General features: G+C 42.2%; 52 protein-coding genes and 2 riboswitches (1 of these 54 running past the window's edge). Of the genes, 25 read left to right on the forward strand and 27 right to left on the reverse strand.

Going from position 1 to position 51198, the window contains the following annotated elements; all coding sequences use genetic code 11:
* Together ACQKIC_RS17030 and ACQKIC_RS17035 are read right to left on the reverse strand one after the other, a co-directional pair.
* Positions 1-593, reverse strand: partial view of an ABC transporter ATP-binding protein gene (locus ACQKIC_RS17030; protein ID WP_402990229.1) — the beginning only. It extends 1426 nt beyond the left edge of the window; 593 of the gene's 2019 nt are visible here — the first part of the coding sequence; it begins with the start codon at positions 591-593; its stop codon lies off the left edge, out of view.
* Entirely contained in the window at positions 590-2341 is a 1752-nt protein-coding gene (locus tag ACQKIC_RS17035) for an ABC transporter ATP-binding protein (protein ID WP_402990232.1), read from the reverse strand. Before ACQKIC_RS17035 ends, ACQKIC_RS17030 begins: the two co-directional genes overlap by 4 nt.
* A gap of 519 nt (positions 2342-2860) precedes the next feature.
* Between ACQKIC_RS17035 and ACQKIC_RS17040 the strand changes: the two genes are divergently transcribed.
* The 4 genes from ACQKIC_RS17040 (at position 2861) to ACQKIC_RS17055 (ending at position 7069) form a co-directional block, all read left to right on the forward strand.
* Positions 2861-3031, forward strand: a complete 171-nt coding sequence (locus ACQKIC_RS17040; protein ID WP_402867658.1) for a hypothetical protein — start codon at positions 2861-2863, stop codon at positions 3029-3031.
* An 83-nt stretch (positions 3032-3114) separates the two neighbouring features.
* Positions 3115-4230 carry a DUF2515 family protein gene (locus ACQKIC_RS17045; protein ID WP_402990235.1) on the forward strand — a complete coding sequence of 372 codons (1116 nt, stop codon included), beginning with the start codon at positions 3115-3117 and terminating at the stop codon, positions 4228-4230.
* A 75-nt stretch (positions 4231-4305) separates the two neighbouring features.
* A complete protein-coding gene (locus ACQKIC_RS17050; protein ID WP_427592027.1) occupies positions 4306-4671 on the forward strand; it encodes a hypothetical protein in 366 nt (121 codons plus the stop codon).
* Positions 4672-4951: 280 nt separating this feature from the next.
* On the forward strand, positions 4952-7069 hold the full coding sequence (locus ACQKIC_RS17055; protein ID WP_402990240.1) for a peptidoglycan D,D-transpeptidase FtsI family protein: 2118 nt from the start codon (positions 4952-4954) through the stop codon (positions 7067-7069).
* 69 nt (positions 7070-7138) lie between these two features.
* On the opposite strand, the gene ACQKIC_RS17060 is transcribed toward ACQKIC_RS17055, so the two are convergent.
* Entirely contained in the window at positions 7139-7603 is a 465-nt protein-coding gene (locus tag ACQKIC_RS17060) for a CBS domain-containing protein (protein ID WP_402955599.1), read from the reverse strand.
* A gap of 251 nt (positions 7604-7854) precedes the next feature.
* Between ACQKIC_RS17060 and ACQKIC_RS17065 the strand changes: the two genes are divergently transcribed.
* From ACQKIC_RS17065 to ACQKIC_RS17080, 4 genes are all read left to right on the forward strand, one after another.
* Positions 7855-8646 (forward strand): TIGR00266 family protein, encoded by a 792-nt coding sequence (locus ACQKIC_RS17065; protein WP_402867653.1) that lies wholly within the window; start codon positions 7855-7857, stop codon positions 8644-8646.
* A 93-nt stretch (positions 8647-8739) separates the two neighbouring features.
* Positions 8740-8946, forward strand: a complete 207-nt coding sequence (locus ACQKIC_RS17070) for a hypothetical protein (RefSeq protein WP_427651169.1) — start codon at positions 8740-8742, stop codon at positions 8944-8946.
* Positions 8947-9188: 242 nt separating this feature from the next.
* The gene (locus ACQKIC_RS17075) at positions 9189-9491 is read left to right on the forward strand and encodes a phasin family protein (RefSeq protein ID WP_402955593.1); all 303 of its coding nucleotides are present in this window, start codon (positions 9189-9191) and stop codon (positions 9489-9491) included.
* A 15-nt stretch (positions 9492-9506) separates the two neighbouring features.
* Positions 9507-11177 carry an ABC1 kinase family protein gene (locus tag ACQKIC_RS17080; protein ID WP_402867650.1) on the forward strand — a complete coding sequence of 557 codons (1671 nt, stop codon included), beginning with the start codon at positions 9507-9509 and terminating at the stop codon, positions 11175-11177.
* A 79-nt stretch (positions 11178-11256) separates the two neighbouring features.
* Here ACQKIC_RS17080 and ACQKIC_RS17085 read toward each other — a convergent pair whose 3' ends face one another.
* From ACQKIC_RS17085 to ACQKIC_RS17115, 7 genes are all read right to left on the reverse strand, one after another.
* A complete protein-coding gene (locus ACQKIC_RS17085) occupies positions 11257-12186 on the reverse strand; it encodes a catalase family peroxidase (protein WP_402867649.1) in 930 nt (309 codons plus the stop codon).
* Between the two features lie 185 nt (positions 12187-12371).
* On the reverse strand, positions 12372-12914 hold the full coding sequence (locus ACQKIC_RS17090; protein WP_402955584.1) for a glutathione peroxidase: 543 nt from the start codon (positions 12912-12914) through the stop codon (positions 12372-12374).
* Between the two features lie 102 nt (positions 12915-13016).
* On the reverse strand, positions 13017-13331 hold the full coding sequence (locus ACQKIC_RS17095) for a YbjQ family protein (protein WP_402867647.1): 315 nt from the start codon (positions 13329-13331) through the stop codon (positions 13017-13019).
* Complete coding sequence (locus tag ACQKIC_RS17100; RefSeq protein WP_402955581.1) at positions 13312-13530, reverse strand: sigma-Y antisigma factor component; 219 nt, start codon at positions 13528-13530, stop codon at positions 13312-13314. Before ACQKIC_RS17100 ends, ACQKIC_RS17095 begins: the two co-directional genes overlap by 20 nt.
* Positions 13523-13870 carry a YxlC family protein gene (locus ACQKIC_RS17105; RefSeq protein WP_402955578.1) on the reverse strand — a complete coding sequence of 116 codons (348 nt, stop codon included), beginning with the start codon at positions 13868-13870 and terminating at the stop codon, positions 13523-13525. Before ACQKIC_RS17105 ends, ACQKIC_RS17100 begins: the two co-directional genes overlap by 8 nt.
* Positions 13824-14390, reverse strand: coding sequence for an RNA polymerase sigma factor SigY (gene sigY, locus ACQKIC_RS17110; protein ID WP_402955575.1), 567 nt, complete (start codon positions 14388-14390; stop codon positions 13824-13826). Before sigY ends, ACQKIC_RS17105 begins: the two co-directional genes overlap by 47 nt.
* Positions 14391-14478: 88 nt before the next feature.
* Positions 14479-14907, reverse strand: a complete 429-nt coding sequence (locus ACQKIC_RS17115; RefSeq protein ID WP_402955571.1) for an Lrp/AsnC family transcriptional regulator — start codon at positions 14905-14907, stop codon at positions 14479-14481.
* A 118-nt stretch (positions 14908-15025) separates the two neighbouring features.
* On the opposite strand from ACQKIC_RS17115, the gene ACQKIC_RS17120 reads away from it, so the two are divergent.
* Entirely contained in the window at positions 15026-15424 is a 399-nt protein-coding gene (locus tag ACQKIC_RS17120) for a carboxymuconolactone decarboxylase family protein (protein WP_402955568.1), read from the forward strand.
* Between the two features lie 147 nt (positions 15425-15571).
* On the opposite strand, the gene ACQKIC_RS17125 is transcribed toward ACQKIC_RS17120, so the two are convergent.
* The 3 genes from ACQKIC_RS17125 to iadA form a co-directional block, all read right to left on the reverse strand.
* Positions 15572-16069, reverse strand: coding sequence for a kinase (locus ACQKIC_RS17125; protein ID WP_427592028.1), 498 nt, complete (start codon positions 16067-16069; stop codon positions 15572-15574).
* A gap of 141 nt (positions 16070-16210) precedes the next feature.
* On the reverse strand, positions 16211-17482 hold the full coding sequence (locus tag ACQKIC_RS17130) for an MFS transporter (protein WP_402990365.1): 1272 nt from the start codon (positions 17480-17482) through the stop codon (positions 16211-16213).
* Positions 17483-17560: 78 nt separating this feature from the next.
* A complete protein-coding gene (gene iadA, locus ACQKIC_RS17135; protein WP_402990256.1) occupies positions 17561-18736 on the reverse strand; it encodes a beta-aspartyl-peptidase in 1176 nt (391 codons plus the stop codon).
* Positions 18737-18912: 176 nt separating this feature from the next.
* Between iadA and ACQKIC_RS17140 the strand changes: the two genes are divergently transcribed.
* Positions 18913-19218 (forward strand): hypothetical protein, encoded by a 306-nt coding sequence (locus ACQKIC_RS17140; RefSeq protein ID WP_402867639.1) that lies wholly within the window; start codon positions 18913-18915, stop codon positions 19216-19218.
* A 179-nt stretch (positions 19219-19397) separates the two neighbouring features.
* Here ACQKIC_RS17140 and ACQKIC_RS17145 read toward each other — a convergent pair whose 3' ends face one another.
* Positions 19398-21374, reverse strand: a complete 1977-nt coding sequence (locus ACQKIC_RS17145) for a transglycosylase domain-containing protein (protein ID WP_402990259.1) — start codon at positions 21372-21374, stop codon at positions 19398-19400.
* Positions 21375-21664: 290 nt separating this feature from the next.
* Between ACQKIC_RS17145 and ACQKIC_RS17150 the strand changes: the two genes are divergently transcribed.
* Positions 21665-22189: a universal stress protein gene (locus ACQKIC_RS17150; RefSeq protein WP_402990262.1), complete on the forward strand. Its 525-nt coding sequence runs from the start codon at positions 21665-21667 to the stop codon at positions 22187-22189.
* Positions 22190-22241: 52 nt separating this feature from the next.
* Here ACQKIC_RS17150 and thiT read toward each other — a convergent pair whose 3' ends face one another.
* Positions 22242-22823 carry an energy-coupled thiamine transporter ThiT gene (gene thiT, locus ACQKIC_RS17155; RefSeq protein ID WP_402867636.1) on the reverse strand — a complete coding sequence of 194 codons (582 nt, stop codon included), beginning with the start codon at positions 22821-22823 and terminating at the stop codon, positions 22242-22244.
* A 98-nt stretch (positions 22824-22921) separates the two neighbouring features.
* Positions 22922-23024, reverse strand: a riboswitch (TPP riboswitch).
* A gap of 250 nt (positions 23025-23274) precedes the next feature.
* On the opposite strand from thiT, the gene ACQKIC_RS17160 reads away from it, so the two are divergent.
* The 3 genes from ACQKIC_RS17160 to ACQKIC_RS17170 all read left to right on the forward strand — a co-directional run bounded on the left by ACQKIC_RS17160 (position 23275) and on the right by ACQKIC_RS17170 (position 27093).
* Positions 23275-24162, forward strand: coding sequence for a cation diffusion facilitator family transporter (locus tag ACQKIC_RS17160; protein ID WP_402990265.1), 888 nt, complete (start codon positions 23275-23277; stop codon positions 24160-24162).
* Between the two features lie 223 nt (positions 24163-24385).
* Entirely contained in the window at positions 24386-25495 is a 1110-nt protein-coding gene (locus ACQKIC_RS17165) for a histidine kinase N-terminal domain-containing protein (protein ID WP_427592029.1), read from the forward strand.
* A gap of 266 nt (positions 25496-25761) precedes the next feature.
* Positions 25762-27093 carry a hemolysin family protein gene (locus tag ACQKIC_RS17170; RefSeq protein ID WP_402867633.1) on the forward strand — a complete coding sequence of 444 codons (1332 nt, stop codon included), beginning with the start codon at positions 25762-25764 and terminating at the stop codon, positions 27091-27093.
* 43 nt (positions 27094-27136) lie between these two features.
* Here ACQKIC_RS17170 and ACQKIC_RS17175 read toward each other — a convergent pair whose 3' ends face one another.
* The 4 genes from ACQKIC_RS17175 to ACQKIC_RS17190 all read right to left on the reverse strand — a co-directional run bounded on the left by ACQKIC_RS17175 (position 27137) and on the right by ACQKIC_RS17190 (position 29588).
* Complete coding sequence (locus ACQKIC_RS17175; protein ID WP_402955538.1) at positions 27137-27766, reverse strand: DedA family protein; 630 nt, start codon at positions 27764-27766, stop codon at positions 27137-27139.
* Positions 27767-27931: 165 nt separating this feature from the next.
* Positions 27932-28105 (reverse strand): Lmo0850 family protein, encoded by a 174-nt coding sequence (locus ACQKIC_RS17180; RefSeq protein WP_402867631.1) that lies wholly within the window; start codon positions 28103-28105, stop codon positions 27932-27934.
* 105 nt (positions 28106-28210) lie between these two features.
* Positions 28211-28924, reverse strand: coding sequence for a FixH family protein (locus ACQKIC_RS17185; protein WP_427592030.1), 714 nt, complete (start codon positions 28922-28924; stop codon positions 28211-28213).
* A gap of 88 nt (positions 28925-29012) precedes the next feature.
* Complete coding sequence (locus tag ACQKIC_RS17190) at positions 29013-29588, reverse strand: YitT family protein (protein ID WP_402867629.1); 576 nt, start codon at positions 29586-29588, stop codon at positions 29013-29015.
* A 601-nt stretch (positions 29589-30189) separates the two neighbouring features.
* Here ACQKIC_RS17190 and ACQKIC_RS17195 point away from each other — a divergent pair.
* Positions 30190-31542, forward strand: coding sequence for a hemolysin family protein (locus ACQKIC_RS17195; RefSeq protein ID WP_402867628.1), 1353 nt, complete (start codon positions 30190-30192; stop codon positions 31540-31542).
* 370 nt (positions 31543-31912) lie between these two features.
* Here the strand turns inward: ACQKIC_RS17195 and ytvI are convergent, their stop codons facing one another.
* On the reverse strand, positions 31913-32959 hold the full coding sequence (ytvI, locus tag ACQKIC_RS17200) for a sporulation integral membrane protein YtvI (protein ID WP_402867627.1): 1047 nt from the start codon (positions 32957-32959) through the stop codon (positions 31913-31915).
* Between the two features lie 127 nt (positions 32960-33086).
* Here ytvI and ACQKIC_RS17205 point away from each other — a divergent pair, with 127 nt between their 5' ends.
* Both ACQKIC_RS17205 and ACQKIC_RS17210 read left to right on the forward strand, forming a co-directional pair.
* Positions 33087-33290, forward strand: a complete 204-nt coding sequence (locus ACQKIC_RS17205) for a hypothetical protein (RefSeq protein ID WP_402867626.1) — start codon at positions 33087-33089, stop codon at positions 33288-33290.
* A 318-nt stretch (positions 33291-33608) separates the two neighbouring features.
* Entirely contained in the window at positions 33609-34031 is a 423-nt protein-coding gene (locus ACQKIC_RS17210) for a MarR family winged helix-turn-helix transcriptional regulator (protein WP_402867625.1), read from the forward strand.
* A 45-nt stretch (positions 34032-34076) separates the two neighbouring features.
* Here the strand turns inward: ACQKIC_RS17210 and ACQKIC_RS17215 are convergent, their stop codons facing one another.
* Entirely contained in the window at positions 34077-35471 is a 1395-nt protein-coding gene (locus tag ACQKIC_RS17215; RefSeq protein ID WP_402955535.1) for a PLP-dependent aminotransferase family protein, read from the reverse strand.
* A 105-nt stretch (positions 35472-35576) separates the two neighbouring features.
* Here ACQKIC_RS17215 and ACQKIC_RS17220 point away from each other — a divergent pair, with 105 nt between their 5' ends.
* Complete coding sequence (locus ACQKIC_RS17220) at positions 35577-36155, forward strand: GNAT family N-acetyltransferase (RefSeq protein WP_402990276.1); 579 nt, start codon at positions 35577-35579, stop codon at positions 36153-36155.
* A gap of 44 nt (positions 36156-36199) precedes the next feature.
* On the opposite strand, the gene ACQKIC_RS17225 is transcribed toward ACQKIC_RS17220, so the two are convergent.
* The 3 genes from ACQKIC_RS17225 to ACQKIC_RS17235 form a co-directional block, all read right to left on the reverse strand.
* Positions 36200-36361 carry a hypothetical protein gene (locus ACQKIC_RS17225; protein WP_402867622.1) on the reverse strand — a complete coding sequence of 54 codons (162 nt, stop codon included), beginning with the start codon at positions 36359-36361 and terminating at the stop codon, positions 36200-36202.
* A 67-nt stretch (positions 36362-36428) separates the two neighbouring features.
* Positions 36429-36890, reverse strand: a complete 462-nt coding sequence (locus tag ACQKIC_RS17230) for a GNAT family N-acetyltransferase (protein WP_402990279.1) — start codon at positions 36888-36890, stop codon at positions 36429-36431.
* Positions 36880-37926, reverse strand: a complete 1047-nt coding sequence (locus tag ACQKIC_RS17235; RefSeq protein WP_427592031.1) for a nitronate monooxygenase — start codon at positions 37924-37926, stop codon at positions 36880-36882. Before ACQKIC_RS17235 ends, ACQKIC_RS17230 begins: the two co-directional genes overlap by 11 nt.
* A 142-nt stretch (positions 37927-38068) precedes the next feature.
* On the opposite strand from ACQKIC_RS17235, the gene ACQKIC_RS17240 reads away from it, so the two are divergent.
* Positions 38069-39034 (forward strand): rhodanese-related sulfurtransferase, encoded by a 966-nt coding sequence (locus tag ACQKIC_RS17240; protein ID WP_402867619.1) that lies wholly within the window; start codon positions 38069-38071, stop codon positions 39032-39034.
* Between the two features lie 270 nt (positions 39035-39304).
* Here the strand turns inward: ACQKIC_RS17240 and ACQKIC_RS17245 are convergent, their stop codons facing one another.
* Positions 39305-39958, reverse strand: a complete 654-nt coding sequence (locus ACQKIC_RS17245; RefSeq protein WP_427668714.1) for a superoxide dismutase family protein — start codon at positions 39956-39958, stop codon at positions 39305-39307.
* A 149-nt stretch (positions 39959-40107) separates the two neighbouring features.
* Positions 40108-41412, reverse strand: a complete 1305-nt coding sequence (locus tag ACQKIC_RS17250; protein WP_402990288.1) for a CitMHS family transporter — start codon at positions 41410-41412, stop codon at positions 40108-40110.
* Between the two features lie 230 nt (positions 41413-41642).
* On the opposite strand from ACQKIC_RS17250, the gene ACQKIC_RS17255 reads away from it, so the two are divergent.
* The 3 genes from ACQKIC_RS17255 to ACQKIC_RS17265 all read left to right on the forward strand — a co-directional run bounded on the left by ACQKIC_RS17255 (position 41643) and on the right by ACQKIC_RS17265 (position 45669).
* Positions 41643-42857, forward strand: coding sequence for an MFS transporter (locus tag ACQKIC_RS17255; RefSeq protein WP_402990290.1), 1215 nt, complete (start codon positions 41643-41645; stop codon positions 42855-42857).
* Positions 42858-43992: 1135 nt separating this feature from the next.
* On the forward strand, positions 43993-45441 hold the full coding sequence (locus tag ACQKIC_RS17260; protein WP_402990293.1) for a SulP family inorganic anion transporter: 1449 nt from the start codon (positions 43993-43995) through the stop codon (positions 45439-45441).
* Between the two features lie 81 nt (positions 45442-45522).
* On the forward strand, positions 45523-45669 hold the full coding sequence (locus ACQKIC_RS17265) for a hypothetical protein (protein ID WP_402867613.1): 147 nt from the start codon (positions 45523-45525) through the stop codon (positions 45667-45669).
* Between the two features lie 48 nt (positions 45670-45717).
* On the opposite strand, the gene ACQKIC_RS17270 is transcribed toward ACQKIC_RS17265, so the two are convergent.
* Positions 45718-46647: a manganese-dependent inorganic pyrophosphatase gene (locus ACQKIC_RS17270; protein ID WP_402867612.1), complete on the reverse strand. Its 930-nt coding sequence runs from the start codon at positions 46645-46647 to the stop codon at positions 45718-45720.
* 288 nt (positions 46648-46935) lie between these two features.
* A riboswitch (cobalamin riboswitch) is annotated at positions 46936-47117 on the forward strand.
* 137 nt (positions 47118-47254) lie between these two features.
* Between ACQKIC_RS17270 and ACQKIC_RS17275 the strand changes: the two genes are divergently transcribed.
* The 3 genes from ACQKIC_RS17275 to ACQKIC_RS17285 are packed head-to-tail and all read left to right on the forward strand — an operon-like array spanning position 47255 to position 51053.
* Complete coding sequence (locus ACQKIC_RS17275) at positions 47255-49549, forward strand: ribonucleoside-diphosphate reductase subunit alpha (RefSeq protein WP_427592033.1); 2295 nt, start codon at positions 47255-47257, stop codon at positions 49547-49549.
* Between the two features lie 42 nt (positions 49550-49591).
* The gene (locus ACQKIC_RS17280; RefSeq protein WP_402955510.1) at positions 49592-50644 is read left to right on the forward strand and encodes a ribonucleotide-diphosphate reductase subunit beta; all 1053 of its coding nucleotides are present in this window, start codon (positions 49592-49594) and stop codon (positions 50642-50644) included.
* Positions 50634-51053, forward strand: coding sequence for a flavodoxin domain-containing protein (locus ACQKIC_RS17285; protein ID WP_402955507.1), 420 nt, complete (start codon positions 50634-50636; stop codon positions 51051-51053). The genes ACQKIC_RS17280 and ACQKIC_RS17285 overlap by 11 nt, the downstream gene beginning before the upstream one ends.
* Positions 51054-51198: the final 145 nt, after the last annotated feature.

Consider the following 51198-nt stretch of genomic DNA (forward strand, 5'->3'; position numbering starts at 1 on the left):
CGGATTGGCAAACGGGAAATGTGGGTGAAAATATCATTTCTCATCCGCTGGATAATCCGGTTGGCGGCTTTCTGTAAATAAAAGCTCTGTCCGTATTGAAAGACGGAGGAAATGAGGACTAGACCGAAATAAAAAGCGACGAGTCCCAATATCCTTGGAATTTCCGGTTGATAAAACCCCATCAATTCCTGGGTTGATAAGGGTTCAAATGCCGTCCTCGTTTCTTTTCCGCCTTTTTCAATGACTAATGTATTTCCATCTAAACTGCGGCGCCCATCCACCGGGACCGCTTTATCGACGAAGACGAATTGGCTACCAACCTGTAGCACCCGGACCTCTTTCCCTTTCTCTTCCCCTTTTGAAAAATAGGCATCCCTTTTGTACCAGTGATTTTCGTATTCCACGGCATCTTGCCCTTTTTCCGTTTCATGCCAAGATGATTCGATTCCCATTATATGAGAATCGATGATTTTTTTAGCGACGAATGGACCGCTTAAATCGGCGGCAACGGAAAGGGCCAGCATGATCAGTGCTCCGATGATTATCTTTTTGTAAAGGGAAGCATATTGAACGAGTTTTTTTACAACCTTCATGCCCCGACCTCCGTTCCTTCATTAACTTGTTGCCGCTCATATTGCTCCTTATACCAGCCTTCTTGCTTGAGTAAACTTGCATGTGTTCCCTCTTCGATAATCGTCCCATTGTCGAGGACGATGATATGGTCCGCATGTTGAACGGCCGATAAGCGGTGGGTCGTGATGATTGTCGTTTTCCCCGACCGTTCATTTTGGATATTTTTGATGATCGTCGTTTCCGTTTTAGCATCCACGGCTGAAAGGGAATCATCCAGAATCAGGACTTCCGGATTTTTAATCAAGGCTCTTGCTATCGATATCCGCTGTTTCTGTCCTCCTGATAGAGCGACCCCCTTTTCACCGACGAGCGTTTCAAGCCGGTTAGGTAGCATCGTTACATCCTTCTCGAAATCTGCAAGTCGGATTGCTTCTGCAAGCTCTTCTTCCGAGGCATCCAGTTTTCCGAAGAGGATATTATCTTTCACGGACCTTGAAAATAAAAAGTGATCCTGTGGGACATACCCGATTTTGCCGCGGACATCCCCGAGTTCAAGCTGTTCAATCGGCATTCCCGCAAATACGACTTCCCCGCTTCCCAGTGGGTATTCCCTCAGCAATTGCTTCACGAACGTCGTTTTCCCGCTTCCTGTTTTACCGACAATCCCTAAAGTGCGGCCTTGTTCCAGTTGAACCGATATATCAGACAGATTCACCACTTTTGAAGAAGGGTAGGTAAAACTCACTTGGTGAAACGCGATATCATCCCCGTTCAAAGATTGCCCGGGCTTCAATGGATTTTTCACATCGGCTTCATAGGAAAGGGTATCTTGAACACGGTCTAAAGATGCATTCCCCCTTTGCATGACATTGATTAATTCGCCTACGGCAATCATTGGCCAAATCAACATGCCTAGGTATACGTTGAATGATACAAGGCCTCCAAGCGTGATGGCTTGTTGAAAAACAAGGTACGCTCCGTATCCAAGGCCGATTAAGTAACTAATGCCGATGATGATGGTGATCGTCGGATCGAAAAGGGCATCGATCTTTGCCACTGCCAGGTTTTTGCGATAAACATTCTCCGTCATCTCATCAAATCTCTTTTCATCTTCCCTTTCCTGGACGTATGCACGTATGACACGCACGCCGGAAATGGACTCCAACACTTTGTCATTCAGCTCACCAAATGCTGATTGTGCATCCGTAAATCGCTTATAAATTTTCTTCACATAAATCTGCATCATGAGGGCCATGATGGGTAGGGGCAGTATAGCCGCGATCGTCAGCTGCCAACTGACGGTCACGCCCATCATGATGACGACCATGAATGTGAAGACGACCGAGTCGACCAGTGTCAATATTCCGAAACCAGCCGTTTGCGAGATGGCTTTTAAATCATTGGTCGCCCTTGCCATCAGATCACCAGTACGGTTTTTCTCGTAAAAGGTCGGTGTCATCTTCAATAAATGCCCCATGAATCCAGACCTGATCTTCCTTTCGACCAAATTCCCGCCACCAAATAAAAGGTAACTCCATAAGTATCCAAATAAATAGCTGACACACATAAGAACAAGCAAATAAGTAACATACCGCACCAAGGCATCTTGGGTCATATTGCCATTGTTCATATCATCGATGGCATTCCCAATGAGCCGTGGGGGGATGACTTCCATTACATTTACCAAACATAAAAAGATAATAGCCAAGGTATACCGCCGCCACTGCTCTTTAAAGAACCAGCTCAGCTTCTTGAATATCGCAAACATGAATTCCTCCTCCTTATGTAGTCACCACCAAGGTTGATTGGCCACTATTTGGCTCTCCCGCTCGAAGCAGATATCCCAAAGCTTTGCCCCCCTTGACCTTCCTCCTCTTACACGTGTATACGGAAAGGATACTGGCCTGCCCACAATGCTCTCTAAACAGGAAAAGCTCCCGCATCATTTAGCAGAAGCTTTCAATATGCGTAAGAAAACGCATCAAAAAGCAGGCCGCGAATATCCACAACCTGCGCACATGCTATCCAAAGAAACATATAAGTCTATTACTTATATAGACAATGTTTCGGGCCAGGCTGACGTATGAAAATATACGATCATTGCTTCTTTTTGCTTATCGAATTTCGTCATGACGTCCTCCTCCTTTCAAAGATACATTGGAAATAATTAACTTGTTTTTAAAGATTACTACGGGTGTATATTTTTGTCAATTGTGACTTTTCTAGATTATTGTTGAATAATCATTTATCCTATAGGGATAACGTAACCCTAAAGGAGGTTCATTCTATGAATTGGAGAAGCTATATACTACTGGCTGTTCCATTTTTATTACTATCCATTTTCATTGCATTTGTCGTTCCCGAAAAATACAGTCCGTTAGCTTTCATTCCAGTTGGGCTTTTCTGGGTCGTCTACTATATCATCATGTATTTGAATAAGAAGAAAAAGAACCGTTGATCTAGTACGATGGCTCTGCAGGAGCAACGCCCCTTTCTTGACTGCTCTGCATATACTAACCGAAAAACATTCGTGGTGATTGTATGTTCTCGCAATATGTGCAGAAGCTGTTTTGTGGAGCTCCACAAAAGATTCAACCCGTCTTGGATGCCGGGAATTTCGATGCATTGAAATCCAGATTGGAACTCGAGCTTAAGCAGCCTGCGGAAGAATCCATCATTTTCTTTCCTGAAGAATCCTCCCTTATAAAAAACATCCGGGCCGAGACTGCGGCCCAGAACCGGAATAACGTGACCAGGACTCAAGCTTACCTTTCCTATTACAAGCGAAACCCCGAGGTGCATTGGTCTTTTTTAGCTCATATGGTTTCTAGGAACGGTGGCTATCATATGACGGACTTGGCCAGTTCTTCCATGACCCATCTTCTCAACAGCGAGGATCGGCAAAAATTCTTCCTTTTCCTAGAACGGGCAAATTCGGCCATTTTTGCCGATGCCTTTCCACAGCTCCTTTTATATGAAAAGGCCAAGCAAAAAAATATTCCCTTAAGGAAATATTTGCGGATCTTCCATATCTCCAACTTCATGGCCCCCATATGGGAATCCTTTATCCATGAGCCCCATTCTCCACTTTTAACAAACGCCCTCATTATCAATGAACAAAGGATGATGGAAGAACGCGTATTGAAACGCTCCCGTCATGGTGAAATCCTCCGGAGGCTCGATTTCCGGCTACAGGAACTTTTAGGCTTTACGACGGTGCTCTTTCCTTATGCATACCAGAAAAAGCGCTATTCATTAACCGGCCTGACCGTTTCGCGATTTGCTGATCCCCTTCAACGAATCAAGACCGGCAAGACCCTATACCAGCTTCTCTTTCAGCACCCCATGATCCTCCAAGGTGTCGAGCAATTCGCAACCAATCATCCCCACACCGCTTCCCGGGCAGACTATTGGGATGATGTGTATACCTCTACATCCATTTCCGGAGTGGAATCGAAGGTATACAGCCCAACCCTCCCCACCGCCTGGAGTGATCGTCCGGTTTTCCCTTTGCCCCGGACTGATTGGTTTACGAAAGAAGCCTTCATTTATGATTTACAAGACTTGCCGTTTGTTCAAAAGGTGGACCTGACAAGCAAGGTGTTAGAAAATGTCCAACACTTAAAGACCATCAATGAACTGAAATCTTTCATTTGAATCCATGCCTCTCATTACGAATACAACCCCCATCATTTGGAAACAATGAGTACCAAAAAGAAGGGGAGAAACCAAATGAGAGGCATTGTACTGATGAATCCGAATCACGCCATAGGAGACTTACATCCGAGTGAGAGTTTTGCAATCCAAAAAATCATGACGGACAAGTATATAGAAGAAAAGAATATTTCCCCGGTCATACTGAACCCATATCAGCTCTATCCGTATTACACCATCCCTCATGTACTTCTCTTTAACCTGCAGAATAAACAAGTAAAGCGAATTGATTGCCTTGTCCTGCATTCAATCGAAACAATGGAACGTTTTATCACGATTTATCCTGAAAAGTGGCTTGAACTTTTCGGATATTTCAATGAAGTAATCAGCGTATCCGACCGTATGAGTTATTCGCTAACACCAAAGGGAAAAGAAGCCAATTAGGCATTGCTGGCATTCCGTATATTCCTTATAATTCCTTAAGAAGGGAAATTCGCAGTTAATTTGGCGGCGTTCCAGCCCCCATCTAAAAGGGTACATACTCCCCCTCATCCTCTGCTTCTTTCTTCTCGTCCTCCCGAATTCTCCTGGTTATTCTCTTATTCTTCTGACCTATTTTTTCTAATTAAATAATTTTATGGAATAACCATAGATATATAGGCTGTTTTTATATATCATTAGATTTAGGAATTTTTTACTTTTGATTAAGAAGGGAATGACCTAAATGAAGAAAGAAAAGAAAAAAAAGAATCCAATTCCTTTCCGACTGAACTTTATGTTCTTTTTCATATTCATATTATTTTCCGCCCTGGTTATAAGGCTAGGTATCGTTCAAATTGTTTATGGAGATAATTATTTACGCGAGGTGGATCGAACCGAAAATGATGTGGTCAACAGCCCCGTTCCCCGTGGTAAAATGTACGATCGGTACTTGAACCCAGTCGTCGATAATGATCCTCTTAATGCGATCACCTATACGAAATATCCAAATACAAAGACAGCAGAAATGCTAGAAACAGCCGAAATCCTCGCTACCTTGATAAAAAAGGATACGAAAAAAATTACGGAGCGGGATAGGAAGGATTTCTGGATCTTAAAAAATCCTAAAAAAGCGGAGGCTTTGATTACAAAAGCGGAACGGAAGAAAGTCGAAGAAAATAAGTGGAAAGAAAAAAAGTTATATGAACTTCAATTAGAGCGAATAACCGAAGAAAACATCAAAGAATTCACCAAGGATGAATTGGAAGTTCTCGCAATTTTTCGAGAGTTTAATAGTGGATACGCACTTACCCCATCCATCGTTAAGAATAAAGGCGTGACCAAAAAAGAATTCGCCAGGGTCAGTGAGCATTTATCCGACCTCCCTGGCGTCGATGTTACGACGGATTGGGATAGGACCTATAAATATGATGAAACGTTGCGGTCGGTACTCGGAAAAGTGTCCTCTTCCGAAGAAGGGCTTCCTAGCGAAAATCTAGACTATTATCTAGCCCGTGACTATACCCGGAATGATCGAGTCGGAAAAAGTTATATTGAGAAACAATATGAAGATGTCCTCCGTGGGAAAAAGGCGAAAGTGGAAAACATCTTAAGTAAAGGCGAAGTGGTTGACACGATTCCCGTGACTGACGGAGAAAGTGGAAAGGACCTGGTCCTGACCATCGATATGGAGCTGCAGCAAATAGTAGACGAAATCATTGAAACGGAGTTAAGAAGAACGAAAGCAAAGGGTAATACATATTTGTTAGATCGTGCCTTCGTCGTTTTAATGGATCCTAATACTGGCGAAGTCCTGGCAATGTCCGGGAAACAATACGGGCACAACGCTAAAACAGGTGCGACCGAGATTAACGATTTTGCCCTTGGAACAATTACCACATCTTATACGATGGGTTCCTCTGTAAAAGGGGCGACGGTTTACACAGGTTTTCAAACAGGGGTCATCTCTCCCGGGACAACCTTGTATGACCAGCCACTTTATCTGGCTGGGGCTAAACCCAAAAAGTCATATAGCAACTTGGGGTATCTATCAGATGTAACTGCATTAAAAAAATCATCGAACGTTTATATGTTCCTAACGGCAATCAAGATTGGCGGGGGTCATTATAGTCCACATCAAAAGTTAGGTCTTAAGAGTGGGTCCTTTACCACACTAAGAAACCATTATGCCCAATTTGGTTTAGGCGTTCGTACGGGCATCGACCTTCCCAATGAATCGGCAGGATTTAAAGGGGTCGATACTTCGACAGATGGATTGCTACTCGATTTATCCATTGGACAGTATGATACCTATACACCGATGCAATTGGCACAGTACGTATCGACGATTGCTAATGGTGGACAAAGACTTGAGCCTCATGTTGTTAAGGAAATCAGGAACCCTTCCGATAAGCATGGGGAATTGGGATCTGTATTTCAATCGGTGAGTCCGAAAGTTTTAAACGATCTGGGCGGGGAAGAAATTTGGATTCAACGTGTCCAAGAAGGCTTTAGACAGGTTGCACAGGAACCTGGTGGAACGGCATATAGTGCTTTTGCCGGCAAGTCATACCGCCCGGCTGCGAAAACAGGGACGGCCCAGGCCTTTTATGACGGGCCTCGAAGAAATGAATATAGCGAACCCGAACCAACTATCAATCTAACGCTTGTAGGCTACGCCCCACACAATAAACCAGAAGTGGCGTTTTCCGTCGTAGCACCATGGGTTTACCAAGGTTCCGCCGCAGATGATATCAACAAGCGGATTGGTGAAAGGGCGATGGATGCTTATTTCAAATTAAAGGAAAAAAGATTAAAAGGAGATACAGAGAAAGACAAGGCGGTTGATTCAAATCCCGAGTGACCCAAATCGGGTGAATCGACAAAAATGGCCTGCTCATCCGAGCAGGCCATTTCATTTTCATACTTAATACTATAGCTTTTGGACGAACTCTTTATAAAGGGCCCGTAGCGCATCTCCCCTGCTAATTATCCCGACAACCTTATTATGTTCATCCACCACCGGGATTTTCTTGAAGTGATGTTTAGATATGACCTTTATCAAATCAGACAATGGATCTTCCGGGGATAACTTCGTGATTTTCTTATTCTTAATAATTTGCGAGACTTTATCATTCATTTTAGAGGCGACCTTTTCATCCAGGTTTTCGCCAGGCAAAATCGTGATGTACGTGTAATATCCCTTGACGGATTCTTCCGCGGGTGCCAGGTAGCGTAAAATATCTCCATCCGATACCATCCCTAGAAGCTTATCCTGATCATCGACCACAGGAACCCCACCAACCTTATTTTCTATAAAGAGCCCCATGATTTCCTTTAATGTAAAATTCGGGCGAGCCACATATACCTCTTTGATCATATAATCCTTGACTAACATCCAACCACCCCTTTTATTAAGTTGATGTTCCATTTCCAATATCTATATTTTCACTTACTTTCCATTTAATCATACCATTAAAAAACATTGGTACTTGTGCATTCTTTGTCAATTTTTCTACTTTCATCTGCCCCACCCTCTTATTGGATAATCAGCCCCCTCTTTTTCCGTAAAACAAATCATTGAATAATATTGGAAGATTGGATGAATTTCTTTTACAATGAAAATAAGATAAGAATGGAGGATAAACAATGAATAATCATGAAATAGATTACAAATTACACGGGGATGACATGCAGTTTGTCGAGGTCGAATTGGATCCCAAAGAAACGGTGATTGCCGAAGCAGGCAGTTTAATGATGATGGAAGATCAAATCAAAATGGAAACGATCTTTGGCGATGGGTCATCTAGCAGTGATGGAGGGATGATGGGAAAACTTTTTGGTGCCGGTAAAAGGCTGCTTACGGGCGAAAGCTTATTCATGACCACCTTTACCAATGAAAGTCATGAAAAAAGGCATGTTTCTTTCGCCTCCCCTTATCCAGGTAAGATCATCCCTATGGACTTGAGTGAGCTCGGCGGAAAAATCATTTGTCAAAAAGATGCTTTTTTAGCCGCAGCGAAAGGTGTATCGGTTGGAATCGAATTTCAGAGGAAAATTGGGACAGGCTTTTTCGGTGGTGAAGGGTTCATCATGCAAAAACTCGAAGGAGACGGAATGACTTTTGTCCATGCAGGGGGTACGATCCACCAAAAGGAATTGGCTCCAGGTGAGGTACTCCGTGTGGATACCGGCTGTCTAGTCGCCATGACCAGCGGGGTGGATTATAACATCGAATTCGTCAAAGGTGTAAAAACTGCGCTATTCGGCGGAGAAGGTCTTTTCTTTGCGACATTGAAGGGTCCTGGAACCGTCTGGATTCAATCCCTTCCGTTCAGCCGTCTGGCCAGCCGTGTGTTTGCTGCGATGCCACAAAATGGCGGGTCATCCGATGAAGGAAGCATAGCAAAAGGCTTGTTCGGCTTATTCAACGATAAATAATTGATGCAGTCTGTGGCCGGCAGGCTTTTCGGCCACAGATATCATCTAGCAGAAAAGGGTGGAATCGACATGCAGCTTGTTAAATGGTCCTACATGAGACGATACAATATCAAAGCGATTTTTGACCAATACCCCAACTCCCCCGTCATCTTCAGAAAAATAAGAGAGTACTATTTTGTTTACACCATTCAGTGGACACCTGCCGATGAGCCTGTTGGCAGAAACGAACTCGAACAAATGGAACGACTGCTTAACCGGGAGCTCGGAACCGAATGGCAATACCTCTACCGTAAAAAATGACATTCATTCTACTTATCTTGTCAGTGGCTTTCATATTGCATGGTTCTCCGTATCAAGTCGGTTTCTAACAAATCTTTAGTGCATGTTCACCTTTCACCTTGTAGCCACATTCTTCCCATCATTTCGAATACTCTGACCCATAATATTTTAGTAGTGTTCATGATTCATGTATGATAGAAGAAAAGCATGGTTTACTCTTGGAGTTTAAGGTGTAAAAAACTTTATATTGGAGGAATGTAAACATGGACTTAATAAAAAACATATTTTCCTTAGGCATAGGTGCTGCTGCAGCAACGAAAGAGCAGATTGAGAAAACGGTGGATACCCTGGTAAAAAAAGGCGATATCAGTAAAGAAGAATCAAAGGACCTTATTAAACAGTGGGTAGAAAAAGGAGAACAGGCCCAAAAGCAAATCGATGATTCAGTCAAAGTGAAAGTCAACCAGGCTTTGAATGGCCTCAATTTGGCCACAAGAGAAGAAGTTCAGGCATTAGAGCGCCGGATAGCTGCTTTAGAACAAAAAAACCAATCCATACAACCTTGATCTGGAGGAAAATGAATGTTTGGCAAGCGATTGAAACATGCACATCGGTATCAGGAAATCACGAATGCCTTTTTAAAAAACGGCATGGGTTATTTCATCTATCGATTGGGATTATCTGATGGAAAATCCACATCGAAAGTCGCACCCGAAGAAAACCTGAACCTGCGGTCGATCGGGGAACGGCTACATAAGATATTACAAAGTTTAGGCCCGACTTTCATCAAGCTTGGTCAGATTGCCAGTACCAGACGTGACATTGTACCGGAAGAAATTGTCCGCGAGCTAGAGAAGCTCCAGGATCAGGTCACACCTTTCCCTTTTGAAAAAGCACGCCAGATTATTGAAGCTGAATTGGGGGATTCGTTGGAAAGCCTTTTTCTTGAATTTCAAGAAACCCCTCTTGCGACCGCTTCAATCGGTCAGGTCCACGTTGCTCGGCTTCACTCACAGGAAGTGGTCGCCATCAAGGTCCAACGACCCGACATTTTGCCAAACGTGGAAACGGATTTGGAGATCCTCGATGATTTGACCAGGCTTATGGAAGCCCGGATACCTTGGGCAAGGCGATATCAAATCAGAAAAATGATTGATGAGTTCGCTAAGTCCCTGCGAGCTGAACTCGATTATAATTCAGAAGGGCGGAACGGAGAAAGGATAGCCAAGCAATTCATCGACAATCAAGGTATCAAGATACCGAAGATCCACTGGGATTATTCAACCAAAAAGGTCCTGACGATGGACTTCATCAAAGGCATCAAGATCAATCATTACAAACAGCTTGATGAAGAAGGATATGATCGCAGGATAATCGCGGATAGATTAGCCAATTCCATTCTTCAGCAGATTTTGATTGATGGTTTTTATCACGGTGACCCTCATCCAGGGAATATCGTCATCTTACCTGGGAATGTAGTGTCTCTGATGGATTTCGGTATGGTCGGCCGTCTTGAGGAAGAGATGAAGTATCAGTTTGCTTCCCTTGTCATAAATCTAAAGCGAGGAAGCACCACTGGATTGATCAATACCCTTTCCAATATGGGACTTCTCACGGACGAAACGGATATGTCTTCGTTACGATATGATATTGATGAATTGCGGAATAAATATTATGACATCCCCTTGAGCCAGATAAGCTTGGGTGGTGCAGTCAATGATCTGTTTTCCGTGGCCAATGAACACAAGGTCATGATTCCACCCGAATTCACGATGCTTGGTAAGGCTTTGCTCACCATGGAAGCCATCGTCGAAGAATTGGACCCGAACTTCAGTATCATGAAAGCCGCAGAACCTTTTGGTGAAAGGCTATTGAAAGAGCGTTTCCATCCTAAGAACCTGGCAAAGAAAACATGGAATCAATTTATTGAATCCGCAGAAGCAATTTCCGAGCTTCCTAAGGATATAAGGGACGTTTCAGATATCATCAAAAAAGGAAAGTTACGGTTGGACATCAACATCCCCGAACTCCAGGTTTTCTTACATAAACTTGATCAAATCTCGAATCGGCTGTCCTTCAGTATAATCCTGTTGGCCTTTAGCATCATCATGGTCGGTCTAATCGTCGGCTCTGCCATTGCCGGCCAAGCAAACATCCTTTGGAATATACCGGCCATCGAAATCGGGTTTGTCGTCGCAACCCTCATGTTCTTATTGATGATCTATACCATCTTTAGATCGGGGAGAATGTAGTTTCATCATGAAAAAAGAGAAAATCCCTTCTTGGCATTTTCTCTTTTTTTCATGGACATTCACAAATTCGCCTGCCCAATCACTGGTTATGTGTGCGTCGGTCATAAGAAACGGCATAGGCGCTATGACGGAAATTCAAGATGGGATCTTCCGAACACTCAATCCCATCCGTCACATTCGTTGGATCGAACCGGATTGCCTCATTCTGCGAGTCCAATTTACCTGTGATGGATAACTTCCCAACCGTAATGATTTGACTATCTTCCGGCCACACGACGGTAGGATCATCAGTCGGGGCATTTTCCTTACCGATTTGTATGTTTAAATTAAAGCTGGCTGGTCCTCGTTTCAGCCTTTCCTCCATGTCTCCAGTCAAGAAATCTGGTGGAAGCTTGGCCAATTCATCCTTTTCCAGCATACTTAACCCGGCATCCGGCTCCCACTGATATTTGATGGCCTGGCGCTTCCCATTTTCATTCACGAAATAATAGGCGTGTATGGAAAAGTATCGTGCCATTGTATAACTGGCAGGGGAACGCATTTCTTTAATCATCTGTAGACCCGCTTTGCTTTCAGGGTATTTCATCGCAATCGTTGCGAGTTCTTTCAAATTCGGGAAACCATCTTTGGCCGATTTGACAAACTCAAGAATCTCAACAAACGCTTCTGGTTTTTTCGCGAAGAACAAAGGAATCGTCACGGCAATAAGATCTGTTTCCTCCCCATCAGGCAAATGGAACTTGACAGCCATCCCTTTTACGGGAGAATGGGCATCCGTATGATTGGGGTTCGGGGAACTATTGGAGAATCGGATGGTGGCCTTAACTGCCTGATTCTGAAGATGTGGTGCGTCAGTTAACAATGCGGCTTGACCATTTGGGGTAAACACGCCCTCATAGTAATTCCCCCTCGCATGAGCTCGACGATTACCCGGAAACGTACCCACGACTTTTTCAATGGCATCCACCGCCTGATTAGCTAATTCGGGTTTTGCCTTTTCATTTTCCACGTTCATCACCCTTCTTTCCGCTAAAGTTATCTTTTACCAGTACCCTCAATCTCGATTGTCTATTCCATATAAAACGCAGGATAACACATCGTCCTTCTCTTTATTTCCATATGCAGATATTTTTAACGTGAAAACGACAAAAACGCCTGAAAGAATCCAAGCGCTGCCGTTTTTCCATTAGGGTTTTATAAAAGGGCTTCAATATCCTGTTCCATATCAAATGGGGCTTCTACCGATTCAAAACGCTTCACGACATTTCCTTCGCGGTCGATAAGGAACTTCGTGAAGTTCCACTTAATTGAATCATCTATCAAAAACTCTGGATGCTCCGCTTGCAATTTTGCATGCAGCATTCTTCCGCCTGGCTTGTCGACAAGACCGGTAAATGGCGCATTCATTGTTAAATAGTGAAATAATGGATGTGCCTGACTTCCCCTGACATCCACTTTACTGAATAGTGGGAAATTCACGCCGTAATTCAACTGACAAAATGTTTCCACTTCTTGGTTTTGGCCTGGTTCCTGTTCTCCAAACTGGTTACAAGGAAAACCAAGAATGTTCAATCCTTTATCTTTATATCGGTCATAAAGCTTTTGTAAATCCTCGTATTGCGGGGTAAACCCACATTTACTTGCCGTATTGACGACGATAAGGACCTCACCTTTATACTTCTCTAAAGAAACTTCCTGTCCATTGATTCGCTCTGCAGAAAATTCATAAATCCCCACTCTTCATTCCCCCTTATATTTCTATCTAGAATTATACGATAGGAATAGAAGGAACAAAAGAAATAAGCTTAAATACCTATGACTAATTGCTTACAAAAACCTTCATTCAACATATACGGCAGTTCCATAGGCAATGATTTCACAAGCGTTCTGCATGATAGCGGATGTTTCAAGGCGCATCGCAACGATGGCATTCGCTCCTTTTTCCTTCGCCTCATCCACCATTCTGCCAATGGCCTTTTGCCTAGCTTCCTTCATCATTTCCGTATACTCAGAAATTTCCCCACCGACAATGGTCCGCAAACCCGCCATAATATCTTTCCCGATATGCTTTGATTGGACCGAGTTCCCTTTAACGAGTCCCTTCAGTTCCTTTATTTCTTTACCCGGCACTTCATTAGTAGTCACGATAATCATTGAGCTCATCCTCTTCCCGTTTTCTTATTTTTTTTACGATTAAATAAAAAATTAGCGGAACCGGTGCTTGAATCAAACCAAGAATGCCCCATAACCAATGATTGAAACCATTCTTCTTTGCATCGGTGAATAAATATATGCTTTGGGCCAACAAGATAAGCCCACACATAATCAATACATACATCTGCATTCTATCCATGACTGCTTTCCACCTTCCTTTTTACATAAAACGTATATATGCCGATGAAAATCACGCTCAACACTTGTAATGTGAGAAATACTTCAGGTTGATGAAATAAAGATAGAAACAAGAAGCAGAGAATGAGAGCAGCCGTCACTAGAAACATAAGCACTTCTTTCCGCCATTCCCTTCTGGCTTTTTGACGCTTTCGTTTAATGGTTTGCTCAAAAAAAGATACTTGTGGGACATCGATGGAAATCGTATCGTCAAATTCCTCCAAGCTTTTCTTGATTTGACTAACCGTCTCTTGATCACTCTTGTCTGAGTGGTTTTGATAAACCGGATGGTTCTTTTTCATCGTTACTGACCAACTCCTTTCTAATCTTCTTTAATCCAATATGGACACGTGACTTCACGGTACCTTCTGGTATCTTGATGATTTTCGCAATCTCTTCGTAAGAAAATCCGTAATAATGCTTCAAGATGATTGGAATTCGCAGATCATCCTCTACATTCCCCAATGCTTCCATTACATCATCCCATGCTTGATTGTTGGCCTGCGTCTCCCATTTGAGCTTTCTGACCGATTGCTCTTGCCTTAACCAGGACTCTTCCCGCTTCTCCTTCCGCTTCTGATCCAAGTAAACCCGAGTCGCAATGGAAATCAGCCATGTGGAAAACTTGGAAGTCCCTTTGTACCTTGAAAGATTCTCGATGGCCTTAGAAAAGGTTTCCTGAGCTACATCTTCTGAAGTTTGTAAATCATAAGTCAATTTAAGCAAGTATTTTAGCAGAAAAGGATACGTGTTTTGAAATAGTGAGGCTAACGCCTGATCATCCCCCTTTTTCGCCGCTTTAATCAGCTCCAGTTCTTCCATCTATCATCACCTGCTCCCTGATCCTTAGCTTGTTACTTATATGACGGTTAAGGAAATGAATTCGTTCACTGACTTGTAAAAAAATTTTTCATTCAGAAAGTCTCTCTACTTCAGAAAGAATTACATGCGTCACCGTCGATGCAAAAGGAATGGCGAGATTAATGAATTCTTCCACTCTTTGAAGGCTTTCACAGCGAATTTTGAGCATGAAACAAGCCTTTCCCGCGATCCGATAGCAAAATTCCACATTTTCTTGACCCAAGATAAACTTTCTGAATCGGTCATATTCCCCATTTTTCACCGTCGCTTCAATCATGCATTCTATCGGAAAGCCCATTTTTTTATAATCAATCTCGGCTCCATAACCCTTGATGATACCAAAAGACTCCATTTGCCGGACACGTTCTGTAACGGCGGGTGCTGACATCTCCACTTTCTTTGCCAATTCCCTCATGGAAACCCTGCTATCATTCTTCAGTACGGCTAAAATGCTGCGGTCTTTATCGTCTAATTTCATATGAATACTATTCTCCTTATTTTCCATTCATCTAGTATTTTTTTGTTCCTATCACTTTTCATATGCGATTAATTTTTCATTTCTTCTAGATTATGATTATCTCAAAGGGGAGATATCGATGCCAAGAATTAAAAGTTCACAATTTGGAACAAGTCCATTTCAGCAATTGTTTCATAACGAAGGAATTGCGCATAATTGGAATGACCTCTCAGAAACCATTTCTGCTGATGGAGTGCTTACAAAGCAATTGAAGGAAAATGTCAGAAGAATTCTAGCCTATGGAAATGGCTGTGCGTACTGTCAGGCCAAAGGCATTCCAATGGAACCGGCCGATATAAAAGAAAGCTACGCAATCGCCTTTGCAGAGGTATTTTTAGTGCAACGCGAGAAAACAGAAGAACGTTTTTTTGTAGTATTAAAGGAAGTATTCAGCGACGAAGAAATATCAGAATTAATAGCCTTCATTTGTTTTTCCACTGCACAACAATACTTCGGGGCCATGATGGGACTAAAATAACGTTTGCATTCAGTTACAATTTCTAGGACTTGCAGTGGATTCGTACATGTGATGAATATAGTGTAAGAAGGTAAACACCGCTTCTCTATACAAATATTAAAGCAGAGTGGATTCACTCTGCTTTTATACTCATTCTCGTTATATCAATCAATCTTCTAAATGATCAAAAACCTGATTCAATACATCATCCTGTGACGTTTCGTTAGTCCATATCATTTCATTTTTGATACCTAGATAATCATTCAGCTTCCACCAAGCACGTAAAGACTCTTCTCCAAACTCCATCTTTTTTGAACGAGAGTTGTGACGTTTGACGGTTTCTTCAAAGGATAAATCAAAATAACAAATTAAAACCTTTTCGTTATAGAACCGTATTAAGTGATGTAGCATATCACCATAAAGATCTTTATGTAAGATTCCTTCCAAAATGACATATTCACATTTTCCTTTTCCGTATTCCGTAATTTGTCGGATCAAATCAATTGAAAGGTTGCCTTCTCTATCATGAGCATTCAACATGTCCCGGCGAACTGTATCCTGAGAAACCAATAGGGTACCTATTCCTAACTGATTTTGAAGGCTCTTTGCTATCGTTGTTTTTCCACTGCCAGAGTTCCCTCGTATGATGATTAGCTTCGATTTCATGGTCTCCCCCCCATAACCTTGCGCTCTATATATAAACCCTGATTGTTAGCAAGACATTTTCTCGGATTGAGGCTGAACCTGTACCGTTTAGAAAAGGTAAATGGAACAAGAAGTTCCTTGTTCCATTCCTTACTTGCTTAATTACTTCGCTTGATCCTTCATCATCACAGTAGCTTCTGGCGCCTTTTCATGGATGAACTTCGGTATGATGGCCATATATAGAAAGCCTACGAAGATCAGACACCCTCCCACTACCCAATATAACGTTTCTACTGCTATGTAGGTGGGGAAGCCAACGGCTATCAAGAATAACGTGATTGATTGCGATAACATCACCAAGGGGTTGATCCATCCTTGGACCCTCCCCATCATTTCGGGAGCAACGAGGCTTGGCAGCCACCCGCCAAGGGACACATTAAGTATGGGAAGCGATAGAGCCACGATGGCTAACCCAATCATATATTGCAGGGTTGTTTCGACAAGGCCACTGGCCACCGTGCCCACTCCCGATATCAGCAAGCCTACGACCATCATATGATGAAGCTTCATTTTTTTGGCCAGTACCGAAGCTAAGATGCTTCCCAGCAATACTCCTGTCCCAAAAATGACACCAAAGATGACGGCATACTTTTCATAATCAACAGGTTCAAGTTTGTACTTCAAGATAAAAACCTGCATCACGGAAAATCCACCATTCACAATCCCAAATACTAGAAAACCGCTGATTAACGTGAACAATAGCTTATACTGCCATATATATTGCCAGCCAATTTTAAAATCTGCCCAAACGCCTGTTACACTCAGTTCCTTCAAATTGTAAACTCCATTCGGCTGTCTGACTTCTTTTGAAATCCGACAGGAACGGATCAAGAAACCACTGATTATAAATCCGATCACATCGAAGATAATGGCTCCCTCGATGCCGACTGACCAATAGATAAAAATGCCGATTCCGTTTCCGAAAAGCATGAACAGACTCGATACCATCTGATTTAAACCAGCCGCCATCGTATAATCCTCTTTAGGCAAAATGCCTTGAATCAACGCTGACTCCGCTGGCACAAAGAAATTCCTGACGGCACTTCTCAGAAAAATGACAGCAAACGATACCATGAGAAGATGTAGCTCTAACGAAAGCAAGAATAAAACAGACAACCCTGCGCAAATCCAATCACAATACAAAGCAATCTTTTGCCTGTCCAATCTATCAGCAAAAACCCCCACCAGTAAGAAAACAGCAAGGGTAGGCAAAGAATACATTAATTCCGTAACCGTCGCATAAATCGGCTGATTGGTGAAGCGGTCCAGTAAATAAAACATAAATGCAGTCATGCCGATGGTCCCGCCCATTTGTGATGTTACGTTCGCTAAAAATAATTTCGTATAATTTCGATTATTAAAAAGTTTTATGATCTCTTTCTATCCCCCTTCATCCGACTTTCTGGTTAATTTTACCCAAAAATTCCAATTCAAGAAAGAGAAATCAATGAATTATTTTTCAAATGTGCCCTTCACCATCGCTTTGCCCTCACTGACCATAATCTGACCCATTGCGATGACGGTATCTATTTCAAAGGTCTCTTTTTTCAAAATCAGTATATCTGCGTCCCTTTCCGTTTCCACCCGTCCTTTATTAGTTAGCTTCAAAATATTCGCGGGATTTTCCGTGACCACACGGATGGAATCCTCTATCGAAACTCCATCATCGATAATCGCATCGACAACCGATTCATACAGCGACATGCAGGTCCCCATACTCAGTCCGGATATATTTCCGTTGCCATCAAATTCCGGAAGGCTAGCCTGTCCATCTGATGTAAGCGTGATGTTGCGGATATCAACACCTTCGTCGAGGGCTCTCCTTATTGCCGTGCTTGCTTTTACTTCCCCTTCATCCAGGAATTTTTGAATGGTACTTGTCGTGAAATCGATGTACCCGCCTTTTTTGGCAAATTGTATCCCGGCCTCAAACAAATGCGGGTTCCGGTTCATATGTGTAGGGTAGAACTGTGTAATCGGAATTTCCGTCGTCCTGACGACTTCCTCGATTACCTGTACATGATCCAAGCTATCCCCGACATGTATATTAACGATACCGGCTTTCCCGGACAAAAGTCCTCCATTCCTGGCCTGCGACGCAAGTTTTGCAAGCTCTGCCACGGTTGGCTGTGAAGAACGGTGATCGGCAATGGCAATTTCACCAACTCCAATGATTTTATCCACTAAGATTAAATCATCTTCAATCTTGTCCATTAGGGTCTTCACCGGGACTTGGTACGAACCTGTTTGAACGAAGCAACTAATCCCTTCTTCTTCTAGGGCCCTCGCTTTAGCAAGCAAGTCCGGCATCGTCCTTGTCGTTCCATCCGTGCCAATGACCCCGACTAATGTCGTGATACCGGCTAGCGTCGCATCGGTCAACTGAATTTCGGGCGTTCTTGTTTTGAATCCCCCTTCACCGCCGCCACCGATGATATGAACATGTGCATCGATAAAACCTGGTACAATGATTCGACCGTTCGCGTCAATCACTTGCATTTCAACGAAATTGGCAGGGACGTCGATTTTATCCTCAATGAAGCCAATTTGTTTTCCGACCAACAAAACGTCTTTCTTACCTATGTATTCCGGCGTATAAACCTCACCATTCTTTATCAGTGTCAGCATAGGGCCAAACTCCCTCCAAGTTTAAATATTCTAATAGGTTTCAAAACGATATACGCGGGTAAATATACACCATAACCCAATTACATGAATTCAAAAGAACTTAACTTAGTTTTTCTATCTTATAAGTATTACGGCACAAGCATTTAATTATATAAAAATTAAAGGAGTAAACAACCATGAACAAAGTAATTTCTGCTGATATTAAAACAAATACACGATTATCCATGCGTCAAATCATGAACTTATACCAAGTGACAAAAGAATTCAAAGGAAACATCTACTTTATCTGCAATCATAAAATGGTCGATGCCACAAAACTTTCAACATTTGTATCATTCGTTCTCATTCTACAAGAGTGTGTGGATATGAAAGTGATCCTAGAAGGACAAAATGTACATGCAATGCTGGAAAAGGTTCAGGCCATTTGTAAAGAAAATGATGAAAAAATAGGATTTCACTCCAACCAAACCGTTGGGATTTAATATACGAAAAAAAATTACATATAAATGAGGTGTATAGATATGAGAACCATTTTAATGATTATCGGGGCTATCGTCGTAATCGGTTTAGTTGTAAATTTCATCTTTTAATGAGGGAAAAAAAGCTGTCAATAATGACAGCTTTTTTTCATTTACTGGGAATATGGATATATCCCCAATCATCACCAAGGAAAATCCCATGTTTTCCACTTACCAAGCCCCTCCTTGATTTCATTCCCCTTATCAATCCAATATTGCTTCCTTTCCTCTTCTTCTTCCTTTTCCTGCTGTTCCGCTATCAATGGTCCGATGTCTTCTGCATGAAATGATTCAGCCGTTTCGTTCTGTAAGGCCTGAGCCATGATCTTTTGAAAGATGAGTGTACTTCCCTGGCTGCTGTTAGTGGTTAAATAATGTTCTTTATCCGTTTTATCGTAGCCAGCCCATACAGCTCCTACTAAAGAAGGGGTGTATCCCACGAACCATTGATCCTTCACACCTGATATTCCTTCGATCGGGACCTGTGTGGATCCTGTCTTTCCTGCGATTTCATAGCCAGAGACCGCGGCATTTTTAGCCGTTCCATAGTTAACTGTCCCAAGAAGCATCGCATTCATCTTATCGACGACATCCTTCGAAGCCACCTTTGTCTTCTTTTCCTTCCAGGCTGCTATTTCTTTCCCATCCGTGTCTTCTATTTTTATAATGGCATGCGCTTCGTTTCGCTTTCCTTCATTTGCAAACGCCGCATAAGCTCCTGCCATTTGGAGTGGGGACACCCCTTTATCCATCCCGCCTAAGGCTATCGATAGATTTCGGTCATTTTTTTTGTCATAAGGAATCCCAAACCGTTTGAGCGCATCCAGCCCCTTGTCGATTCCAATTTCATTCAGGAGCCAAACGGTTGGCACATTCAAGGAATTCATCACGGCTTCATACATTGGGACCTCCCCTTTATAAGTGCCGCTCAAATTCGATGGTTCATAATTCCCGAACTCCATCTTCTCGTCTTTTAAAGAGTCGGTCATTTCATATCCTTCTTCAATTGCCGGTGTATAAACAGCGAGCGGTTTAATCGACGAACCAGGAGATCTTTTCAGTTGCGTCGCCCGATTATATCCCATGAATTGATGCTCGCCCCTCCCCCCAACAAGTGCCTTAATGCCGCCTGTTTTAGGATGAAGAAGGACCGTCCCACTTTGCACCAATATGTCATTGCTTGTCCCAGAAGGGAAATTGGCATCCTGGCTATAGACTGATTCGGCAGCCTGCTGCATCGGTTGATCTAATGTGGTATATATTCTATAGCCCCTAGTGAGTAATTGCTGGAGCTCCAATCCATACATGGTGGAGGCTTCAGATAGGACATGGTCTATATAATAAGGATACTTCCCTTTTAAAGGATCTGTATCTTCACCTAACTGTAGTGATACTTCATCCTTTTTGGCAGAAGCCGCTTCCTCTTCGGTCAAATATCCGTGTTCGGTCATTCTAGACAGTACCAAATCCCGTCGTTTAACCGCCCCTTCTGGATTTTTGTACGGATCAAGCTTGGAAGGCAAGTTAATGACCCCAGCAAGCAAAGCCCCTTCGGCGACGGTTAACTCAGAAACATCTTTTGAAAAATATATGTTCGCTGCCTTTTTGAGTCCCCATGCTCCATGTCCAAAATAAACTTGATTCACATACATTTCTAAAATTTCATCCTTTGTATACGTACGTTCCAATTCTTGAGCGATGAAAAACTCTTCTATCTTTCTTTTCAAGGTCCGATCTGATTCAAGCATGGTGATTTTTACAAGTTGTTGGGTAAGTGTGCTCCCGCCTTCAACAACGCTTTTCGCCTTGACATTTTTCACCATCGCACGCATGATCGCTTGATAATCTATGCCATGATGTTCATAAAAACGGTGATCCTCAATGGATACGACCGCTTGAATGAGATGTTCCGGGATCTCCTCTATCGCGACGCCTTCCGATTTATTAGCCGTGACGGTACTGGCTAAGTTCCCATCCTCGTCATAAATCTTGGTCGGTTGCTGAAGTTGATCCTGGAGATTGCTTATATCCACAGTTTGTTTAAAATATATGAACAAACCGGCTCCCACTACGACAATGATTGATATAATTATAAGACCTATTTTCAATAACGCTCTCATTTGTACCCCCATTTTCCCAGATGCGACATGCTCCATTAAAAATATTTTGCCCTTTTTATGAAAGAAAACTCTTGCAATGGCTAAAAGGGAAAACAAATTCCACAACATTTTTCCCATTATCCTTTTCCATACAAAGTGCCTACAATATTTCTCCCTTTCATGCCTAGTCTTTTCTTTTTCCATACCCTTTACCCACATTTATAAATCAATATACACCTGAAAAAGGCATGAAACCAATAAAAACGGGTATATAACCTATAATGACAAATTATGGGGAGAGATGATCTTAGATGAAACAATTAAAACGTATCGTCGCCGCTTATGATGGAAATGAAGAGAGCAACCGCGCCGTGGAATATGGAGCTTCATTAAAAAAGGCCTTTCCGGAAGCTGAATTGACCATTGTTCAAGTTCTGAATCCAAAAGGTGAAAGCCGTATCCTCGAGAGTGCATCCGCTCCTGGGTTCGTACCGGCAGCAGGATTTTATGTCGACCCTTCACAAACGCATCCCGTAACAGAAGTAGAACAACAAAGTCAAATGCACATGAACGATACTCCCACCGTTCATGAAAACAATGTGAGGATGGCTGAAAGCAATATGATGAGGTTGCTCAGTGAATGCCAGGTTAATGGAAATATCGAGATTTTAGAGGGAAATGCCACGGATAGCATATGTGACTATGCAAAGCGGACGAACGCCGATTTAATCATCGTCGGCAACAGTGCAAAAAGCGGCCTGGAAAAGTTCTTCCTCGGAAGCACCAGCAGTTCCATAGCCAAGCAGGCACCATGCTCGGTATTTATTGCAAAATAATGGAGAAAAGGACCGGCTCATAATCGAGCCGGCCCTTTTAAAAGGTCTGTCTTTAGATGGCTTTCTTCAACAAGACATTCGAAGCAGCCGAATAGAGCACCATTACCACGATTGCTGATAAAATAAAACTAAACAGCATATATGTCCCATTGTAAATCAAGGAATAGAGGACGACTGGTTGCCCATCTGGCGCATATTCCCCAAAGAAAACGATACCTGCTGTAAAATGGCAAAGAAACCTCAGGAAGCTCCCCACAAACATGCCACAAACCGCATATATATCCCCTCTTAACCGTTTTCCCCCTTTACGGTTATTCACAAATTTATTCATGAACAACCCGGATAATCCCACGGCGGTAAAAGCAAGGAAATATTCGATAAATCCTTGAAGCGGCGTTGCCAGAAATGCCAAACCAGTGGCAATCTGCAAAAGCCCCAATAGTAAACCGGTGGCCATTCCGCCCTTGATTCCCCAACGATAGGCCATTAAGAATATCGGTACCATGGCAATGGAAATCGATCCCCCCTGTGGCCATATCCTTGCAAAGACAAAACCGGAGACTATATCCAGCAGTAATGCCAATGCAGAAAAAATCGCGACCTCTGTCATGAATAATGTTTTATGTTTCATCATCTCTCACCCTTCTCCACGTGCAAAAGTGCCCATGAGTCCCGTGTCGCTTTTTCGGCATGCAAAAAAGCAACACCAGGGCGGTAATGGATGCCCAGTATTGCTATCCAAAACCACATCCCTACGCTAGTACTAACTAACAGGTTCATAGGGTCTGAACTCAACCGTTCACTCTCAGCCATCTTGGCTCCCCTTGTGGAAGTATTTAATTTTTGTTCCTCGGTTAGAATATACTACTAGTTTCTCTAATTGACAAGTAAATAACACGATTATATCCACGAGCGTTTTTCCCTATTACTGGTTATATTTTTTCATCCAGCCAACTTCTTTACATGGCCTCAATACACATGCCATATGCCAAGTTAGATGGATAAAGACGACAATTTTTCTATAGACTCACTAGGGTTCAATTTGATATCTTTATAAAGGTTATTTTGCACGAGGGGGAAAAGACATGGATAAACATTCAATTTCTGCTGAAAAGGGCGCCTATATCAGTATAGCCGCATACATATTCTTGTCGGCCCTCAAATTAACGTTTGGTTACTTTGGAGACTCGAAAGGACTTTGGGCAGATGGTTTAAACAACACGACCGATATCATTGCCTCTGTCGCTGTATTAATAGGCTTAAAAATATCAAGGCGACCACCTGATAATAATCATTCATACGGTCATCTGAGAGCTGAAACCGTAGCGTCTCTGGTTGCCGCCTTCATTATGATCACCGTCGGATTACAGGTCATATACAGCGCCATCGAATCATTCTTTTCGCAGGATGCGACAGTTGTACCGAATATGTTCACAGCTTATGTCGCTTTATTCTCCGCCATCTTCATGTACGGGGTTTATCGTTACAACTTGGCTTTAAGCAAAAAAATAAACAGCGCCTCCATCCATGCTGTCGCACAGGACAACCGTTCTGATGCTCTTGTCAGTATCGGTGCTTTCGTAGGTATTATCGGTACCACAATCGGCATAGACTGGTTGGATGCGGTTGCGGCTTTAGTGGTAGGTCTGATGATCTGCAAAACGGCTTGGGATATTTTCCACGACGCTTCACTTTCCTTGACCGACGGTTTCGATGAACAGCATCTCCAACAAATAGGTCAAACCATCCTGTTGACGGATGGGGTGAAAGACATGAGTGAAATTAAAGCTCGGATGCATGGGAATGAAATTCTGGTTGAAACAACCGTGCATGTCAATCCGCTCTTGACCGTCATCCAAAGTCATGACATTACAGTGAAGGTTGAAGAAAACTTATTAAAGGAACATGACATCAAACATGTCATTGTCCATATCGAACCCTATACATTTCAAAAAAAAGGTACCCGTCAATAATGAACGGTGCCTTTTTTATATGTGTAAACCCCCTATTAATACAATGTTTACCTAATATAAACAAAGCCTTTCCCCTTTTACCGATCATTTACCGCATGAATGAGTATTTAAAGAACGCTTTCAATCTGTTATTATTAAAACCATATATTACATTTTGGAATTATATTCTAATTCATTCATAATTAAGTAAGATAAATTCATTTTCCTACACATGGAGGGCAAAATGGTATTGAATCGAGAAATGACTCTTCACTTCCTATCTTCTCATAAAACTACTATCCTTACCGAATGGAAAGAGCGATTAAAGCATTTGTCAGATGGCTATATAGAATATTTTGAAGAAGAAATAGAAAAAATTCTAAATTCACTGATGAAACAACTGAAAAATACAGATACTAACATAGATGATATGCTGAAGGATTTAGGGGAAAAGATTTCAGCCGGCCGGGTTAAACAGCATTTGAATATGGATATGTTCTTTTCCATAACCTCTACCGGAAGATCGATCATCATTGATCAATTTCTCTCTTACGAAGCCATCAAAGGAGAACTATCTGCGGTTATCCACCAAATAAATGCGTACTTCGATAAACTCATTTATTTCGCTTTATCCAGTTATACCGATTTAAAGACGAAGCAGGTTGCGGAGCAATATCAGCTGATCAATCCAAATCATAAAGACCGTTTGACCCTTTTAGGCCAGATGACATCAAGTTTTGTCCATGAGTTCCGGAATCCCCTTACTTCCATCATGGGTTTCATTCAATTATTACAAGCCGAACAGCCAGAGATTAAGTATCTGGACATCATTTCAAAGGAATTGGATCAGCTTAATTATCGGATTACACAATTTCTTAACCTTTCAAAGAGGGAAACGGATACTACACAAATTGAAATATTTCCAATCGCCCCCCTGGTAGATGAAGTGATTGAATTCCTATACCCTAGCATCTTGGAAGTAAATGCTTCCGTCTCCTGTAATATTGAGGGCGAAGCCCAGTTGGCCGGCTCCAAGGAGGAATTCAGGCAAGTGTTACTCAATATCATATTGAATGCCCTGGATGTAGTTACGGAAACGCCAAATCCATCCATAGACATTTCCGGTTCGGTAGCATCAGGTTGCCTAACCTTGAATATTTCTAATAACGGTCCAAAGATACCTTCCGAGGTGCTTCCTAGCATCTTTGAACCCTTCATCACAACGAAAAAAAGGGGCACAGGGTTGGGACTATTCGTTTGCAAGGAAATCATCCTCAAGCATCAAGGGACCTTGACTTGTCATTCAACGGACTTCTTAACTACATTCTCCATACGCGTAAAAACAAAATCATAAGTAAAAGTCACCAAATCACGGGGAAGTAGTGTGTAATTTTTGACTGATTCCCTGATAGTTCCTTATACTATAATTAGGTGACTTGTATAATCGTGATGAATAAATCTACAGATTCGTAAAGAAAAGCTCGAAGACATTCATTTCAAGATCATTCCATCTACTTTTTTTACAGTCATTATACATTTTATTCATTTTTGTTTTTGGGAGGTGACTGGGATAATTCACCCGTTTGGTGCAAGTAAACGGTTTAATTACATCCCTCACTATTGGACATATTTAGTTTAGCCTTAGTCATTATCTTAATCGCTTTAACCGCCTTTTTTGTTGCTTCCGAGTTTTCAATCATTAGGGTACGAAGCTCGCGAATCGACCAATTGATAGAAGAAGGAAACAGGAAAGCCTTAGCTGCAAAAAAGGTGACATCAGATCTCGATGAGTACCTATCGGCAACGCAGCTCGGCATTACCGTGACCGCCCTTGGACTTGGGTGGCTTGGGCAACCGACAATCTATAAATTGATAGAACCTTTATTCGAACTATTACATATTCCGAACAACGTGGCAGGTATTCTGTCCTTTATCATTGCATTTTCCCTAATGACCTTCTTGAATGTCGTCGTAGGTGAACTCGCACCTAAAACGGTTGCCATCCAAAAAGCGGAAGAGGTGGCCTTGGCCATCGCCAAACCTCTGATCCTTTTCCATAAGATCGCGTTCCCGTTCATCTGGTTATTGAATCATTCCTCTCGGTTTGTCGTTGGATTATTCGGCTTCAAATCCGCTTCGGAAAGCGAGCTTGCTCACACGGAGGAAGAATTGCGTTTCATCCTTTCGGACAGCTATAAAAGCGGGGAAATCAATCAATCTGAATTCAAATATGTAAGCAATATATTTGATTTTGATGACCGGGTAGCCAAGGAAATCATGGTTCCAAGAACAGAAATCCTTACCATTTCCAAAGATGAAACCGTACAAGGTTTCGTCGATGTTGCCAAAACGGAAAAATACACGCGTTACCCCGTTGTCGAAGGTGATAAGGATCATGTGATTGGCTTGGTCAATCTGAAAGAAGTTTTTTCTGACCTAATTAAGGACCGGGATATCCAGTCCAAAACCATTGAACAATATACCCGCCCGATCATTCGGGTCATGGAGAATATACCCATTCACACATTACTGCTAAAGATGCAAAAAGAGCGGATTCACATGGCCATCTTGATGGATGAATATGGTGGTACTTCCGGTCTCGTCACCGTTGAAGATATCCTTGAGGAAATCGTCGGGGAAATTCGTGATGAATTCGATATCGATGAAGTTCCTTCCATTCGTAAGATCAAGGATGGACACTATATCTTGGATTCCAAACTTCTAGTAAAAGACGTGAATGACTTACTTGGCATTCACCTGGATGAAGAGGATGTAGATACAATCGGTGGCTGGATCTTAACGGAAAATTATGATGTACTAGTTGGCGACATCATGGAAAAAGATGGTTTCTGTTTCAAAGTCATTGAGATGGATGAACACGCCATCCGTTTTATTGAAGTGACAAAAAAAGTAGAACAGCTGACACTTGAGGAGAACCTTCCACAAGATTAAGAATAAGAAAAATGGCCCTCGTATTCTTACCGGGGCCATTTTTTTATATTCTTTTATCAGACCCAACCTTTTTGACCGTCACGATTGGCGGCGGGCTCTTTTTCTTCCAAATGATATACAACATGATCAAGACGAATGAAAAACCTGCTACAGGAATCAAATAAGGTGCAGTGATTTCTCTAATTTGTTGCCAATTCTCCCCCAAAATCCGACCCAATGACAAGAACAATATCGTCCAAGGAATGACGGCTGCCACTGTATAAAAAGTGAATGTCCAGGCGGACATCCGGGCAATCCCAGCTGGTATGGAAATGGCATGTCGTACGACAGGAATGAAGCGAGCTGTGAACACCACCCCCACCCCATACCGTTGGAACCATTCTTCGGCCATTATCATATGAGCTTCTTTAATGAATATATATTTTCCATACTTTAAAAGGAATGTCCGTCCTCCATAATAACCAGCCCAATAAAGGAATAATTGGGCAATCGTACCTCCCATCACCCCTGCGATAACGGCACCCAAAAAGTTCATCTTACCCATTCCGATCAAATAGCCACCGTATCCAAGTACGAGCTCACTGGGGATGATTTCCACCATCAACCCCAATAAAATACCGATATATCCCATCTCCGCAAACCAATTCAGTATCTTCATAATCAGCTCTGACATCATGTAATGACTCCCTTTTCCGCTAATTTTGACTTGGTTGTCCTTCTATCCTATTGCGGAAAAATCCGTTCTATTCATTTTCCTGAAAAAAGGAACAGTCAGATTGGGATATGATTTTAGATAACAAAAAAAAAGACCAGCTTGTCTTTCCCGGTCTCCTTGTGATTAATATTCTTTTATTTCCTGTTTTTGTACATCGTTTGAAAAAGCAGTTGCGAACTCTAAGGTGAGTAAGGATGAATCAGTGTGAGAAATATTCGTGAAAATCTCCTGACGTGATTTCGTTTTTTGAATATGGACCCCGAGATTTTTGTACTTGTTGATTATTTCATTTTTCATGCTTACCCTCCCTTCCTGCTGTATTCGTTATCCTTTACGTTCCCATTAAAAGTAAGGCTAAAACCTATCTGGATAAATACTCGCCAAAAAGGGTAGATATTCTCATCAATTAACCTGTATCGTTTGTAACTGATGTTCATGCACTTCTTCTTTTTCCACATGCACCTGAATCTTATAAGTTCCCGCCTCGTCAAAGGACACTTTATTTAGATAAGTCCCTTTTCCCTCTTCTTTCGCCTTGGTGAAAGAACTTTCTTCACTGCCTTCTTTCCACACCTCAAAATTTACATCTGCATCAGTCAAAGGCTTCCCATCCAAATGCACATTGGCTTCAAAGGTGGAACTGTTCCCCGCCGTCACAGGATTGTTATGAAACTCGATCAAGACATTCGACCTTGGGTGTACCGAGGTGTTTTCACTTTCATTATCAGTAATGACCACTTCTTTTTCCGGCATCACATGTTGATTTTTAGCTGTTACATGGGCAATTACATGATACTTCCCTTGTTCCTTGAAGGTGTGCATCACTTGATATGTCCCGCTTCCCGTATTCTTTGCATCTAACATTTCCCGTTTATCCTGTCCGGATTTCCTCACTTCAAAAAGAACCTCACCAGCTTCATTTACAAGTTGGCTTCCTTCCTTCACTGTGGCTTCAAGGATGACCTCTTTTCCGGAAACCAATGTCCCTTTAACGGATATAGTAGCCTCCATGGTTTCAGGTATGGCATTGCTCACTTCTTTATCTTCTGGCTTTTCGGTTTCCTGACATCCTGCTAACGCAAACAATAATATGGCTGACAAATAAAATTTCTTCATCGAAAACTTCCTTCTTTTTCATAATTAACCGATAAGACGGTCGTTTTATACACCATCCTTCCCAGATAACTGAAATATATACATTCTATTAAGTTGCGGTCCGCATCACGGTTACCGAAGTCAGCATCGCCACAGCAATGATGGTCAAAAATGAATAGAAAAACACAGTCAGGTCCACCACGCTCAAGCCCACAATGAGGACACATCCATCTATGAAGAAAATTAACATGCCGGCATTAAGCCCGCTTTTCCTGGAAATGATCTGTGCAAGCATGTCGGTCCCGCCTGTTGATGTACCATACCGGAGCATGAGCCCAATTCCCAGCCCGATTAATCCCCCTCCGATTATGGCACTTATATAGATGGGAAGATTCCAATCGATGACAGCCTCGGAAAAAATATCGATGCATAACGAAGAGAAAAGTAGGCCATGCAAACTGTTGAGGAATAGTTTTTTTTCGTAATACCAAGCATATATATATAGGGGAATACTGCTCAGAATAACGCCTAACCCAGTTGGAAGCCCTAGAAAATAATGAATGATTAAACCAATCCCAATCATGCCACCATCCAACAAGTGATAAGGAATGAGAAAAAAATTAATTCCTACGCCCACAAGCAAACTTCCGGCCATTATGGCTGCCATCTTTTCGATGATCATCATGACTTCCACATCCTTTTTAATGGATAATCTTGTCCCAATCCTATATCCTATGTACAGAGAAGCTAAAAATTAATAAAAGGCCTTTTTTATTTTTTATAGGCATAGACCTTTAATTTTCTGAATATTCCATTATATAATGGTTATAGGAAAGGAATTGGTCAAAAACCGTCAAATAGTGAAACAAATGAACCTTTTACAAGCCATTTCCACCATTTTGCGAGTATTAGGCAATTTGACTGGATGACTAACTCTTTCTATAATGAAAGTATTTAAATCAATTAAACTGAGGTGATTGGATGGGACATTAAAGAACGTTCGTTGTGACGGACGGACGCTGCTTTGCCTGGCGAAAAAGTGCACGGTATTAAATAATCTTGCTTGCATTTTCCTTGCAAAATTCTTCTATTTCCCGTCTACGTATCGCTAATACACATATACTAGTACTCTATTCATTTAAAAACGGAGTGTAAACTTGCAGCCTTCATGCACGACTCCAGTACGTTTTAGCTATTTAGCACGACAAAAAAAATATACTTGTATATTTTAAAAATGTAGGAGGTGGACTCCTTATTCGTCTCATAGGCGATGTAAGGGAGACTTTTTGGACATAATAAACTTGGTACTTATTGCCATTTTAATTGCTTTAACAGCATTTTTTGTAGCTTCGGAGTTTGCGATTGTTAAAGTGAGGAGCACGAAGATCGATCAATTAATTGAAGAAGGTAAGCCGAATGCCCTAGCAGCAAAGAAGGTCACATCCAATCTCGACGAATACCTGTCAACATGCCAACTGGGAATTACAGTTACGGCATTAGGACTGGGGTGGCTGGGAGAACCGACAGTTGAAAGTATTTTGGGCCCGCTTCTCACTCAATTAAATATCCCTGAATCTGCTTCACATATCCTTTCAATCGCGATTGCCTTTTCTTTGATCACCTTCATTCATGTGGTGGTGGGAGAACTGGCACCAAAGACGATGGCCATTCAAAAAGCAGAGCAAGTAACATTATTCATTGCCAAACCGCTAATTGGATTTAACAAAGTCATGTATCCTTTCATCTGGGTACTTAATGGCTCTGCAAGAGTGCTAACAAAAATGTTTGGATTAAAAGCAGTTTCTGAGCATGACTTGGCTCATACGGAAGAAGAGCTTCGCATCATTGTTTCAGAAAGCTATAAAAGCGGCGAAATTAACCAATCTGAGTTTAAATATGTGAATAAAATTTTTGAATTCGATGATCGCATAGCAAAGGAAATCATGGTTCCTCGTACCGAAATCGCCACGATTTCCAAAGATGATACCATACAGCAGTTTTTTTCCATCATGGCTGAAGAAAACTTCACTCGATACCCAGTTATCGATGGTGATAAAGACCATATCATCGGACTGGTCAATATCAAGGAACTTTTCACGGAAATGATAGACAAGAAAAATCAGGCAACATCTACGATCAATCGTTATGTTCGTCCGATCATTCGTGTCATCGATAGCATCCCCATCCACGATTTACTATTAAAGATGCAAAAAGAACGTGTACACATGGCAATCCTCATGGATGAATATGGCGGCACATCGGGATTAGTCACCGTTGAAGATATCCTAGAAGAGATTGTCGGTGATATCCGGGATGAGTTCGACTTAGATGAAGTCCCTGACGTTCGTAAAGTGAAGGAAAATCATTATATTATCGATGCAAAGGTATTGGTCAGTGAAATAAATGATTTACTTGGCATCGATATCAACGATGAAGATATCGATACGATGGGTGGCTGGATTCTTACCGAGAACTACGAAGCCAAACAAGGCGATATTCTGAATTATGGACCTTACCATTTTAAAATAAAAGAAATGGAAGACCACCATATCAGCTATATCGAGATTTATAAACCTGCAAAAGCAGTAAGCGAAGTAAAGGAATTTCCTTTAATGTCGCAGACTGAAATCGTTTCTTAATGGAAAACCCCGCCCTAGTTTATTAGGACGGGGTTTTTTCTACCCTACATCATGGCATCTTCCATGATTTCACTTTCATTATGGTACATGAGACAAAAAACTTTCATATTATAGTAATAAATCCCCCTCTATTTATAGTGATTGAGGTATAGTTCTACCTTTCTTGTTTCATACTGTTAAAGAAACATCATCATAATTAAGGAGTGAAGACTGATGAAAGTTATAACCATTTGCCAGCAATGCAAAGGGAAAGGCAAAACTCGCTATCTACAGTTCTTTTCACGGAACTGCAATCATTGTAAAGGAAAAGGTAAAACGGTTAAAGATATGTCCAATTCAGTAAACTCCATTAAGAATTTCTAACAATGGCTCATATTTTAAAATGATGAAGCTTGATGACACCAGCCCTCTTCAATGTATTATAAACGATGAGAATAGCCGGCCCTAGGAAAAGTCCGATTACCCCCAGCACTTTAAATCCTAAATAAAGACTGACAAGTGACGCTAGCGGGGTTAAACCCATATTTGCTGAATAGATTTTTGGCTCAATGGTCCTCCTGACAACGGTTATGACCAGGAACAAGATGATTAGACCAATGCCAAGGTGATGATTTCCTTGCGTCCATACAATGACAGCCCAAGGAACGAGCACTGACCCTGTTCCCAATATCGGGAGAATATCGACGATGACGATTAAAAGAGCCAAGAGCAAGGTGTATTTCACATCTAGAATCCATAGTCCCGCATAGGCCATCAAGAACGTGAATAAACTCAATACAATCTGCGCCCTAAAGAATCCGACAGCCGCCATACTAAGATCTTGATAAACCATGGTGATTTTTTGGTAGGTTGACTCCCTTAAAAAAGAAACTAGCTTTCTCTTCAACATCGGAAGCTCAAGACTGATTAAGAATAAAGCAATTAAATAGATTAAGAAATCTATAAAAAAGGCGGGTACGAGCGTAACAAGCTGAACCATGTCCTGGACAAAGTCCTTCGTAAACCCTTCAAGAGCCATGACCCCTTTTTCCATCGTAAGTTCGATTGACTGAATGAGATTAGGCGGCAACGTTTGGGAATATTGCTCCCATTGCCTGATGACCGGCAAAATTGCCGTGAGATAAATTTCTCGAATTAAAATCGGTAGCTTTTCAGAATGGACGATGATCCGTTTGATAAGAACGGAAAGCGAGAAATAAATCAAGCCGATAAAGCCACCTACATAGATAATGAAGGAAACCAACACGCCCCAAAGGCGATGTACGTTTAACATTTTGCTTATAAAGTTCACTAATCCATCCAATATGATGGCGGTTACTAGAGCAAAAATCAGCGCCCACGAGTAAGGAATCAAGAATATAATCCCTAAAAGGATAGCCGCCTTCCAAAACCAGCGAAAAAACATAGCGAAATTCAATTACTACACCCCCTTGCCCTTTCCTATTTCTCCTATATTTATGAAAGAATCTCCCATATATTTCGGTTATACGTTTTATTTTCTCATTTCAAGGGAAAAGATAAGGAAAGAGATGGAGGGATCGATTATGGATAACTTAAAAAAAGATAAAACTCTGCAGGAACGTAATGATAAATCCAAGGCTTTCAAAGAAAATCAAGAGAAACAACTAGAACGTGATCAGCTTGTCATGCCCATCGACGATTTGCCACTAGAAGACATTAAATACGAAAAAGAAGAAGAACGAAATAAAGAAGAAACCAAACACCGCTCCGCAAGCGAAAGAATTTAACGACAAAAAACCAGCTTCCATGCTGGTTTTTTTAGTTGATATTTTTGTAAGGGGCAAATTGGAAAAAGATAGTTCCCCATGATTTTCAAGACGATACTTAAAATTTCTGTATGTTTGTCGTATAATACAAAGGGTCGTTCTCTTTTTGGCACTTGTTTATGTTCAACTGCTCACAAAGTACGACAAATGATACCCCTTACATGTCTTGAAGATAAAATCGGTTATGAGTAAAATGAATCATATGAATCTTTCTTTATCTTAGACTTTTTCAATTTATAAATTATAATGAAGTGGCCGCTCATTATGAAGGAGAATTATATGAAAAACAAACAAAATCAGCTATTCCATCAACATTTACAATTATCCAGAACTATCGTAAAAAATATGAACGAACAGATCACAAGCCTGAATATTTATCATAACCAATGGACAATCTTGAATTATTTAAAGAACTGTGGTTATTCTACCATCAATGACATATCCAATTATCTAGACGTTGATAGCGTGATCATTACCCGTTCCGTGAATAGCATGGAAGAGAACCATATGATCAAACAAGTCCCTGGGAAGGATGAAGAGGAAAAGCGAATTGAACTCACGCCCAGAGGAAAAGAAGTACATATGAAATGCATGAAGATTGCGGATAAGATCGAAGGAAAAGCCTTAGATGGCATTTCCGAAGAAGAGCAGGACTTATTTTTCCAAACACTGCTTAAAATTCTAAATAATATTAGAGATTAATTGCCATCATTCTTTTAAATCCCTTTTATATAAGCGATTCAAAAGCTAGAGCCACGCCTTTTTTAACAGGCGAATCCCTTCTTTGATATCTGATTCAGATAAACCGCCATATCCCATCAAAATGGTTGGATGGTTGTCTTTCTTTGAATGATAAACCGAAGTGGGGTACACCTTCACTCCCTTTCTTTCAGCGGTTTGAATAAGCTCGGCTTCGGATTTATCACTATGGACTTGCACTAGAATATGTAGTCCGGACTTCTCTCCTATTACCGTTATTTGATCATGGAAGGTTTCTTCTAGTTCAGCAAGCAACACTTGATTCTTTTTTCGATACAGGATTCTCATTCTATTCAGATGCCGTTCCCAATGGCCATCTTTTATAAAAAGACAGACCGTTTCTTGGATCATTTTGGAAATGGTCTGTTTGTATCCTTGTAATTTTCTTTGGTAAAGATCGGCTAACTCAGGAGGTAGTACCATATATCCCGCTCTAATCGTGGGAATCAATGATTTAGAAAACGTGCCTAAATAGATCACCCTTCCACCTGTATCCAGACCTTGCAGAGACGGTATAGGTTTGCCTGTATGTCGGAATTCCCCATCATAGTCATCTTCAATAATATAGCCATTCTTTCTACCTGCCCATTTCAATAATTCCACCCTTCGTGATATGGGCATGATCATTCCTAACGGGAATTGGTGAGAAGGGGTAACATAGGCGATATCAGCTTGGCTTTCCTTTAATGATTCCACACACAACCCGCTTTCATCACAAGGAATGAACCTCATCTCAGCTCCCTCCACTTTCAATACTTCTCTCACCCGATGAAACCCGGGGTCTTCCAACCCAAATACTCTCTCCTTGCCAAGAAGAAGCCGCAAAAGATGAATGAAATACTGTGTACCCGCTCCGATGATGATTTGATTAGGGACACACCGCACCCCTCTTGACTGAAAAAGGTAGTCCGCAATTTCGTTCCTAAGACCATGCTCCCCTTGAGGGTCCCCGCTGATGAACATGTCCCTTTCCTGAAGGTACAGCGTATTATTCATGCACTTTTTCCACACGGTATGTGGGAAGGAGTCGATATCCACATGGCCATAATGAAAATCTATCATGTTGGTTACAATTGGCAAAATGGTCTCTGGATTACTAGTCGTGGTTACTTGCTCCATAATGGAAGAAATCCGATCGATTTCCGCTGCGAAATATCCTTTTCTCACCCGGCTCTCCACATACCCTTCCGCGATTAGCTGCTGATAAGCTGAATCCACCGTATTCAAGCCAATACCTAAATGAACGGCTAGCTTTCGTTTTGAGGGTAACTTCATTCCAGCCTTTATTTGCCCATTCTGAATTTCCCTTTTCAAATAGTGATACAGTTGAACATATAATGGTCGATCCTTTGTTTTTTCGAGTTGAAAAGTGATTTCGTACATGGCGCCCACCCCTTTACTGGTTCCATAAATTATAACAGTTCTGGTTCTTATTATAGTACCAGATTTTTTTTATAATCAGGATATTACTTGATTGGAGGAATGAACATGAAGCCGTTTGAATTAACCGGGAAATACGTTTCACTGGTACCCCTGATGGAAAATCATATCGAACCGATTTACACAGCCTCCCTCCCCAAAGAAATCTGGGTGTGGAGTGCGACGAAGATTTTGTCTCATCAAGACGCTGTGGAATTTGTACAGCAAGGCATCTTATCAAGGGAAAAGAATCAGCACCATCCCTTTGCGGTAATCGATTCTTCGACTCAATCGGTTATCGGCAGCACAAGCCTAAGGGATATACGATTCGATAATCAAACAGTGGAAATCGGCTCGACCTGGTATCACCCTTCAAAGTGGAGGACAGCCGTCAACACCGAATGCAAATATTTACTTTTACAGCATGCCTTTGAAACGTGGCACATGAATCGTGTAGAATTCAGGACAGATGAGCTGAACAGAGCTTCACGTGCGGCCATTGCTAGGCTTGGAGCTGTTGAAGAGGGGATGTTACGAAAAGAAAAAGTACTGAAAGATGGGAGAGTCAGAAACACCATGGTGTTCAGCATCCTCAAAGAAGAGTGGCCGAATGTGAAGCAGAAGTTGGAAGGGTTTTTGGGGAAATGAATCAAGAGAGTGCCCATTCATTTGGACACTCTCTTGACCATGGATTAATTTTCGGATGATTGTTTATGAGCTGTACTTTCCTTCTCCTTTTGCTGTAAAGATTCATTCTGCTTTTTAATAGAACGAATGAATATGAATACGACAATAGCGAAAAAAAGTGGCATGAGCAACGCAAACAATAGATAAATGGAATCGCCGAAAAGCATGATTTTTCCTCCTATGCTCTATCCAGTAAGATGGGATGCCTACATTGGATTGATTTCCCTAACGGCATTAGGTGCTCCCGATGGTTTGAGATAAACGAATCATGTCCCTGCACTGTATCCCATTTTCATAAATGGGCTCTGGATAATTCCTCGTGAAAAAATCGCGATCGATTTCGGTTATTCTAAATCCACATTTTTGATAAAGGGCCAGCTGCCCCATCCCTGAATTACCCGTGCCGATTTCGATGGAGTGATACCCCAGTGACTTCGCATGATGAACCGCATGATTGACCAGTCTTTTCCCCTGGCCTTCACCTTGGTATTGTTCCGCTACAGCAACGTTGACGATTTCTATCGTGTCATCGGACAATTCCTTCAAGACATACACGCCGGTTATCAGCCCATCCGATTCAGCGACAAAACACGTGCCCCTCTCCAAATAGGTCTCAACCAATTCTTTTGAAGGATCAGCAAGCAACAGTAACTCCATCGGTGGTGCCTCGCCTGGATTCAAGGGTCTAATTTTCATGACATACTCTCCTAGATTCTATATTCATTTCTTCAACCAACTCTCCCATCAATACCGAGACGGGAAGCGTTCGACTCCGTTTGTATCCTTCTCCTGCCCATAGAGCCATCAATTCAGGTTCGCCTTTTTGTCCCGCCACCTTTCGCATCTGTTTCGTCATGTGATGAACATAAGGATAGGCTGCCGGGGCGACCCTGTCATATTCCATTAAGAAGCAATTCACCAACCCCCGAGCACGGCGGCCGCTAAATGCCCGGGTGATCGCCGTTTCGGTAAACCGTGGATTATGGAGCGCTGCCTTATGAGCTGGGCTTGCGCCACTTTCCGGGCAACATAGAAAAGCGGTTCCCAACTGTGCCGCTACTGCCCCTGCTGCAAGAACACCGGCAATGTCTTTTCCATCCATCAATCCGCCTGCGGCAATTATCGGCACGTTCGTTTCTTTTTTTACGATCTTGATCAATTCCAAAAGCGCTTGGTCACTTTCTGACTCGTTATCAAAACTGGCACGATGGCCGCCTGCCTCAATCCCTTGTACACAAAGGATATCCGCTCCCGCCGTAACTGCAATTTGTGCCTCTGTAGGGTTCGTCACCGATACCGTAACAAGCGTACCGGCATGTTGGAGTTCCTTGATGATACCGGATTCTGGACACCCAAATGTGAAACTCACAACGGCGACCCGGAGTTCTTTTAACACGGCTATTTTATTGACCCAGTCATCATCGTCGCTCATGGGTTCCCCTATTGAAGCCCCTACACTTTCCGCCTCTTTTTGTATTTTTTCCCGGTAGGCGGTGAGTCTGGATTCATCCACAACCTCTTTACTTGGCACGAACACATTCACGCCAAAAGGCCGCCCAGTCAATCGGCGCACCTCTTCTATTTCGTTTCTCATTTCCTCTGCAGTTTTATATCCAGCTGCGAGAAACCCCAATCCTCCTGCAGCAGAAACCGTTGCGGCCAGTTTCGGTGTGGATGCGCCTCCAGCCATTGGGGCTTGAATGATGGGATATTTCATTAAATCTTGAAGCATTTTTAACAGGCCCCTTTCATTTTTCATGATTCACTTATCAAAGTTATGTTTTCTTGGTATAATGATTGTCTGTAAGAGAAAAGTGTCTTAACTGATCACCCTTTATATCTTGCAAATATAAATCACAGGTGGTAATTAAAAAATGGAAACAAAACCATATAGAGTTTTATTGTATTACTTGTATACACCAATCGAGAATCACGTAGAGTTCGCTGCCGAACATCTTGCGGCATGTAAAGAACTTGAATTGAAAGGCCGGATTTTAGTTGCCCAGGAAGGGATCAACGGTACGGTATCCGGTACAATCGAACAAACCGAAAAATACATGGACATGATGAAAAGCGATCCCCGCTTTGCTGATATGGTCTATAAAATCGATGAAGCCGATGGCCATGCCTTCAAAAAAATGCATGTCCGTCCAAAAAATGAACTGGTTACGCTTCGATTGGAAGATGACGTCGATCCAAACCAGACGACAGGGAATTACTTAAGCCCAAAAGAATTTTACGAGCAAATGCAAGATGAAAATACAGTCGTACTTGATGCGAGAAATGACTATGAATTTGATTTGGGTCACTTCCGCGGCGCAATCAAGCCAGATATCACAAATTTCCGTGAACTTCCGGAATGGGTACGTGAGAATAAAGAGATGTTTGAAGGTAAAAAAATCCTTACGTATTGCACAGGCGGAATCCGTTGCGAAAAATTCTCCGGATGGCTTGTCAAAGAAGGCTTTGAAGATGTCAGCCAGCTTCACGGAGGCATCGCAACATACGGAAAAGACCCTGAAGTGCAAGGCGATCTTTGGGATGGTCAAATGTATGTATTCGATCAAAGAATTGCCGTTCCGATCAATCAAAAGGAACATGTCATCGTCGGCAGGGATATCTTCTCCGGCGAACCATGTGAGCGTTATGTGAACTGCGCGAACCCGGAATGCAACAAGAAAATCCTTTGCAGTGAAGAAAACGAGCACAAACACTTACGCAGCTGTTCCCACGAATGTCGGGTGCACCCACGTAATCGCTATGTAGTCGAGCATAACTTGTCTGAAGAAGAAGTGGCAGAACGACTACAACTTATTAAAGAAACCGCTACAGCAGAATAAGCCATGAAACCCGAATCAATCGACTCCTTGTCCTGATTCGGGTTTTTTTCATGCTTTTCTCTTACTTCTATATCACGATAGAAAAATCCTTTTTTTCAGCTTTTTTGTCTATGGTTGAATTAATATGTTGCGTGGTTGAAATATTGCTTGGTATGGTTGAAATAATTCGGATTGCGGTCGAATTATCGCCGTTCGTGGTTGATTTAGGCTAAGCTAAGCTACAAATAGTATGTAAAAAGCGATTCCTCCATAGAAGAATCGCTCATGCCCTTACTTATCTGCGCTTACTACAATCCCGCATGCTTGCCTGTCACCGGCATCACCTGTTTTCAACGTGTCTTCATTCGGTCCCTTTTCTCCATCCGTTTCATAATGATCAGGAATATTGGCAAAGTTGTCCGGATTTGCATGAACGATGACCGAAAGCTCTTCTTGCTTCAGTTGTTCCACTGTCATGTTATCCAACGTGGCTGTATATTTGGCCGTTCCATCTTCTTTAGCAAAAAGAGGAAGCATATCCCCAGCATGATTGGAGTGCTTTTCATCTGTTGGATTGAAGTGCCCCCCGGCTGTAGTAAAAGGCCCTTCCTTTGCATCCGCTTCACATGCTGCATTTTCATGAATATGAAACCCATGATAACCGGGTTCTAACCCTTCCAGTGCCGCTTCGATCAAGACGGAATTCTCTTCCGCGGAAAAATTGACAGTACCTAAAGTTTTACCCGCAGTATCCTTAACTTCCGCCTGTGCTTGTGGGTCCACTTCCGTTTGGGTTCCCTGTACCGGTTTTGAATCTTCCACGGTTTTGTCTGCATTCGTTGAGTTATCCTCTGAATTGCATCCATACAACAAAAAGGCGGCACATGCTGGCAACAGCAGCTTTTGCTTATAGTTCATCATCAGTACCCTCTCTCTCTCTTTCATTTATGTATAGTCTTCTTAATCATTTCCACTATTTTGAAAGGATAAACAGAGAGAGGGATAAATGGGAAAATAGATTCTATGAGCATGATAAAAAATCTAACTAATCTCACAGTAAAAGATTTTCCATACTAGTTTATTAGACTCACCTCTTATAATGGAATCACCCCAAGAATGATAGCCACGATCGTCATAACAATCGTTGTCCCACAAGCCCATTTAAATAGAAACTTTTGATGATCACCAAAGTCCACACCAACCAGCCCAATCAGAATGAATGTGGCAGGAACCAAGGGTGATAAGGGAAAACCTGTTGTGGAGTGACCTAATAAAGCGGCCCTCCCGATTTCAACTGGGGCAATTCCAAAGTTCGCCGCAGCCTCGCTAATGATGGGAATAATTCCAAAGTAATATGCGTCAGGTGAAAAAATGAAGCCCATCGGAATGCTAGTAAGTGCCACAACAACAGGTAGATGTGCACCAAGCCAATCTGGAATAACGGTCACGATGGAAGAGGCCATCGAATCCATCATCTTCGTTTCCGTGAAGACGCCCGTGAAAATACCCGCTGCAAAGATAAGTGTACAGATCATAACAAAACTATTGGCATGGCTTAATATCCTTTCCTGCTGTTCTTTTGGATTTGGAAAGTTAACGAATAATGCTATGGCAAAAGCAGAAGCGAATAAGATTTGCAGAGGCAACACTTCCATTACCAAAAATACCATTAACGCGATCGTCAATAACCAATTAAACCAAAACTTCATGGTTGTACCATTAGTAGCTTCAACCGCAGCGGCCTGTTCACCTAACCCTGAAGGCATTGGTGTCTGCAATGTAGTGATGCCCAATCTGGCTCTTTCCTTCTTCCCAAGGATATAGGCGGAAAACAGCGTCCATATCAGCCCTGCAATCATGACCGGAACGAGCGGAATGAATAAGTCTGATACTTCCACTTGTAGACTGGCTGCTGCTCTTACCAACGGGCCGCCCCAAGGGATGATATTCATGACGCCTGCAGCTAAAGCAACCACACACGCCAATATAAGCCTATTCATCCCTAACCTTATATAGAGCGGCAACATGGCTGTTACGGTGATCATAAAGGTGGAAGACCCGTCACCATCTAACCCTACTAGCATCGTGATGATGGCAGTGGCCATCACAACCTTTAGTGGGTCCCCCTTCACAAGGCTTAGTATCTTGGCAATCATAGGTTCAAATAAACCAACGTCTAGCATCAAACCAAAATATAAAATAGCAAATACAATCATAACGGCCGTTGGCGTTACCTTTATAATCCCTGCCATCATCATTTCTCCCATTTCCGACGCAAACCCACCGATCAATGCAAAAAGGATGGCAGTGAAAATGAAGGCAACCACTACAGAAAGTCGCTTTGAAATGACCAAAATAAGAAATGTAAAAATCATGCAAAATCCAAGAATCGATAACATGTAGACTCTCCCCTTACTATTTGAAATATTAACTTTCATCAAATATTTTATATTTTCTGAAAAATTAGTATTTAGTTAGTATAACACTGGGTATTTCATTAAAAAACAACTTTTTCAAACTAGATTTTTTTCTTGCCCTGAAGCATGTCTGAATCAAATACATTTAATAGAAATTGGTAAATCTGTATACTGAATAGTAAATATCAGGTAGAAAGAAGTGTTACATGTATATGGATGTTCATAAATTGGCCAAAAGGAATCTTTTCATCATGTGGTTTGCCAACTTCTTCATCGGTGGTAGCATGACGATGGTTCTTCCCTTCATCTCGTTATACATCGGTACATTTGGCAATTATTCGGCACAATATGTCCAGCATTGGTCGGGGTGGACATTCGGAATTACCTTTGTGACCGCCTTTTTATTTTCCCCCATTTGGGGACGAATCGGGGACCGTTATGGTAGAAAGAAAATCCTGATTGCCTGCGCCTTCGGTATGGGCCTATCGATTTTCTTGATGGGATTTGTAGAAAATGTCCTGCAGTTGTTCTTATTAAGAATGTTCATGGGCATATTCACTGGATTCATCTCCATGTCACAAGCTTTCATTTCCACACAGACACCTAAAGAGATTGCCGGAAGGGTCTTGGGTACTCTTCAAACGGGGAATATAACCGGCTCCCTTTTCGGACCATTGATTGGCGGCGTACTTGCGGATACTCTCGGCTACTCAACAGCGTTTAAGTTCACTTCCATCACAATTTTCGTCTCTGGACTTCTTGTATTCGCAACCAAGGAATATCAAGTTCAGCGACAAAAAGGAACAAAAGCCAGTTATTCGAGCCGGGAGGTCCTCTCGCACATTTTACGGAACCCCATTCTAGTGAATGTCATGCTCATATCAACGATTGTCCAGGTGGCTCATTTCAGCATCCAACCCATTCTATCTTTATATGTCGGGGAACTGCACGGAACTACTAATCTGGCCTTTTACTCAGGCATCGCCTTTTCCGCAGCTGGTCTCGGAAACTTATTGATGGCCAGGTACTGGGGCAGGATAGGCGACCACCATGGGCATATAAAGATTCTGGTGCTCCTTCTTTTCCTCACAGCACTCGTATATTTGCCTGGAGCTTTCATCAATCACTTTTGGCAACTTGTATTTGTACGGTTTGCATTAGGTATAGTCATAGGAGGAATTATCCCTGTAAGGATTGCCTATATCCGCCAAGAGGCTCCCGTTGCCATGCAGGGGGAAGTGCTTGGATATAATACTAGTCTCCGTTTTTTAGGCAATATCATCGGCCCGGCAATGGGAGGGATGGTTGCAGGATTTTATGGATTTTCAGCCGTTTTTATAACGACCAGCTTCCTGCTGCTGATAGCAGGACTGGTCCTGTATTTGGCGTTGCATCGCAACCCGGAGTTGGCCCGGCATTCACATTGATTAGAAGACCTTTAGCAAAAAGAAGACACCCGTTAGATGATCCTTCTAACGGGTGTCTTCTTTTTCATTCAAACTTACCCAACAAGATGGTTGAACCCTCTCTGTAACAGAACTCTTCTTCGCCTGATTTCTAAAGATTTATTTTTTTACATATTCACGATAAAATAGTATTATATACCTAGTAATATATACCTATTAAGGGGTGTCAACATGTATCCGACCTTCACATATTATGCAAAAGTTCACATCATCAAGGATCAGCGTTATTGTGAATGTGGAATTATTCATAACTACCGGGGAATATTCGAGAAAAAAGACCTGAAGAAGGTTAAGTTTAAATCGGTTTCCGATATCACCTGCAGATCTTGTCGGGAAAAGTTCTTAAACGAAAAACCTAAGTCCTAGGGATATCTATTCATTTCCTCGTCTTCCTCCTTCTGTTTTTTTAAACATTATCGTGTTTTTCTGTATATTTATAGATTTGATTCTTTTTTATGTTAAGATTATTTAAGGTGAAAATCCACAAACCAGACATATCAAGCTTTTGTCGTGGTGGGTAGATTTCCAAGATTTACTTTTTTCTTGGTTTTTTTCGCCTAAAATTAGTTTAAAAGAGGGTTAAAATGCTTTTTCCTACTATCAAAACGGATGAAAGACACATCGTAAAAGACAAACATACCTGTGTATGTGGTACGAGATACAACGTATTCGCTATGTTAACCAGAAGAGACCTTAGAAAGATCATCTTCAAGCATTACAAAGAAGTAACCTGTACAGCATGTAAATCTAGCATTATACATAAAGAAGAATAAGCAGGACATATCCCCCTCCTCTCTCTAATGCTTCTACATACTCATGCAATCAAGTCCACCCCTTTCATAGTATTATTTCATTCATCCCACAGTGTAAGGAACCGGAATTTACTTATGACTCGTAAGTTCAACAAAAAAAGACCATCTCGGGTCTTTTTTTGTTGAAGGTGGCCCACTTGGATCTTTCTATTTGGCCTAATTGATATAAATAAGGAAATTTCCATTCAATTATGAATCCATAGATAGAATAATGAAGTCATGCTATAATCTAGTACGTTACAATAGCCAATCCATACTTATATAGAGAAAAAGGAAGTGTCGTTTTGAATATATCTACATTAAAACAGGAGTGGTTTTGCAACGTTCGCGGAGACGTACTTTCCGGAATCGTCGTTGCCCTGGCCTTAATTCCTGAGGCAATAGCTTTCTCCATCATTGCCGGGGTCGACCCGATGGTGGGATTGTATGCTTCCTTCTGCATCGCCATCGTCATCTCCTTTGTTGGTGGAAGACCAGGCATGATTTCAGCGGCGACCGGGGCGATGGCACTCGTGATGGTTGACCTTGTAAAGGATCATGGCTTGAACTATTTACTTGCCGCAACTATATTAACTGGGATCCTTCAAATTCTACTGGGCGTCTTTAAAATTGGGAAGCTCATGAAGTTTATACCGAAGCCGGTTATGACTGGCTTTGTGAATTCTTTGGCCATTATGATTTTCATGGCTCAGCTCACTCATTTCAAAGGGGAAACGTGGGTCATGTATGTCATGACAGCTGGTTCACTCGCCATCATCTACCTATTCCCACGGATAACCAAGGTCGTTCCTTCCCCGCTGGTCGCAATCATCTTCATGACCATCGTGGCCGTTGCAACAGGGGCTACTGTACGGACCGTAGGCGACATGGGGCAATTGAGCGAGGCTCTTCCCATGTTCTTGATTCCGGATATCCCTTTGTCATTCGAGACATTGGCCATCATTTTTCCTTATTCCATTGCCCTAGCGTTTGTCGGATTGCTTGAATCCTTACTAACGGCTCAAATCGTTGACGAAATGACCGATACGGATAGCAATAAAAACCGGGAGGCCAAAGGTCAGGGAATAGCGAACATCGTGGCCGGTTTCTTCGGCGGGATGGCCGGATGTGCAATGATTGGACAATCCGGTATCAATATCAAATCCGGGGGACGAGGTCGGCTGTCCACTTTCGTCGCCGGGGCCTTTTTGTTAATCTTGATCGTGTTATTGAATGATGTCCTCATTAAAATTCCGATGGCCGCCCTTGTTGCGGTCATGATCATGGTTTCCATCGGGACGTTTGATTGGTCCTCCTTGAAGAGGCTTCGGATCACTCCTAAAACCGAGGCGATAGTCATGATCGTAACGGTTATCGTTGTTCTTTATACGCATGATTTATCCAAAGGCGTATTCGCCGGGGTACTCTTGAGTATGATTTTCTTCTCGGCTAAAATTTCAAAAGTGTCTGTCGAGAAAACAGCGGACAACCAGGATCGGCAAATCACTTATCGAATAAAAGGCCAGATGTTTTTTGCATCGGTCCAGGACTTCATTTCGAAGTTTGATACGAAGGAAAAAGCAGATTCCATCATCATTGATTTTTCCAATTCGAAAATATGGGATGCCTCGGCTGTAGGAGCCGTCGAGAAAGTCATCTTAAAATACAGAGTACAGGGGAAAACGGTTCAAGTGCTTGGCCTTGATCAGGAAAGTTCTCAGCTGCTAAAGAGCCTGGCCTCATATGAAAAGTAAAAGGATGCATGGCTCCCCTGCATAAATTCTTGCTGAACCGCCAAACTAGAGTGAATGATACTCTGGATTGGAGGGAAAATCATGTCATCCGAACAGGATTATACTGCAGCAGATTTATCACCTGACCTTCTCAATGAGTTAAAACTCTTTGAAGGAAAAATACGTGAGGAATCAAACAAAGAGCTTATCGTGATTGCGTATGAAAAAGAGAAAGAAGCGTTGAATTGAAAAAAGGACTCGAAGCCACTTTCAAAGTGGCATCGAGTCCTTTTTTTATTACTTAGCGAAGATATCTGTTAAAACTGGTACAATTTGTTTTTTACGTGATACGACGCCTTCCAATACAGCAATGTTCTTATTCAATGTTACGTTATACGCTTTCTCCACTGCATCCGCTGATGCTCCTAGAGCCAAGGCAACGGAATCATTCGTTAAGATATCCGTTACGACGAATAAGAATAAATCCAATTCTTTCGCGGCAATAACTGCATGAATCGCTGCTTCAATTTCTGATTGCTTTGCAAGCACTTCATTCGGGTCAACAGCATTCACTTGAGCAATCTCAACTTTTGCCGTTCCCATTGAAAATTCTTTTGCATCAAGTGTGATGAGCTGATCGATGGTTTTGTCACTCAGGTCAGCACCCGCTTTTAGCATCTCCAAGCCATATGTTTCAGCATTCACGCCAGCAATTTCCGCTAATTCCATAGCAGCTGCGACGTCTTGCTCCGTGCAAGTAGGCGATTTGAATAATAAAGAGTCGGAAATGATGGCTGAAAGCATAAGTCCTGCAATGGCTTTAGGCACTTCAATTCCGTTTTCTTTATAAATCTTATTTAAAATAGTAGCCGTGCAGCCAACTGGTTCTGCGCGGTAATATAAAGGATCACTTGTTTCGAAATTAGCGATACGATGATGGTCGATGACTTCCAATACGCGTACCTGGTCAATGTCTTCGGCACTTTGCTGACGTTCGTTGTGATCGACTAAAATCACGCCATCCGCTTCCCCAGCCACTTTTTCAACAAGGCGGGGTGCTTCGAATTTAAATTGGTCCAACGCATATTGTGTTTCACCATTCACTTCACCAAGACGAACAGGTTCAGCTTGGATGCCCAGCTGCTTTTTTAGGTCAGCATAAGCGATTGCTGAACAGATAGTGTCGGTATCCGGATTCTTATGTCCAAAAACTAATATTTTTTCCACGATTTTTTCTCCTTTTTCCTAAATGATTTGGCAGGGATTTTTCTTTTCATAACCAGAATCCCTAGTTTTGCTATGCAATTTATTTTAACACAAAAACCCTGACATTCCGCGATGGAATTTTGTATTCCTCCCTATATTCTTTCATCATCCTCTTCCTTTATCCGACCTTGTCAATAGATATGAATCAGTTTTTCACAAATATATATGTTGAATTATCAGCATGGATGGCTTACGATAATATAAGCATACATACTAGATATTGACTTTTCTAACAACATAAATAACTATATATAGAATTATTAACCAAGGTGCCAGAGATGGCTGAAAAGGGAATCCGGTGTGAACCCGGAACTGTCCCCGCAACTGTAAATGTGACGAAATGAGAAAACCACTGTATAGCTCTCTATACGGGAAGGACTCAAAGTAGGATGATCATGAGTCAGGAGACCTGCCTGGTTTTTTCAAGTTTCTTATTCTTCGGGGATTGAGATGATGAAACGATAGTGTAACGGCTATTTTTTCATGGCTCTTTTATCCTATCGTTTGATCCGCTCAATTTATTGGGCGGTTTTTTTTTATTCGCGTACATTTAAGAGGAGGAACATTTATGACTCAAACATATAACCCTACCATAAAAAATGACACAGAAACAAATTCAATCCAGCTGGACATGTTATCCAAGGATTTCGAAGGCCGTCTTGATATGGAAAAGTTCAAAAAGCGTTTTACTAAATGGCTCGATCGAAAAGGTGATGCTTCAGAAGAACAAACATCGAAAAAGTTGATCCAGCTTGCACTTGAAAGTGTCGATATCGATGCCCCAGACTGGACATTCGTCGCCGCAAGGGAACTATTGAATGCCATGTATCGTGATGCCCAAAAGAACCGGGGCTATGAAGGCCGGAACTATGGACCTTTCTATGAATTGATTCAAGAACTCTCTCAGCAGCATGAAGGCCAACGTTACCCTGTTTATAAAGCAGAGCTTCTCAACTCCTACACAAAAACGGAAATCGAAGAATTGGGTTCGGTCATCGATCCGGAAAAAGATAAACTATTTTCATATATCGGAATCTATCTTTTGAATGATCGCTACTTGGCCCGTCCAAAAAAAGACAAGGTCTATGAACTTCCCCAGGAGCGCTTCATGATCATTGCCATGGAAATCATGAGACTGGAAAAAACGGAACACCGACTGCAGCTTGTTAAAGAAGCCTACTGGGCAATGTCGAACCTATATATGACGGTAGCGACCCCTACCCTCTCAAATGCCGGAAAGACACACGGGCAATTGAGCTCATGCTTCATCGATGCAATCGAGGATTCAATCGACGGAATTTATCAATCAAACTATGATGCCGCAAAAGTTTCCAAGTTCGGGGGCGGCGTTGGTCTATATGTCGGGAAAATCCGTTCGCTTGGTTCTGATATCCGCGGTTTTTCCGGTAACAGTTCAGGCACGACTCCCTGGATTCGCCTCTTTAACCAAACGGCCGTCAGCGTCGATCAATTGGGGCAACGTAAAGGCGCAATCGCCATCTATCTGGATGCGTGGCATAAGGACATCATGAGCTTCCTTGACTTGAAGACGCAAAACGGCGACGACCGCTTAAAGGCGCATGACATCTTCACGGGCGTCTGCATCCCCGATTTATTCATGGAAGCCGTGCGTGACCGGAAAGATTGGTATCTCTTCGACCCGCATACCGTGAAGCAAACCCTTGGGTTCTCCCTCGAAGATTTTTATGACGAGAAAAAAGGGGAAGGCAGTTTCAGGGACCATTACGCCCTTGCTGTAGAGGCGGCGGAGAATGGCATACTTCCAGGCTATAGTTTCGAGAAAATCAAAGCGATGGACATTATGAAAGGCATCATGATTTCACAATTAGAAGAAGGCGTACCCTATATGTTCTACCGGGACGAAGTGAACAGAAAGAACCCGAACAAGCATAAAGGGATGATCTATTGTTCTAACCTTTGTACGGAAATCGCCCAGAACTTAAGCCCTTCAACGATCACCGACGAATATGAAACGGAAGATGGCGATGTCGTCGTAGTTCGCAAAAGCGGGGATTTCGTTGTCTGTAACCTTTCTTCCATCAACCTGCCTCGCGCGGTGAACAGCGATGTATTGGAGAGACTGATCCCGATTCAGATCCGCATGCTCGATAACGTCATTGACGTGAATACCTTACCGGTCAAGCAAGCTTCCATTTCGAATAAGCGCTACCGTTCCATCGGCTTAGGAACTTTCGGGTGGCATCATTTACTAGCGACGCAAAATATCTACTGGGAGTCCGATGAAGCCGTTAAGTACGCCGATACCTTATATGAGAAAATCGCTTATTTAACCATTAAAGCATCCAATGAATTGGCCAAGGAAAAAGGAACCTACCCATACTTCGAAGGGTCCGATTGGCAAACGGGGGAGTATTTCGACCTTCGTGACTATAGAGATCCAAAATGGTTGGAATTAAAAGAAGAAGTGCAGCAGTATGGTACACGAAACGGCTATTTAATGGCAATCGCCCCCAATTCATCGACTGCCAAAATCGGTCATTCCACGGATGGCATCGACCCGTTATATGAAATCGAGTTTTATGAAGAAAAGAAAAACTTCAAATTTAAAGTGACAGCGCCTGGATTGACGCCCACTACGTATGAATACTATAAAAAAACGCGCTTCCATTTGGACCAAAAGGAAAGCATCAGGCAAAATGCAGCACGTCAACGTCATATCGACCAAGCCATCAGCTTCAACCTGTATGTACAAAACACGATCAAGGCTAAAGTGTTATTGGACATCCACCTAACAGCATGGGAAAGCGGATTGAAATCGACTTATTATCTTCGTTCCACTTCATCCGAATACGACAATGCCTGTGAGAGCTGCTCGAGTTAACGAGTGGGAATGGAATTTACTTTATTGAAGGAGATTTTACAAATGACAAACCATATCAAGAAAATCAGGATGCTCGAACCAACCCATCCTACCAAGGCAACCGGCGTTTTCAAAGGAGAAGCTTCAGGCTTTCTCCTTTGGAACGACATTCAGTATGAAAAATTCTATGATACGTATACACAGCTCATCAACAATTTTTGGAAGCCATCGAGTGTGAACATGATCCAGGATAAAAAGCAGTGGGGTGAATTGGATGAGGATATCCAGGACGCTTTCCTCGACATCCTCACGATGATTGCCGGGATGGACAGCCTGCAGACACCGACTTTAGTGGAAATCCTTCGATACATCAAGGATCCGGCAGCAAAGGCGATCCTCGCCAACATGGCCCAGCAGGAATCCATTCATAATGAATCGTATTCTTACATCCTTGCTTCCTTGATTCCTGTCGGCAAGCAAAAACAGCTTTTTGACCGGATCAAAGAACACCCGGAAGTGATCAAGCGGAACCAACCGATCGTGGATGCCTACCAAACATTTGTGGACGACCCTAGCCCTCAGCACTTATTCGAGGCGCTCATCCATTCCACGAACCTTGAAGGGATCTATTTTTACCTGGCTTTCGCCTTCTACTACAATCTGGGCCGGCAAAATCTGATGACCGGTTCGGCAACGATGATTTCCTATATTCATCGCGATGAAATGGTCCACTTCGATTTCATTGGCATGCTTATACAAATTTTAATGTATGAATATCCGGAACTGAATAATGAAGACAATACGAAGTTCATCTATACGACGATTGAAAAGGCCGTCGAGCTTGAAAAGGAATGGTCCGAATATATGCTTGAGGATATCCAAACGAAAGCAGATCTCGATTTGGAAGAGTTCAACGAGTATATCGAATATATCGCCAACAAACGATTACGCATGCTTGGACTTGAAAACTTGTATCAAGAGTATAGTGAGAACCCGATGCCCTGGATCAAAACGTTCGACGATGAATCCATCGGGCTGACTAAGACCGACTTCTTCGAGCAAAAATCAAGGACCTATAGCCAAGTAAATGCAAGCAACGGGTTCGATGAGCTTTAAAACCGCCATCGTCCATCATTCGGCAGGAGGCAATACAAAGGCGCTTGCTGAAGTCCTTGCATCCCTTTTGCCCGAAGCAGAGCTATTTCGGGTTCTTGAATTTGATATACGTACAGTGCATGAGTATGATTCGTTGATTGTCGGTACTTATACTTGGGGAAATGGCGAGCTTCCTGCCAGAATGTCCGCCTTCTATTCGGAGCTAGAGCAAATGCCGATTTCCCACCTGAAAACAGGAGTCTTCGGAACGGGTGAAACCAATTACAATCATTTTTGCGGAGCCGTCGACCAATTTCGTGACATGCTATTTGCCAAGAGCCAATTGGTCGCTACATTGAAAATCGAACAAATGTATCAAGAAGCGGACCTACCCAGGATAAAAAAGTTCGCCTCTCTATTTACAAACTAACAAACTCCCAAGCTTGTAAATACAAAATAAAAAGACCCCAAATTGGGGTCTTTCAGACTGTAGACAAACTCGATGAAAATCGACTTTGCCTACAGTTTTTTTTGTTTTAAAATAGAAGTATTAAAACTTGGGGTGATGAGGATGC

Source organism: Peribacillus sp. NPDC046944 (assembly GCF_050272735.1).
Taxonomy (GTDB): Bacteria; Bacillota; Bacilli; order Bacillales; family DSM-1321; genus Peribacillus.

Coding starts and splice junctions, on each gene's coding strand:
- ACQKIC_RS17180 (WP_402867631.1), bottom strand. CDS start 28,105: ATGAAAAATGAAATAATCAACAAGTACAAAAATCTCGGGGTCCATATT.
- ACQKIC_RS17255 (WP_402990290.1), top strand. CDS start 41,643: ATGGATGTTCATAAATTGGCCAAAAGGAATCTTTTCATCATGTGGTTT.
- ACQKIC_RS17275 (WP_427592033.1), top strand. CDS start 47,255: ATGACTCAAACATATAACCCTACCATAAAAAATGACACAGAAACAAAT.
- ACQKIC_RS17075 (WP_402955593.1), top strand. CDS start 9,189: ATGGACTTAATAAAAAACATATTTTCCTTAGGCATAGGTGCTGCTGCA.
- ACQKIC_RS17265 (WP_402867613.1), top strand. CDS start 45,523: ATGTCATCCGAACAGGATTATACTGCAGCAGATTTATCACCTGACCTT.
- ACQKIC_RS17235 (WP_427592031.1), bottom strand. CDS start 37,926: ATGCTTCAAGATTTAATGAAATATCCCATCATTCAAGCCCCAATGGCT.
- ACQKIC_RS17225 (WP_402867622.1), bottom strand. CDS start 36,361: ATGCTTTTCGGCGATTCCATTTATCTATTGTTTGCGTTGCTCATGCCA.
- ACQKIC_RS17220 (WP_402990276.1), top strand. CDS start 35,577: ATGAAGCCGTTTGAATTAACCGGGAAATACGTTTCACTGGTACCCCTG.
- ACQKIC_RS17080 (WP_402867650.1), top strand. CDS start 9,507: ATGTTTGGCAAGCGATTGAAACATGCACATCGGTATCAGGAAATCACG.
- ACQKIC_RS17205 (WP_402867626.1), top strand. CDS start 33,087: ATGGATAACTTAAAAAAAGATAAAACTCTGCAGGAACGTAATGATAAA.
- ACQKIC_RS17160 (WP_402990265.1), top strand. CDS start 23,275: ATGGATAAACATTCAATTTCTGCTGAAAAGGGCGCCTATATCAGTATA.
- ACQKIC_RS17100 (WP_402955581.1), bottom strand. CDS start 13,530: ATGGATAGAATGCAGATGTATGTATTGATTATGTGTGGGCTTATCTTG.
- ACQKIC_RS17045 (WP_402990235.1), top strand. CDS start 3,115: ATGTTCTCGCAATATGTGCAGAAGCTGTTTTGTGGAGCTCCACAAAAG.
- ACQKIC_RS17065 (WP_402867653.1), top strand. CDS start 7,855: ATGAATAATCATGAAATAGATTACAAATTACACGGGGATGACATGCAG.
- ACQKIC_RS17190 (WP_402867629.1), bottom strand. CDS start 29,588: ATGATGATCATCGAAAAGATGGCAGCCATAATGGCCGGAAGTTTGCTT.
- ACQKIC_RS17035 (WP_402990232.1), bottom strand. CDS start 2,341: ATGTTTGCGATATTCAAGAAGCTGAGCTGGTTCTTTAAAGAGCAGTGG.
- sigY (WP_402955575.1), bottom strand. CDS start 14,390: ATGGAAGAACTGGAGCTGATTAAAGCGGCGAAAAAGGGGGATGATCAG.
- ACQKIC_RS17250 (WP_402990288.1), bottom strand. CDS start 41,412: ATGTTATCGATTCTTGGATTTTGCATGATTTTTACATTTCTTATTTTG.
- ACQKIC_RS17215 (WP_402955535.1), bottom strand. CDS start 35,471: ATGTACGAAATCACTTTTCAACTCGAAAAAACAAAGGATCGACCATTA.
- ACQKIC_RS17115 (WP_402955571.1), bottom strand. CDS start 14,907: ATGAAATTAGACGATAAAGACCGCAGCATTTTAGCCGTACTGAAGAAT.
- ACQKIC_RS17060 (WP_402955599.1), bottom strand. CDS start 7,603: ATGTTAGTCAAGGATTATATGATCAAAGAGGTATATGTGGCTCGCCCG.
- iadA (WP_402990256.1), bottom strand. CDS start 18,736: ATGCTGACACTGATAAAGAATGGTGAGGTTTATACGCCGGAATACATA.
- ACQKIC_RS17230 (WP_402990279.1), bottom strand. CDS start 36,890: ATGAAAATTAGACCCTTGAATCCAGGCGAGGCACCACCGATGGAGTTA.
- ACQKIC_RS17280 (WP_402955510.1), top strand. CDS start 49,592: ATGACAAACCATATCAAGAAAATCAGGATGCTCGAACCAACCCATCCT.
- ACQKIC_RS17145 (WP_402990259.1), bottom strand. CDS start 21,374: ATGAGAGCGTTATTGAAAATAGGTCTTATAATTATATCAATCATTGTC.
- ACQKIC_RS17120 (WP_402955568.1), top strand. CDS start 15,026: ATGCCAAGAATTAAAAGTTCACAATTTGGAACAAGTCCATTTCAGCAA.
- ACQKIC_RS17165 (WP_427592029.1), top strand. CDS start 24,386: ATGGTATTGAATCGAGAAATGACTCTTCACTTCCTATCTTCTCATAAA.
- ACQKIC_RS17185 (WP_427592030.1), bottom strand. CDS start 28,924: ATGAAGAAATTTTATTTGTCAGCCATATTATTGTTTGCGTTAGCAGGA.
- ACQKIC_RS17140 (WP_402867639.1), top strand. CDS start 18,913: ATGAACAAAGTAATTTCTGCTGATATTAAAACAAATACACGATTATCC.
- ACQKIC_RS17285 (WP_402955507.1), top strand. CDS start 50,634: ATGAGCTTTAAAACCGCCATCGTCCATCATTCGGCAGGAGGCAATACA.
- ACQKIC_RS17210 (WP_402867625.1), top strand. CDS start 33,609: ATGAAAAACAAACAAAATCAGCTATTCCATCAACATTTACAATTATCC.
- ACQKIC_RS17245 (WP_427668714.1), bottom strand. CDS start 39,958: ATGAAAGAGAGAGAGAGGGTACTGATGATGAACTATAAGCAAAAGCTG.
- ACQKIC_RS17240 (WP_402867619.1), top strand. CDS start 38,069: ATGGAAACAAAACCATATAGAGTTTTATTGTATTACTTGTATACACCA.
- ACQKIC_RS17040 (WP_402867658.1), top strand. CDS start 2,861: ATGAATTGGAGAAGCTATATACTACTGGCTGTTCCATTTTTATTACTA.
- ACQKIC_RS17095 (WP_402867647.1), bottom strand. CDS start 13,331: ATGATTATCGTGACTACTAATGAAGTGCCGGGTAAAGAAATAAAGGAA.
- ACQKIC_RS17105 (WP_402955578.1), bottom strand. CDS start 13,870: ATGAAAAAGAACCATCCGGTTTATCAAAACCACTCAGACAAGAGTGAT.
- ACQKIC_RS17055 (WP_402990240.1), top strand. CDS start 4,952: ATGAAGAAAGAAAAGAAAAAAAAGAATCCAATTCCTTTCCGACTGAAC.
- ACQKIC_RS17150 (WP_402990262.1), top strand. CDS start 21,665: ATGAAACAATTAAAACGTATCGTCGCCGCTTATGATGGAAATGAAGAG.
- thiT (WP_402867636.1), bottom strand. CDS start 22,823: ATGATGAAACATAAAACATTATTCATGACAGAGGTCGCGATTTTTTCT.
- ACQKIC_RS17050 (WP_427592027.1), top strand. CDS start 4,306: ATGAGAGGCATTGTACTGATGAATCCGAATCACGCCATAGGAGACTTA.
- ACQKIC_RS17070 (WP_427651169.1), top strand. CDS start 8,740: ATGAGACGATACAATATCAAAGCGATTTTTGACCAATACCCCAACTCC.
- ACQKIC_RS17175 (WP_402955538.1), bottom strand. CDS start 27,766: ATGTCAGAGCTGATTATGAAGATACTGAATTGGTTTGCGGAGATGGGA.
- ACQKIC_RS17125 (WP_427592028.1), bottom strand. CDS start 16,069: ATGAAATCGAAGCTAATCATCATACGAGGGAACTCTGGCAGTGGAAAA.